44 protein-coding genes are annotated in these 41,250 nt (G+C 65.9%); 30 read left to right on the top strand and 14 right to left on the bottom strand.

Translation table 11 applies throughout. From position 1 onward, the window contains the following. The 3 genes from VB716_RS15425 to VB716_RS15415 form a co-directional block, all read right to left on the bottom strand. On the bottom strand, positions 1 to 370 hold a 370-nt coding region (locus VB716_RS15425), incomplete at its 3' end, for a laccase domain-containing protein (protein WP_323270937.1). A gap of 14 nt (positions 371 to 384) precedes the next feature. Continuing rightward, positions 385 to 1,302, bottom strand: coding sequence for a Tab2/Atab2 family RNA-binding protein (locus VB716_RS15420; RefSeq protein ID WP_322758488.1), 918 nt, complete (start codon positions 1,300 to 1,302; stop codon positions 385 to 387). After that, entirely contained in the window at positions 1,299 to 2,618 is a 1,320-nt protein-coding gene (locus tag VB716_RS15415) for a S1 RNA-binding domain-containing protein (RefSeq protein WP_322758489.1), read from the bottom strand. Before VB716_RS15415 ends, VB716_RS15420 begins: the two co-directional genes overlap by 4 nt. 51 nt (positions 2,619 to 2,669) lie before the next feature. Here VB716_RS15415 and VB716_RS15410 point away from each other — a divergent pair, with 51 nt between their 5' ends. The 6 genes from VB716_RS15410 to folE all read left to right on the top strand — a co-directional run bounded on the left by VB716_RS15410 (position 2,670) and on the right by folE (position 7,938). Beyond that, positions 2,670 to 3,503, top strand: coding sequence for a creatininase family protein (locus VB716_RS15410; protein WP_197170520.1), 834 nt, complete (start codon positions 2,670 to 2,672; stop codon positions 3,501 to 3,503). Positions 3,504 to 3,521: 18 nt separating this feature from the next. Continuing rightward, on the top strand, positions 3,522 to 4,262 hold the full coding sequence (locus VB716_RS15405; RefSeq protein WP_231597987.1) for an aldehyde oxygenase (deformylating): 741 nt from the start codon (positions 3,522 to 3,524) through the stop codon (positions 4,260 to 4,262). A gap of 95 nt (positions 4,263 to 4,357) precedes the next feature. Further along, entirely contained in the window at positions 4,358 to 5,428 is a 1,071-nt protein-coding gene (locus tag VB716_RS15400) for a long-chain acyl-[acyl-carrier-protein] reductase (RefSeq protein ID WP_322758490.1), read from the top strand. 26 nt (positions 5,429 to 5,454) lie between these two features. Further along, the gene (locus VB716_RS15395) at positions 5,455 to 6,447 is read left to right on the top strand and encodes an acetyl-CoA carboxylase carboxyltransferase subunit alpha (protein WP_197156627.1); all 993 of its coding nucleotides are present in this window, start codon (positions 5,455 to 5,457) and stop codon (positions 6,445 to 6,447) included. A gap of 24 nt (positions 6,448 to 6,471) precedes the next feature. Then, positions 6,472 to 7,182 (top strand): SDR family oxidoreductase, encoded by a 711-nt coding sequence (locus tag VB716_RS15390; RefSeq protein WP_322758491.1) that lies wholly within the window; start codon positions 6,472 to 6,474, stop codon positions 7,180 to 7,182. A 9-nt stretch (positions 7,183 to 7,191) separates the two neighbouring features. Further along, entirely contained in the window at positions 7,192 to 7,938 is a 747-nt protein-coding gene (gene folE / locus VB716_RS15385; RefSeq protein WP_197170517.1) for a GTP cyclohydrolase I, read from the top strand. A gap of 135 nt (positions 7,939 to 8,073) precedes the next feature. Here folE and VB716_RS15380 read toward each other — a convergent pair whose 3' ends face one another. Both VB716_RS15380 and VB716_RS15375 read right to left on the bottom strand, forming a co-directional pair. Then, the gene (locus VB716_RS15380; protein ID WP_323249476.1) at positions 8,074 to 8,592 is read right to left on the bottom strand and encodes a hypothetical protein; all 519 of its coding nucleotides are present in this window, start codon (positions 8,590 to 8,592) and stop codon (positions 8,074 to 8,076) included. A gap of 124 nt (positions 8,593 to 8,716) precedes the next feature. Then, the gene (locus tag VB716_RS15375) at positions 8,717 to 9,406 is read right to left on the bottom strand and encodes a phosphoribosylanthranilate isomerase (protein WP_323270936.1); all 690 of its coding nucleotides are present in this window, start codon (positions 9,404 to 9,406) and stop codon (positions 8,717 to 8,719) included. A 95-nt stretch (positions 9,407 to 9,501) separates the two neighbouring features. On the opposite strand from VB716_RS15375, the gene VB716_RS15370 reads away from it, so the two are divergent. Beyond that, complete coding sequence (locus tag VB716_RS15370) at positions 9,502 to 10,746, top strand: site-2 protease family protein (protein ID WP_197158865.1); 1,245 nt, start codon at positions 9,502 to 9,504, stop codon at positions 10,744 to 10,746. On the opposite strand, the gene VB716_RS15365 is transcribed toward VB716_RS15370, so the two are convergent. Continuing rightward, positions 10,689 to 11,522 (bottom strand): lipoate--protein ligase family protein, encoded by an 834-nt coding sequence (locus VB716_RS15365; RefSeq protein WP_322758494.1) that lies wholly within the window; start codon positions 11,520 to 11,522, stop codon positions 10,689 to 10,691. The genes VB716_RS15370 and VB716_RS15365 overlap by 58 nt on opposite strands. 20 nt (positions 11,523 to 11,542) lie before the next feature. Between VB716_RS15365 and VB716_RS15360 the strand changes: the two genes are divergently transcribed. Continuing rightward, on the top strand, positions 11,543 to 12,304 hold the full coding sequence (locus tag VB716_RS15360; protein WP_197170513.1) for a sulfite exporter TauE/SafE family protein: 762 nt from the start codon (positions 11,543 to 11,545) through the stop codon (positions 12,302 to 12,304). Between the two features lie 16 nt (positions 12,305 to 12,320). On the opposite strand, the gene VB716_RS15355 is transcribed toward VB716_RS15360, so the two are convergent. Continuing rightward, a complete protein-coding gene (locus VB716_RS15355; protein ID WP_322758496.1) occupies positions 12,321 to 12,833 on the bottom strand; it encodes a CRR6 family NdhI maturation factor in 513 nt (170 codons plus the stop codon). A gap of 89 nt (positions 12,834 to 12,922) precedes the next feature. Here VB716_RS15355 and psaM point away from each other — a divergent pair, with 89 nt between their 5' ends. The 3 genes from psaM to VB716_RS15340 all read left to right on the top strand — a co-directional run bounded on the left by psaM (position 12,923) and on the right by VB716_RS15340 (position 14,682). After that, the gene (gene psaM, locus VB716_RS15350) at positions 12,923 to 13,027 is read left to right on the top strand and encodes a photosystem I reaction center subunit XII (protein WP_197156612.1); all 105 of its coding nucleotides are present in this window, start codon (positions 12,923 to 12,925) and stop codon (positions 13,025 to 13,027) included. 347 nt (positions 13,028 to 13,374) lie between these two features. Further along, on the top strand, positions 13,375 to 13,677 hold the full coding sequence (locus VB716_RS15345) for a hypothetical protein (protein ID WP_231605368.1): 303 nt from the start codon (positions 13,375 to 13,377) through the stop codon (positions 13,675 to 13,677). Positions 13,678 to 13,701: 24 nt separating this feature from the next. Beyond that, positions 13,702 to 14,682: a protochlorophyllide reductase gene (locus VB716_RS15340; RefSeq protein ID WP_323270935.1), complete on the top strand. Its 981-nt coding sequence runs from the start codon at positions 13,702 to 13,704 to the stop codon at positions 14,680 to 14,682. 258 nt (positions 14,683 to 14,940) lie between these two features. Here the strand turns inward: VB716_RS15340 and bchL are convergent, their stop codons facing one another. The 3 genes from bchL to VB716_RS15325 form a co-directional block, all read right to left on the bottom strand. After that, positions 14,941 to 15,864, bottom strand: a complete 924-nt coding sequence (gene bchL, locus VB716_RS15335; protein WP_231598341.1) for a ferredoxin:protochlorophyllide reductase (ATP-dependent) iron-sulfur ATP-binding protein — start codon at positions 15,862 to 15,864, stop codon at positions 14,941 to 14,943. A 477-nt stretch (positions 15,865 to 16,341) separates the two neighbouring features. Then, positions 16,342 to 18,033 carry a ferredoxin:protochlorophyllide reductase (ATP-dependent) subunit B gene (locus VB716_RS15330; RefSeq protein WP_323270934.1) on the bottom strand — a complete coding sequence of 564 codons (1,692 nt, stop codon included), beginning with the start codon at positions 18,031 to 18,033 and terminating at the stop codon, positions 16,342 to 16,344. 95 nt (positions 18,034 to 18,128) lie between these two features. After that, positions 18,129 to 19,427 (bottom strand): ferredoxin:protochlorophyllide reductase (ATP-dependent) subunit N, encoded by a 1,299-nt coding sequence (locus VB716_RS15325; protein ID WP_197156606.1) that lies wholly within the window; start codon positions 19,425 to 19,427, stop codon positions 18,129 to 18,131. Positions 19,428 to 19,777: 350 nt separating this feature from the next. Here VB716_RS15325 and VB716_RS15320 point away from each other — a divergent pair, with 350 nt between their 5' ends. Beyond that, positions 19,778 to 20,593 (top strand): BMC domain-containing protein, encoded by an 816-nt coding sequence (locus VB716_RS15320; RefSeq protein WP_231605367.1) that lies wholly within the window; start codon positions 19,778 to 19,780, stop codon positions 20,591 to 20,593. Positions 20,594 to 20,601: 8 nt separating this feature from the next. On the opposite strand, the gene rdgB is transcribed toward VB716_RS15320, so the two are convergent. Beyond that, a complete protein-coding gene (gene rdgB / locus VB716_RS15315; protein WP_322758499.1) occupies positions 20,602 to 21,201 on the bottom strand; it encodes an RdgB/HAM1 family non-canonical purine NTP pyrophosphatase in 600 nt (199 codons plus the stop codon). A gap of 364 nt (positions 21,202 to 21,565) precedes the next feature. Here rdgB and VB716_RS15310 point away from each other — a divergent pair, with 364 nt between their 5' ends. From VB716_RS15310 to VB716_RS15270, 9 genes are all read left to right on the top strand, one after another. After that, entirely contained in the window at positions 21,566 to 22,558 is a 993-nt protein-coding gene (locus VB716_RS15310; RefSeq protein WP_197158861.1) for a sodium-dependent bicarbonate transport family permease, read from the top strand. A 108-nt stretch (positions 22,559 to 22,666) separates the two neighbouring features. Then, on the top strand, positions 22,667 to 22,948 hold the full coding sequence (locus VB716_RS15305) for a P-II family nitrogen regulator (RefSeq protein ID WP_323270933.1): 282 nt from the start codon (positions 22,667 to 22,669) through the stop codon (positions 22,946 to 22,948). 273 nt (positions 22,949 to 23,221) lie between these two features. Next, positions 23,222 to 23,533, top strand: a complete 312-nt coding sequence (locus VB716_RS15300; RefSeq protein ID WP_197156600.1) for a BMC domain-containing protein — start codon at positions 23,222 to 23,224, stop codon at positions 23,531 to 23,533. Positions 23,534 to 23,599: 66 nt separating this feature from the next. Beyond that, positions 23,600 to 25,012: a form I ribulose bisphosphate carboxylase large subunit gene (locus tag VB716_RS15295; RefSeq protein WP_197156598.1), complete on the top strand. Its 1,413-nt coding sequence runs from the start codon at positions 23,600 to 23,602 to the stop codon at positions 25,010 to 25,012. Positions 25,013 to 25,157: 145 nt separating this feature from the next. Continuing rightward, positions 25,158 to 25,499 carry a ribulose bisphosphate carboxylase small subunit gene (locus tag VB716_RS15290; protein WP_197156596.1) on the top strand — a complete coding sequence of 114 codons (342 nt, stop codon included), beginning with the start codon at positions 25,158 to 25,160 and terminating at the stop codon, positions 25,497 to 25,499. Between the two features lie 82 nt (positions 25,500 to 25,581). After that, on the top strand, positions 25,582 to 28,053 hold the full coding sequence (locus VB716_RS15285) for a CsoS2 family carboxysome shell protein (RefSeq protein WP_323270932.1): 2,472 nt from the start codon (positions 25,582 to 25,584) through the stop codon (positions 28,051 to 28,053). Between the two features lie 4 nt (positions 28,054 to 28,057). Beyond that, positions 28,058 to 29,791 carry a carboxysome shell carbonic anhydrase gene (locus tag VB716_RS15280; protein WP_323248476.1) on the top strand — a complete coding sequence of 578 codons (1,734 nt, stop codon included), beginning with the start codon at positions 28,058 to 28,060 and terminating at the stop codon, positions 29,789 to 29,791. A 1-nt stretch (position 29,792) separates the two neighbouring features. Then, the gene (locus VB716_RS15275) at positions 29,793 to 30,071 is read left to right on the top strand and encodes a carboxysome peptide A (RefSeq protein WP_197156592.1); all 279 of its coding nucleotides are present in this window, start codon (positions 29,793 to 29,795) and stop codon (positions 30,069 to 30,071) included. Next, positions 30,071 to 30,322: a carboxysome peptide B gene (locus VB716_RS15270; protein ID WP_197156590.1), complete on the top strand. Its 252-nt coding sequence runs from the start codon at positions 30,071 to 30,073 to the stop codon at positions 30,320 to 30,322. Before VB716_RS15275 ends, VB716_RS15270 begins: the two co-directional genes overlap by 1 nt. A 31-nt stretch (positions 30,323 to 30,353) precedes the next feature. On the opposite strand, the gene VB716_RS17540 is transcribed toward VB716_RS15270, so the two are convergent. Next, positions 30,354 to 30,902, bottom strand: coding sequence for a hypothetical protein (locus VB716_RS17540; protein WP_416238128.1), 549 nt, complete (start codon positions 30,900 to 30,902; stop codon positions 30,354 to 30,356). Here VB716_RS17540 and VB716_RS17535 point away from each other — a divergent pair. From VB716_RS17535 to cbbX, 7 genes are all read left to right on the top strand, one after another. Next, on the top strand, positions 30,880 to 31,188 hold the full coding sequence (locus tag VB716_RS17535; RefSeq protein WP_231597980.1) for a BMC domain-containing protein: 309 nt from the start codon (positions 30,880 to 30,882) through the stop codon (positions 31,186 to 31,188). The genes VB716_RS17540 and VB716_RS17535 overlap by 23 nt on opposite strands. A gap of 5 nt (positions 31,189 to 31,193) precedes the next feature. Beyond that, entirely contained in the window at positions 31,194 to 31,697 is a 504-nt protein-coding gene (locus VB716_RS15260) for a ferritin-like domain-containing protein (protein ID WP_197156588.1), read from the top strand. Positions 31,698 to 31,780: 83 nt separating this feature from the next. After that, positions 31,781 to 33,601 carry an NAD(P)H-quinone oxidoreductase subunit F gene (locus VB716_RS15255; protein ID WP_323270940.1) on the top strand — a complete coding sequence of 607 codons (1,821 nt, stop codon included), beginning with the start codon at positions 31,781 to 31,783 and terminating at the stop codon, positions 33,599 to 33,601. A 10-nt stretch (positions 33,602 to 33,611) separates the two neighbouring features. Further along, the gene (locus VB716_RS15250) at positions 33,612 to 35,126 is read left to right on the top strand and encodes an NADH-quinone oxidoreductase subunit M (protein ID WP_323270931.1); all 1,515 of its coding nucleotides are present in this window, start codon (positions 33,612 to 33,614) and stop codon (positions 35,124 to 35,126) included. Between the two features lie 14 nt (positions 35,127 to 35,140). Further along, positions 35,141 to 36,319 (top strand): CO2 hydration protein, encoded by a 1,179-nt coding sequence (locus VB716_RS15245; protein ID WP_323270939.1) that lies wholly within the window; start codon positions 35,141 to 35,143, stop codon positions 36,317 to 36,319. 14 nt (positions 36,320 to 36,333) lie between these two features. Next, positions 36,334 to 36,582 (top strand): 4a-hydroxytetrahydrobiopterin dehydratase, encoded by a 249-nt coding sequence (locus tag VB716_RS15240; RefSeq protein ID WP_197156583.1) that lies wholly within the window; start codon positions 36,334 to 36,336, stop codon positions 36,580 to 36,582. Then, a complete protein-coding gene (cbbX, locus tag VB716_RS15235) occupies positions 36,566 to 37,567 on the top strand; it encodes a CbbX protein (RefSeq protein ID WP_197156581.1) in 1,002 nt (333 codons plus the stop codon). Before VB716_RS15240 ends, cbbX begins: the two co-directional genes overlap by 17 nt. A gap of 24 nt (positions 37,568 to 37,591) precedes the next feature. Here the strand turns inward: cbbX and dnaA are convergent, their stop codons facing one another. Continuing rightward, entirely contained in the window at positions 37,592 to 39,007 is a 1,416-nt protein-coding gene (gene dnaA / locus VB716_RS15230) for a chromosomal replication initiator protein DnaA (protein ID WP_323270930.1), read from the bottom strand. Positions 39,008 to 39,089: 82 nt separating this feature from the next. Between dnaA and VB716_RS15225 the strand changes: the two genes are divergently transcribed. Continuing rightward, positions 39,090 to 40,247 carry a trypsin-like peptidase domain-containing protein gene (locus tag VB716_RS15225; RefSeq protein WP_197156577.1) on the top strand — a complete coding sequence of 386 codons (1,158 nt, stop codon included), beginning with the start codon at positions 39,090 to 39,092 and terminating at the stop codon, positions 40,245 to 40,247. Between the two features lie 35 nt (positions 40,248 to 40,282). Here VB716_RS15225 and VB716_RS15220 read toward each other — a convergent pair whose 3' ends face one another. Next, a complete protein-coding gene (locus tag VB716_RS15220; RefSeq protein WP_197156575.1) occupies positions 40,283 to 40,759 on the bottom strand; it encodes a GNAT family N-acetyltransferase in 477 nt (158 codons plus the stop codon). A 133-nt stretch (positions 40,760 to 40,892) separates the two neighbouring features. Between VB716_RS15220 and VB716_RS15215 the strand changes: the two genes are divergently transcribed. After that, a complete protein-coding gene (locus VB716_RS15215) occupies positions 40,893 to 41,204 on the top strand; it encodes an alpha/beta fold hydrolase (RefSeq protein WP_323270938.1) in 312 nt (103 codons plus the stop codon). Positions 41,205 to 41,250: the final 46 nt, after the last annotated feature.

Genomic DNA, 41,250 nt, shown 5'->3' with positions numbered 1-41,250 from the left:
GGCCGCTGCCTGGATCGGCCAGCAACACCGGTGTGCAATCGGCGCCGCAGACCCAGAGGCTCTGGCCACCCGCATCGCTGCAGAGGCCATCGGCATCCGGCCAGGGATCCGTCCTCGCCGCGGAGGCGGCGACCACCTCCGCCCCATGCACCTGGCGGGTCCGATGGATGCTGACACCGGCGCTCAGATAGCCGGCCAGAACCTCGGGGCCGCGGCCCTGCCACTGCCGGGTGAAGAAGCCGTGCTCAAAGCCGTCGAGCAGATCGGCCTGCAGGTAGTAGCCGCCGTAACAGCCCACCCAGGTCCAGCCGGCCAGGTCGTTGAAGCCCGCATCGGGGCGCTGAAACGGGGGCGGAACGTGTTCGGCCATGGCGAAGCGACGCCTCAGGCGTCCGGCAGATCCCGCAGCAGCCAGAAGCCCTGAAAGCGCGGTTCGGTCTCGCTGCTCTGAACGGCCAGGAACTGCAGCCCCCCCGCTTGTGCACGGGCGGCGGCGAAAGCGGCGGCAGACGCCCTGGCTTCCTCGGCTGGCAGCCGGGCCAGCAACCAGCGATCCTCGAGGCCCGCCTCCAGCACCAGCTGATCGCCGCTGATCTCCAGTCTGACCGGCTCCAGCCCGGCGAACCAGGCGGCCAGGGCCAGGGAGCGGTGGCGGCTGAACAGACGCACACCGGGAATCGGGGTGTCGTCAGCCAGGTTGTCGGGGCGGCGGATCAGCCCGGCGAAGTCGATGTCCCAGCCCGCAGCATCAGCGATGGCTGCTGCCGGCAGGCTGGCCCAGCTCCAGCTGTCGCCACGGGCCGCTTCCGGCAGGGGAATGGCCACCGGCTGGATCGGTGCCGGCGGGGGTGCCAGGGGGCCAGCCATGTAGCCCTCCTCGGCGGGATACACGATGGCCTGACGCTCCTGCAGCCACTCCACCAGGGCGTAACAGCGGCGGCTCGGCACCAGTTCCACCCCCAGGCCCTCAGCAGCCCGCTGCACCATCGTGCGCATCGAGGCTCGCCAGCAGCGCAGCCGACGTGGTGGATCCAGACCTTGGTCGGTGGCCTCGGCCAGAGCCTCTTCGATGGCCTGTTTCAGCCAGATCGAGTTCACGCTGTTGGACGGACAGGTGCGATGCCAGCGGAAGGGCAGACCGGTGTCGGTCGCTTCAGGCGTGGCACAGATCAGCAGCTCCCAGCGTTTCTTGCCGTCGGCTTCGAGGATCGGGCGGGAATAAAAGTCGAGCTCCCAGTCCGGGGCGGATCGGGCGGTCTCGATCGGTGCCGCGGGCTGGGCAGAGGCGGTCGATCCGCTCATCCGGCGTTCTGCTCCTGCTGGCGCAGCACGGATCGCGCCCGATTGGCGCGGTCGGTGGCCTCGGCCATCACTTTCTCCTTTTCAATCAGCAGCTCACCGGGCTGGCCCTCCAGCAGGGCGGTGTTCAGGGCGATCCGTCCGCGGCCCGGATCCAGGTCTGTGATCAGGGCCTTCACCCGGTCGCCCTGATCGAACACCTCGCGCAGGTCGCGCATCTGGCCACCGGTGATGGAGGAGTGGTGCAGCAGGCCGCTGACGCCACCGAGGTCGACGAACAGGCCATAGGGCTTCACCGCCACGACCTGACCCTCCACCAGCTGGCCGATCTCCAGGGCGGCGAACCTCGCGGCGGAAGCGGCCTTCTTCTCGGAAAGCACCAGCTTGCGGGTCTCGGGGTTGACCTCCAGGAACGCGGCGCCGATGGTCTTGCCCACCAGGGCCTCGTGGTTCTCGCCTTCGTTGAGCTGGGAGCGGGGAATGAAGCCCCGCAGGCCCTCCAGGTCGCAGGTGACGCCACCACGGTTGAAGCCGTTCACCTTCACCTGCACCACCTGGCCATCCTTCTCCAGCTGGCGCACCTTGTCCCAGCTCTGGCGCAGGGCGAGGGCGCGGGCACTCACGGTCACCATGCCGTCGGCATTCTGCTCGCGGGTGACCAGCACTTCGACCTCAGCCCCCTTGGGGAAGCGTTCCTTGAGGTTGGTGATCACCCCGAGGCCGCATTCGTTCTTCGGCATGAAGCCCGGGGCCTTGCCGCCAATGTCCACATACACCCCATCGCTCTCCAGAGCGATGACCACGCCACGCACCACTTCACCGGTCGTCCCGACCGGCTCGTTCTCGTCGAGGGCCGCGAGGAAGGCCTCCTCGTCGAAATCGAAATCGTCAACCGTGCGGCTGGGCTGAGTGGGCCGATCACCACTGGCATCGGAACCGGGTCGTCCCTGGCCGATGGAGCGGGCAGACCCGGACCCGCCGCTCGGGCGGCGGCGCTGGCTGGAGTCGGGCCCCAGCAGATCGGCCATGGTGAGCCCCTCGAGCTCTCCCATGCCGAACAGGTCATCGTCGCTGCGGGCGGGCCGCTGCTGCGTTGGGGCCGCCTGAGGCTGGGCCGTGGTGGCGTCGTTCCGGACCGGCGGCGCCAGTGGAGCAGCAGCGTCCTGCGCAACAGCGTCAGGGGCGGCTTGCTCCTCCTTCTTGAGCATCAACACCTGGGGCAGCTTGCGCACTGGTGCGCCTGCCTGGGGCCTGGACGCTCCCGGCGGAACGGGGCGCTGGGAGGGCGTGCGCGGCGAGGGGCTGCCGGTTCCGGCCATGTCCACAGTGCTTGCGGGAGCCACACACTGTAGGCACCCTGCCTCTATCCCATGGAGCGACGCCTGGAGCGACTGAGCTGGCCGGCCCTGCAGGCAGCGGCATCCCGACCCGGCAGCACCGTGGTCTGGCCCTTCGGTGCGATCGAGCAGCACGGCCCCCATTTGCCTCTGGGCACCGATGCCCTCTTTGCCGAGAAGGTGCTGGAGGCGGTGCTGGAGGGTTGGGCCCGTCAAGGCCCTGACGAGCCCGCCTGGCCCCTGTGGCGGTTACCGGTGCAGGCGATCGGCTTCTCGCCGGAGCATCAGGGCTTTGCCGGCACCCTCAGCCTCGATGCGGAAACCCTGATCGCCATGGTCCAGGCCGTGGGCCGCGATCTGGCGGCGGCGGGCTTCCGCCGGCTGGTGCTGTTCAACGGCCATGGCGGTCAGATCGCCCTGCTGCAGGTGGCGGCCCGGCAGCTGCGGGCCGCCCATCCGGCCCTGGCGGTGTTGCCCTGCTTCCTCTGGAGCGGGCCGGAAGGCATCGCTGACCTGATCCCGGAGCCGGAACGGTCCCAGGGGCTGCATGCCGCCCTGGCCGAAACCAGCCTGATGCTGCATCTGGCCCCCTCCCTGGTGGGGCCGCTGCCGCCTGCTGATGGTCTGCCGTCCCAGGCGCCTCCCACGGGCTGGAGCCTGGAAGGGGCCGCCCCTTCCGCCTGGCTCAGCCGTGATCTGAGCCGGTCCGGCGTGATCGGCGATCCGGGTGAGGCCAGCGGCGAGCTGGGCCAGGAGCTGTTCGAGCGACTGGTGGCCGGCTGGCGGAGCCGCTTCGAGGCGCTGCTGGCCAGTGACTGGCCCCCCGGAAGCCCAGGGGGTGACTACAGTCCAGGCCAGCATCCCTAAGTTGAAAGCGAGGTCGCCATGTCCCCACTCCCCAGTGCCGTTGAGTCTGCTGCGCCCGACCTGGCGCCCACAACGGTGGCCGAGGGGGGGCTGCCCGATTTCCAGAGTTCCAGTTACAAAGATGCCTACAGCCGCATCAATGCGATTGTGATTGAGGGTGAGCAGGAAGCCCACGACAACTACATTTCGCTCGGCAGCCTGTTGCCCGATCAGGCCGAGGAGTTGTCCCGCCTGGCCCGGATGGAGCTGAAGCACATGAAGGGCTTCACGGCCTGTGCCAACAATCTCGGTGTGACGGCTGACATGCCCTTCGCCAAGGAGTTCTTTGCGCCGCTGCATGGCAACTTCCAGGCGGCACTGGCCGAAGGCAAGGTGGTCACCTGTCTGCTGATTCAGGCCATCCTGATCGAAGCCTTTGCGATCTCGGCCTATCACATCTATATCCCGGTGGCCGATCCGTTCGCGCGCAAAATCACCGAAGGTGTGGTCAAAGACGAGTACACCCACCTCAACTACGGTCAGGAGTGGCTCAAGGCCAATCTTGAAGCCTCCCGTCAGGAGCTGGAGCAGGCCAACCGCGAAAATCTGCCCCTGGTGCGCAAGATGCTCGAACAGGTGGCTGGGGATGCTGCCGTTCTGCAGATGGAAAAGGAAGATCTGATGGCCGATTTCCTCAGCTCGTACCAGGAGGCCCTGATGGATATCGGCTTCACCGGCCGTGAGATCGCCAAGCTTGCTGCCGCTGCCCTGGTGGGCTGAGGCCTGGCCAAGGCGCAGGGCCTGAGAATGCCCATGGCAAGATGTGGCGCGCGTCCAGGGGGCGCGCCTTTGTCCTAGTAGCGACGGAAGACCTGATGTTCGGCCTGATCGGTCACTCCACCAGTTTTGAGGAGGCCAGAATCAAGGCCAGGTCCCTGGGCTACGACGAGTACGCCGATGGCGACCTCGACATGTGGTGCGCCGCTCCTCCTCAGCTGGTGGAGGAGGTGACGGTCACCAGTGCCACCGGCAAGACCATCCGAGGCGCCTACATCGATTCGGTGTTCGTTCCGGAAATGCTGCGGCGCTTCAAAACGGCGAAGCGGAAGGTGCTCAAGGCCATGGAACTGGCCCAGAAAAGTGGGATTGACATCACGGCCCTGGGAGGCTTCACATCAATCATTTTCGAAGATCTCAATCTTCTGCGCGAAGAGCGGGTCAGTGCGGTGCAGCTGGATTGGCAGCGCTTCACCACCGGCAACACCCATACGGCCTGGGTGATCTGCCGGCAGGTGGAGATCAACGCTCCCCGGCTGGGCATGGATCTGGCCACGGCCAAGGTGGCGGTGGTGGGTGCCAGTGGCGACATCGGCAGTGCGGTCTGCCGCTGGTTGCAGCGACGCGGCGTGGGTGACTTGCTGCTGGTGGCACGACGGCCCCAGCCATTGGTGGACCTCCAGGAGAGCCTCGGCAGCGGCCGGATTCTGCCGTTGGATCAGGCCCTGAGCGAAGCCGACGTGGTGGTGTGGGTGGCGAGCCTGCCCCAGAGCCTGCAGATCGATACGGCAACGCTGCGCAAGCCCTGCCTGATGATCGATGGCGGCTACCCCAAGAACCTCGACAGTCGCGCGGCGGCTGAGGGGGTGCATGTGCTCAAGGGGGGCATCGTCGAGTTCTGGCAGGACATCGGTTGGCAGATGATGGAAGTGGCGGAGATGGCCAGACCTCAGCGTCAGATGTTCGCCTGTTTCGCTGAGGCGATGCTGCTCGATTTCGAAGACATCCATACGAACTTCAGCTGGGGTCGCAACAACATCACCCTCGAGGCCATGGACCTGATTGGCGCTGCTTCCCTCCGCCATGGCTTTTCAGCCCTCGCCTTGGACTCGGATCAGGCCCCCGAATCCGCTGACCCCGCCGCCGCCCCCGCCCTGGCTTCGGCCTGAATTCCTTCTCCTCCTTTCCGATCGCCATGGCCCGCCGCGCCCTGCTGGACTTCGAAAAACCCCTGGTGGAGCTCGAGGAACAGATCGACCAGATTCGCCAGTTGGCGCGGGATTCCGAGGTGGATGTGAGCCAGCAGCTCCTGCAGCTGGAAACCCTGGCCACCCGTCGCCGCGAGGAGATCTTTCTGGCGCTCACTCCGGCCCAGAAGATTCAGGTGGCGCGCCATCCCCAGCGGCCCAGCAGCCTCGATTACATCCAGCTGATCACCGACGAGTGGATTGAGCTCCATGGCGATCGGCGGGGCTCCGACGACAAGGCCCTGGTGGGCGGGGTGGGCCGTATCGGCGATCGGGCCGTGCTGTTGATCGGCCATCAGAAGGGGCGTGACACCAAGGAGAACGTGGCTCGCAACTTCGGCATGGCCTCGCCGGGTGGCTATCGCAAGGCGATGCGGCTGATGGAGCACGCCGATCGCTTCCGGCTGCCGATCCTCTGTTTCATCGACACGCCCGGGGCCTATGCCGGCGTGCTGGCCGAGGAGCAGGGGCAGGGCGAGGCGATTGCGGTCAACCTGCGCGAGATGTTCCGCCTGCGGGTGCCGATCGTGGCCACCGTGATTGGTGAGGGCGGCTCCGGTGGAGCCCTGGGCATCGGGGTGGCGGATCGGCTGCTGATGTTCGAGCACAGCGTCTACACGGTGGCCAGTCCCGAGGCCTGTGCCTCGATTCTCTGGCGCGATGCCGCCAAGGCACCGGCAGCGGCCGAGGCCCTCAAGATCACGGGGCCCGATCTGCTGCGGCTTGACATCATCGATCGGGTGCTGCAGGAGCCCTCGGGTGGGAATCACTGGGCACCGCTGCAGGCTGCCGCCACGCTCAAGGGCGCCCTGCTGGAGTCGCTCGAGGAGCTGTCCAGCCTGTCTGAGCACGACCTGCTGGAGCAGCGCTACGCCAAGTACCGGGCCATGGGCCGGTATGAGGCGGCTTCCCCTACCCCAGAGGCCGTCGCTCCTGTTTAGGGTCTGAAGGAACGCGCGAGCACCTTGGTTGCTGCTCTGATCACGGGTGCCTCCAGAGGGATCGGCGCAGCGGCCGCCCGCAAGCTGGCGGCCAACGGCTATGACCTGCTCCTGCTGGCGCGCTCCCTGCCGGACCTTGAGACCCTGGCCGATGAACTCCGTCCCCTGGGTCGAACCGTTGAGGTGGCCGCCATCGACCTGGCGGATGCCGCAGCCATCCCCGTCGGGCTGGATCAGCTCTGCAGCCGGGGCCTTCTGCCACAGCTGGTGATCAACAATGCCGGCGTCGCCTACACCGGCGCCCTGGCCTCGATGCCTCTGTCGCAGTGGCAGTGGCTGTTTCAGCTCAACGTCACCAGCGTTTTTCAGGTGTGTCAGGCCGTTCTGCCGCACCTGCGTGCCGCCGGCCGTGGTCACATCATCAATGTGAGCAGCCATGCCGCCCATCAGGCCTTCCCGGACTGGGGCGCCTACTGCGCCAGCAAGGCGGCACTGGTTTCGTTCAGCCGTTGTCTGGCTGTCGAGGAACGCACCCACGGGATTCGAGTGAGCACGCTCACTCTGGGTGCAGTCAATTCAAGCCTTTGGGATAGCGAAACCGTCCACAGTGACTTTGACCGGCGTGCCATGCTTGATCCCGAGCAAGCGGCCGATGCACTGCTGTTTCTGGCTCAACAACCCGCCACCCAGGTGGTTGAAGACCTCACGCTCATGCCGGCCGCCGGCGCTCTCTAACCCTCTTTCATGACCTCCACCCTCCCCTCCCGCTTTTCAACCGGTGCCATGGCGACGCCTGAGGCTGCTCCCCTGCCGGCGAGCCACCGTATCCGTGAGCGGCTGCGGGAAGCTGGTGTCTCCTTCCTCGCCAACGACAACATCTCCGCCTATCTCGGCGAGGGTGAACTTGACCAGCTCGAGATTGAGGTGGCAGGCAAGGTGCGCGATCTGCTGCGCAGTCTGGTGATTGACATCGAAAATGATCACAACACCGAAGAGACAGCCGAGCGGGTCGCCCGTATGTATCTTCACGAAGTCTTTAAAGGGCGCTATCACGAGCAGCCCAAGATTGCCAGTTTCCCCAATGTGAAGAAGCTGGATGAAATTTATACGGTTGGGCCAATTTCCGTGCGTTCGGCCTGTTCGCACCACCTCGTGCCGATTCTCGGCAACTGCTGGATTGGAATCAAGCCGGGTGACCGCGTGATCGGGCTTTCCAAATTCTCTCGTGTCGCCGACTGGGTCTTCTCCCGTCCCCATATCCAGGAAGAGGCCGTGATGATTCTGGCCGATGAGATTGAGCGGCTCTGTGAGCCCCAGGGATTGGCGATTCTGGTGAAGGCTCAGCACTATTGCATGAAATGGCGCGGCGTCAAGGAACCCCAGACCAGCATGGTCAATTCCGTGGTGCGTGGCGATTTCCGCCTCGATCCCAGTCTCAAGCAGGAGTTCTTCGAACTCGTGAAACAGCAGGAAGCCGTTCTGTCCACCTGAAATGGGCTTGGGTTGTCAACGGGACGGATGTGGAACAGGGTCTCGGCTGAGCAGGATCCACGTCCCCCAGCAGACCAAGACCACCGTCTCAACGGAACGGATCACTGAGCCTTAATCATGGATCTGCTGGCTAGTTCAGGGGGTGATTGAGGGTCTGGCCACGCCGATCGGTCCCACGGGTGCTGAGGCCAGGCGCCTGGTTCCGTTCGGTGTCTCGCTCACCACCACCACCATCACCTCATAGGCCAGATCGTTGGTGGTGGGCTGGTAGCTGGGGCCTGAAGCTTCAGCAATCAGCTCCCAGTGGTTGCGGCCTGGCGCCAGTCGGTACCAGTGGTACTGGCTGGCGGCGAGGGCCGCTTGGCCATCGGCCACGATCGTGGCCTGCAGCAGCGAGCCCACCCGAGCCTCTCCCTGGAGCTCCAGCCGTCGCAGCCCATCGATCTGCTGCTCCACCGCCCCCTCCAGCTGCTGGTCAGCCCCGATCTCGCCCCGCAGGATCCGGATCTGCTGTTGCGGTGTTCCCGTTACTCCCGGCACGCACTGCAGGGCGCCCTCAATCAGCTGGCAGCCGACCAGATCCTGGGCTTTCAGCGCCGCCGGGCCGCCCAGGGGCAGGGCGGTGGCCAGGATCAGGCCAGCAAGCTGACGCATGCGGGCAGGCTGCCACAGGCCCATGGCCCTGGCAGGGCGGGCCTGAGACGCGGAAGAGAGGGGGATCGGCACGGGCGGCGGCAACCGGCGGGAGTCCTGATCCTGCCGCCGCGGCGGCGATTCGTCAGCCGATCGGTGCGGCAGTCCTGGCGCTGGCTGGCCTGGTCCCCTCGCCCTTCACCAGCCGCACCAGGGCCGCCACCCGGGCGATGTCCTTGTCTCCGGGGCTGAGTTCCACGCGGCTGGAGGCGTCGAGGCCATCGGGGCTGAGCGTCTCCAGCACCGCGCCGACGGTCTCCGGCCCGATGCCCCCGGCCAACCACCAGGGCAGGGAGGGGCGGAACTCCTGAAGCCACTGCAGCGGGATGGCGCGGCCCGTGCCGCCCAGCTGTCCTTCCACCCAGGCATCGAGCAGCAGCGCGTCCACCACCTCGGTGTAGGCCTGCGCTTTCGCCAGGTCGTCCGCCGAAGCGATTCGCAGGGCTTTCCAGAGCTGAACGCCCGCGCCCAGCCGCTGCCGCAGGTCGCGGCAGCGAGCCACCGACTCACTGCCGTGCAGTTGCACCACGCTGTGACCGCCCTCGCCCAGTTCCGCCAGACGGTCGTCGCCCGGATCGGCCACCACCAGCACGCCGCGGCAGAGCGGGTTGGCGGTCTGCATGGCAGCGAACAGCGCCGGACGTCGCTCGGCCGCCAGAAACCGGGGTGAACGCTCCACGGCGATCACGCCGATCGCATCGACGCCCAGGGCCGCCACGGCCGAGGCCTGGTCCGGCTGCCGCAGGCCGCAGATCTTGAGCTGGGGGCGGGCCATCCGGGGCGGGCGGTGCAGGAGCCTTTCTAGGATTGGAACCAATCTTCCTTGGGTCCGGCCTGAGGCTCTTGAACGCGGCGGCTGTGGGTGAAGGCTTGAGCAACGGCTGGCAAATCCTGCGGATCCGCGGCATTCCGCTGCGGATCCACCCCAGCTGGTTTGTGATTCTGATGGTGGCCACGGTGGCGTTCCAGCAGCACTACGCCATGGCCTCCGGCGAGACGGGGGGAAGCTTTGCCACCTGGTCCGTGGGCCTGCTCACGGCCGTGCTGCTGTTCGTCTCGGTGCTGCTGCACGAGCTGGGACATGCCCTGGTGGCCCTCAATCAGGGGGTGCGGGTGAACGCGATCACCCTGTTCCTGCTTGGCGGAGTGGCCAGCGTGGAGCGGGAGTGTTCCACAGCCCGCGGTGCCCTGCTGGTGGCGGCGGCGGGCCCGGCCGTCAGCCTGGTCCTGGGCGTCACCTTGCTCTCCCTTCAGCACGGAGCAGCCCATCTCGCCCCCCTGCTCGGCGAGATGGTCCAGGAGCTCGGGATCCTCAACCTGGTGCTGGCTTTGTTCAACCTGCTGCCCGGTCTGCCCCTGGATGGTGGCCTGATCCTCAAGGCCCTGGTCTGGCAGGTCACGGGCAGCCAGCGCCGCGGTGTGGAGGTGGCGATGGCCTCCGGCCGTTTCCTCTCTTTCCTCGCCGTGGGTCTGGGCACCGTGCTGTTGCTGCGTGGCGGTGGCATCTCCGGTGCCTGGCTGATTCTGCTCGGCTGGTTTGGTCTGGGAGCTGCCCGCAACCAGCGCCAGATGCTGGCTCTGCAGCAGGCGCTCAAGGATCTGCGGGTGAGGGATGCGGCCCAGCGCCGCTTCCGGGTGCTGGAGTCGTCCGACAGCCTGCGCCAGCTCAGCCAGCTACGCCTCAGCCAGGACAAGGGTCCGAGCGACTGGGTGCTGGTGTGCGATCGGGGCCGTTGGTGCGGTGTGATCGATGACGACCCCCTGCAGGCCCTGCCGGTTCAGCGCTGGGACACCGAGCGCATCGCCGATCACCTCAAACCGCTGGCTTCGTTGCCCTCGATCGGTGAGGGTGATGCGTTGTGGCAGGCGGCCCTGCGCCTGGAGGATGGTCCAGAGTCCCGTCTGCTGGTGCTGAGTCCCGCCGGGCTGCCCAGCGGCACCCTGGAGCGCCCCGAACTGAGTGAGGCTGTGCTGGGGCGGTTGGGTGTGAAGCTGCCGGCACCCATGCTCGAGCTGGCGCGGCGCCAGGGCACCTATCCCCTCGGTCTGGCCCTCGGTCAGGTGGCGCGCTCAATGGTGGCTTCCGGGGAAGTGAGCGTCAGCCCTTCCCTGTAGCGCTGCAGCCGCCCCTCCACAGCGTTCCATTCGGTGTCGCTGAGCGGCTGGGGTTGCAGCACGACCGGAGCGCCCGGCAGGGCCGACCGGGCCGCGGTCAGCAGTTGTTGCCGGAGCGGATGGTGGGGATCCTCCACTCCCAGGGTGCTGCTGAGTCGTCCTGCCGGCGGCGGCGGCGGAGGTTCCCCGAAGATCTGCCGCCACAGCTCCGGCTCCGGCGTCACCAGGATGGCGCCGTGTTGCAGCAGCTGGCCGCGGCGCCAGAGCTGGGCGCTGCCGATCCGCTTGAATCCAGCGGCGTCCACCAGATCCGCCGCGGTGGCGCTGGCAAAGCAGTTCGGTGCATGGGCCCCCTGGGAGCCGCTTGGCTCGTTGCCGAACTGGAGCGGCAGCCCCAGGGCGGCGAAGGCGTGCTGCAGCCAGCGGCAGGCCAGGCGGTAGGCCTCCAGGCGCTGGCCAGGGGGATCGGGCCAGATCAGGGCGTAGGTGAGATCGCCGCAGCCGTGCAGCACCGCCCGGCCGCCAGTGGGTCTGCGGACCAGGTCGATCAGGCCGTCCGCCGCCAGGGCCAGCCAGTGGGGCGGCAGACGCCGCTGGTGGTAGCCCAGCGACAGGGTGGGGCGGCTCCACCGGTAGAGACGCAGGGCCGGTTGGCCCTGATCGAGCATCCACTCATCGATCGCCATCTGCCAGGTTCCGGTGAGCGCCGAATCCGGCAGCAGGCGCCAGACCTGTGCTGTGCTGCCGTCCCGTACAGGATGCTGGGACCCGTCCATCGCCTCAGGTTGCCGCGCCGATGTCCTGGACCCTGCTGGCGCTGGTGCCCCTGGGCCTGCTGGCCGGGCTGCTCTCCGGCCTTCTGGGCATCGGTGGTGGGCTGATCTTTTCTCCGATTCTGCTGCTGATCGGCCTTGAGCCCCATCAGGCTCTGGCCACCAGCAGCCTGGCGATCGTTCCCACCACCCTGGCTGGCACATGGACCCATCTGCGCAGCGGTCAGCTGCCCCGCAGCGGTGGCGTCGCCATTGCCGCCGGCGCTGCCATCAGCGCGGCCCTGTTCAGCCGTCTGGGTCAGGGCCTGGAGGGCTGGATGCTGCTCGGCCTTCAGGCGCTGATGTATCTGCTGCTGGCGATCACGATCGAGCCGAAGGAGGCATCAGCAACCCATGACTCTCGACCTCTGCCTCTGGCCGGCCTGACCTCGGTGGGTGGCGTCGCCGGTCTGGCCGGTGGCCTGCTGGGTGTGGGGGGCGGCCTGATCATGGTGCCGCTGATGGTGAAAGCTCTGCAGGTGCCGATCCGTCTGGCGATCCGGTTCAGCACCCTGGGAGTGCTGGTGTCGTCCAGTGCGGCCTCGGTGGCGTTCCTGCAGGACGGCCGCGGCCAGCTTGTTCTTGCCGTGCTGCTGGGGGGAACGGCAGCCCTGGCGGCCCAGTGGTCGGCGGGCCAGTTGAACCGTTTCAGCGAGAGCTCTCTGGCCTGGATGCTGCGTGGCCTGGCCCTGCTGCTGGCGATCGACAGCAGCCGCCGCGCCGTGATGCTGCTGCTGGCCGGCTGAATCGGGCCCAACGGCCTCAGTTCTCACCCATCGGGGGAGAGGGGAGAGACTGCCAGAAGCCTGGATCCAGCTCGAAGCCGAGCACGGCGGCCATCTGGCTCAGGCTCTGACGGCAGTGCAGGCCGGCGGCACCGGCCCAGTCGTCCAGCAGAAAGAGGCGATGGGTGATCCACAGATCGAGGCTTTCCGGCGCGAAGCGGAGCCCCTCGTTGCGGCTGAAGCCATGGGGCAGCAGCATCGCCACGTGGCGGATCAGGTCGCCGTCCCTGCGGTCCAGCAGCAGCGTCAGCCAGGGGCAGAGGGCATCGGCGCGAAGGCTCCAGAGACGTAACTCAGGGATTTCCGAGAGTTCCCGGGGGTCATCGTCGGCGCGGGGCCATTCGTAGGAGAGGCGGAGCTTGCCTGTGCCGGCCAGCAGCTCGGCCGGGCTGAGCCGGCGCCACGGTTCCAGGGGGCTGAGGTCGAGGCGGCGGAGGCTTTCGGCCGGAATCCGCACGAGCCAGTCTTCGGAGGCGGGTGGGGTGGCCATCAAGAGCTGTGACAGCGCGGCGAAGAAGGCTGGACCGTAGCGAGCCGGCGGCAAAGAATGGTGCCGATTCCGTTCATGCTCCCCCAACCATGGTTTCAACCCTGAACCAGGCCGAAATCCTGATCGCTTTGGTGGTGGCCGCCCACGCCGGCGTCCTGGCCGTCCGTCTTTGCTTCAGCCTGTACAAGGCCTGATTCGGCGCTGAATCTGGGTGGGGGATTGGCATCCTTTCCTCCGCCTGCTACAAGCAAGTCAGTTCGACAGCGGCCCTGAGGGCCCGATGCCCGTGCCTGCCCCCCGTCGTTCCCGTTCTTCCCCGCCGCAGCGGCGTGCTGAGTCCCGTGGCACAGTCCGGGCTGGCTCAGGCGATCGCCGGTCCAGCCCCGTTGGACGAGCGCTCACGCAAGCCCGTCCGTTGCGGGCCGTCGATCCTGATCCAAGTGGGCTTGCCAGCCCGGTCATTGCAAGCGTCACCGCATTACCGGCCCCCAGCCTGAGTGAGGAGCAGAAGGAGTCGCTCTGCAGTGTCATCGGTCTGGTGGTGAAAATCGGTCTGGTGTCGGTGGTCGGAGTCAGCTTGGTGCGTCTGGCCGCGGCCTATCAGGACCGCATGGAACGCCAGGGTGAACTGGCCGCTGTTCTTGATATCGAGAAAGCCAAACTTCACCGGGCTCGCGAACGTTTCGATCAACTCTTCAGCGTCGACGGAGAGCAGCGCCTCATCCGGGAGCAGGATCAGTGGATTGCTCCCAATCGCCTGCGGATCGTCTGGCAGTCCCCCGCCGCGTTTCCTTCTGTTGAGCAGCCTTCCGGCACCAAGCCTGCCGTCAGCCCGGTTCCTTAGGTTGTCAGGCGCCTGCTCGCCCGCATGATGGCCCTACCCGCCGCCGCCCCCGGAACGGTCCTGATCACCGGTACGACCTCGGGGGTCGGTCTCAACGCCGTCAAGGCCCTCGTTGATCGAGGCTGGACCGTGGTGACAGCCAATCGCGACCCCGTTCGGGCCGCTGCCGCCAGCGACTCCCTCGGCATTCCCGCCGACCGGCTCCACCATCTGCGCATTGATCTGGGCGATCTCGAGAGTGTGCGGGTCGGCGTTGAGGCGCTGGTGGCATCTCTGGAGCAACCGCTGGATGCCCTGGTGATCAATGCGGCTGTTTACAAGCCGCGTCTGAAAGAGCCCGAACGCTCACCTCAGGGTTATGAGCTCTCGATGGCCACCAACCATCTTGGTCATTTTCTGTTGATTCAGTTGCTGCTTGAGGATCTGCAGCGCTCCACCCATCCCTCCCGCCGGGTGGTGGTGCTGGGCACCGTCACCGCCAACTCCAAGGAGTTGGGTGGCAAGATCCCGATCCCCGCCCCTGCCGATCTGGGCGACCTCTCCGGCTTCGAACTCGGCTTCAAGGCTCCGATCAGTATGGCCAGCGGCAAGCCCTTCAAGCCGGGCAAGGCCTATAAAGACAGCAAGCTCTGCAACATGATCACCACCCAGGAGCTGCACCGCCGCCTCAATGCCTCCACGGGAATCGTGTTCAGCTCTCTCTACCCGGGCTGCGTCGCTGACACACCCCTGTTCCGCAATACACCGAAGCTGTTTCAGAAGATCTTCCCCTGGTTCCAGAAGAACATCACCGGTGGCTACGTGAGTCAGCAGTTGGCCGGTGACCGGGTGGCACAGGTGGTGGCGGAACCCGAATTCGCCGTTTCGGGAGTGCACTGGAGCTGGGGCAATCGCCAGAAGCGTGGTGGCAAGCAGTTCAGCCAGGAACTCTCCTACAAGGCCAGCAATCCAGTCACTGCCCAGAAGATGTGGGATTATTCGATGGACCTGGTGGGTCTGGGCTGAGGCCTGATTAGCGGCCTGCTCAATCCTGCGCAGGCCTAGCACGATTCCTCCTTTCAACGGAAGGAATCAAGATCAGTCCGGATTGAAGATCCAATCAGCACAAATCAATGGCCAGAAACAATGCCTTGCTAGAGTAAAGTCTCGGCCGGAATCAGTGTCTGTTCAATATTGATGGCCATCCACTGTTGACATCCGGATGACATCAACCACCGCCATCTGCTGAAGATGGCGGTGGTTGACCGCAATGGACGACGAACGTCAGTCGAAGCCGAGCAGATCGAAGATCTCGCGATCCTTGAGCGACTCAGCCTCCAAAGGCTCGACATTGTCGAGCATCCGTTGGGCGAGGTTGAGATATTCCTGCTGAACGGCTTCCACCTCGGGGGTGGCTTCCATCTCAAAAATGGTGCACTTTTTCAAGCGGGAGCGACGGATCGCGTCGAGATCAGGAAAGTGAGCCATGGTGCGCATGCCGACGCGATCATTGAAGCGATCGATCTGGTCGGTGTCCTTGCTGCGGTTGGCTACCACGCCGCCCAGTCGAACCTTGTAGTTCTTCGCCTTGGCCTGAATGGCGGCAATGATCCGATTCATCGCAAAGATGGAATCAAAATCGTTGGCGGTCACGATCAGGCAGTAGTGGGCGTGCTGCAGCGGGGCCGCAAAGCCACCGCAGACCACGTCGCCCAGCACATCGAAGATCACTACATCGGTGTCTTCAAGCAGGTGATGCTCCTTGAGCAGTTTCACGGTCTGCCCGGTCACATATCCACCACAGCCGGTGCCGGCGGGTGGACCACCCGACTCGACGCACATGACGCCGTTATAACCTTCAAAAACAAAGTCGTTCGGCTGGAGCTCCTCAGTATGGAAATCCACCGTTTCGAGAATATCGATCACCGTGGGCACCATCTGCTTGGTGAGCGTGAAGGTGCTGTCGTGCTTGGGATCGCAGCCGATCTGCAGCACGCGTTTGCCCAGCTTCGAAAAGGCGGCCGACAGATTGGAGGACGTGGTGGATTTGCCGATGCCTCCCTTGCCGTAGACGGCAATCACCAGGGCTCCTTCCTCAATGCGCATGCCTGGGTCCTGATGGACCTGCACGCTGCCTTCGCCATCGGCATGCTGGCGGCTGTGGCTGCCGGCGTTCTGGGTTGCGGGTTTCGCAAGGGTGCTGGTCATGCGGATGTCGATCCTGAAATCTCCGGCGGTGATGGGCCCACTCCTGCCGCCGACGGAAGGAAGGACTGCAACGGCCACCACAGCCATCCAAGGGCAGCGCGATCACCTTGTCAGCGGGATCGCGTAAACCGCAACATGCTTGGTTGTCGTATCCTCATTCGGCCGCAGATCCGTGAGAGATCGGGTAGGAAAATCTCGCGGATCTGCTGAGTACTTCTACTCATCTCGGGCTGTGCTCTGGGTAGGCGTGCGTGGCTTCTTTAAAGGGCACCTCGAAACATTCGAGACCGGCGGGACCCTGCAAGGAGCGCTCATTGCATCGTCTGGGCCCGGCTTGGACTCTCATCCTTGGAAGGGGCGACTTTCAAGGTGCCTTGTTGTCGTCGGCTGCACGGAGACCTATGGACCACTCCGGGGCTGGAGGCAGCCTGTGCGCGTCGCTGCGGAGGCCGTGACTCCGGCGGGGAGTGGCTGGAGTCATCGGCTGAAATGAGCCTTGGCTTCGTAGAGGGTTTCGGCATCGATCCGATGCAGTCCCTGGGCCCGGGCAAAGGATTCAGCGTTGCGTCTGGCCTTGCCCCGCACGAAGAAGGGGATCTTGGCCAGTTCCGCCTCCCCATCCGGGCTCCAGTGCAGGCCGTTCTCCGCCAAAGCAGCTGCTGGAGCGGCTGTTGCCCCGGCTGCTGCTGATGCCACGGCTGTAGCTGTTGTGGTCTCTGTCGAGGCTGCGGCCCCTGTTGTTGGCTGTTTGGCCCCGTTGGTCCCGTTGGCTTCGATTCCGGCTCCAGCCGGTGCTCCACCGAGGTGGCTGCGGTGTCCTTCGGTGAACTCGAAATCGTGGCGGAACATCGTGATCAGGTGTTCCTCCAGCCCCATCATCAGCGGGTGCACCCAGGTGTCGAAGATCACGTTGGCTCCTTCCCAGCCCATCTGCGGTGAGGTGCGGGCCGGCACGTCCTGAACGTGCAGCGGCGTGCTGATCACGGCGCAGGGAATGCCCAGGCGCTTGGCACTGTGCCGCTCCATCTGGGTGCCCAGCACCAGCTCCGGTGCCGCCTCGGCCATGGCCTTCTCCACCACCAGGTAGTCGTCGGTGATCAGCGCGTCCAGGTCGAGCTCCTTGGCTGCGGCCCGCACGTCGCGGGCCTGCTCGCGGCTGTAGCTGCCCAGCCCCACCACCTGAAATCCCAGTTCCCGGCTGGCGATGCGGGCGGCGGCGATGGCGTGGGTGGCATCCCCGAAAATGAACACCCGCTTGCCTGTGAGGTAGGTGGAATCCACCGAGCGCGAATACCAGGGCAGTCGGGATCGCTGCTCCGCTTCGGCGTTGGTGGCGGCAGCGATCACCTCGGAGTCCATCTCCAGCAGGTTGGTGACCTCCCGCAGGAAGTCGCCGGTGGCGCCAATGCCGATCGGCACGCTGCGCACCACCGGCATGCCGAAGCTCCGCTCCAGCCAGTTGCAGACCGGGCCGGCCACCTCGGGATAGAGGCAGACGTTGGCATCGGCGCTGGGGATGCGCAGCAGATCCGCCGGTCTTGCACCCAGAGGGGCGACCACGGTCACGTCGATGCCGTGCTCGCCCAGCAGGCGCGTGATCTCAACGATGTCGTCGCGACAGCGGAAGCCCAGCAATGTGGGGCCCAGCAGGTTCACCCGCGGCCGGCGACCCTCCTGGCGCCAGCGGGTCGGTGAGGGCTTGGCGGCCCCGGGCGGCGGCAGCTGTGGTTTGAGCAGGGCTCGCACCAGTTGGTAGAAGGTCTCCGCTGCTCCCCAGTTCTCTTTCTTGGAGTAAGCCGGCAGCTCCAGGCTCACCACCGGAATGCCGCCCAGATCCATGCCGCCGGCCAGGGCCCCAGGCTGATCCTGGATCAGTTCGGCGGTGCAGCTTTCTCCCACCAGCAGGGCCTCCGGCCGGAACCGCTCCACGGCGTCGTTGATCGAGCGCTTCACCAGTTCGGCTGTGTCACCGCCCAGATCGCGGGCCTGGAAGGTGGTGTAGGTCACGGGAGGGCGCCGGTCGCGCCGTTCGATCATGGTGAACAGCAGATCGGCGTAGGTGTCTCCCTGGGGGGCATGCAGCACGTAGTGCACCCCTTCCATCGAGGTGGCGATGCGCATCGCGCCCACATGGGGAGGGCCTTCGTAGGTCCAGAGAGTGAGTTCCACAGGAAGGGGTTGGAGAGGGAAGAAGCGATCGGAAGACGGGTCGGGGCTGGGGTGGACCAGCGCTCAGAGCCCACAGCTCAGGTGAACCGGAGAGTTCAGCTGAACTGGAGCAGGTTGCGGCGCCGCAGCGGCCGTGAGAACAGCTCGGCCAGATCCCCGGCCTGGTCGCAGCCGTGGATCGGGCTGAACACCAGTTCGATCGACCACTTGGTGGCGATCCCTTCGGCTTCCAGCGGGTTCGCCAGCCCCAGGCCGCAGACCACCAGATCAGGCCGGGCGGCCCGGACCCGCTCCAGCTGGCGTTCCACGTCCTGGCCCTCGGTGATGGCCGTGCCGGCGGGAAGCAGGGCCAGCTCTTCGGCCAGCAGCTGGCGATCCAGGTAGGGGGTACCCACTTCCACCAGCTCCATGCCGCACTCCTGATGCAGGAAACGGGCCAGGGAGAGTTCCAGCTGGGAGTCGGGCATCAGCACCAGCCGTTTGCCGGCCAGCACCTCCCGGTGGGGGGCCACCGCCCGCCGGCCCCGCTCCACCAGCGGTGCAAGGACCGCCTCGATCGCCGCCGGGGCCAGGCCACAGGCGGTGGCAGCGGCCCGCATCCAGAGCCGGCTTCCCTCCACGCCGAAGGGATAGGGGGCCGGGATCAGTTCGGCGCCGCGGGCCTGCAGGGCCCGGGCGGTGGCACTGAGGAACGGCTGCGCCAGCAGCACCTTCGTGCCGCGGCCCACCGGCGGCAGTTCGGTGGATCGCCGCGGCGGCAGGCTGCGCACCCGCTCGATCCCCATGCGTCCGAACAGGTCGATCAACCGATCTTCCACCGGATCGGCGAGGGTGCCCACGATCAGCAGCTGCGGCTCGTCGCTGGCCGGCATCAGCGGCTGCATCGCCAGCAGGGCCTGATCCTCCCCCTGGGTGAAGGTGGTTTCGATCCCACTGCCGCTGTAGTTCAGCACCCGCACCCGTCCGGCCAGCTGGCCGTTGAGCCGCTCGGCAGCCTTGCCCAGGTCGAGCTTGATCACCTCGCTGGGGCACGACCCCACCAGGAAGAGGGTGCGGATCTCGGGCCGTCTCTCCAGCAGGTCGCGCACCAGCCGGTCGAGCTCCTCATTGGCATCGGCGAGGCCGGCCAGGTCCCGTTCCCCGAGGATGGCCGTGCCGAACCGGGGTTCGGCGAAGATCATCACCCCGGCGGCGCTCTGGACCAGGTGGGCGCAGGTGCGGGACCCCACCACCAGGAAGAAGGCATCGGGCATGCGGCGGTGCAGCCACACGATCGAGGTGAGACCGCAGAACACCTCCCGTTGTCCGCTCTCCCGCAAGACGGGGGGAAGGTGGGAGGAGCTCTCCCGGCCACCGGCGGTGACGGCTGGAGCCCATGGTGCGACAGCGCCCATCGAAACGGGCCTCCTGGCGATGCGATCCCTTAGGCCTAGCTACTCACGGGGACTCTGCAGGCAGGGAGTCAGAACTCTTCGGGAACACGTCACTCTTCGGCAACACGTCGCTCTGGCGTGGCCCCTCCGGCTGGCAGTTCAGCGCGAGCCGAGGGCCCCCGGACAGGTAGTGATCAGCGTTTGTGATCGTTGCGACAAGATCTGTGCATCGCTGCGGGCCCTCCCCGAGCCGGCAGCAGCCGGAACCCAGCAGGGGCGAGGGATAGAGTCGCGTCGCAAACCAACCGTCTCCCTGTCGCCAGGATTTGCCCTGCTGCGCGGCAACCCAACCCTGAGGTGTCCGCCCCTTGATGGAGCGCGCTCGTTCCCGATCCACGCTTCGAGCTCCTCTGCGCTCCGAGCTCCGCAGCGACCAACTGCGTGGGGACAGCCGGCGCGAGGCTCCGCGGATCACCGGCACCGAGGTCCACGGCGACAGCTCCGGCGCCAGTTGTGTGATCACCACCGACAGCGAAGGCCGCCGGCTGGCCAACCAGACGAGCCACGTGCAGTCGATCGAGCTGCGCACCTACGTCTTCCTCGATTCGCTGCAGCCCCAGCTGGCCGCCTACATGGGCACGGTCTCCCAGGGATTCCTGCCGATTCCCGGTGATGCCTGTCTCTGGCTGGAGGTGTCTCCGGGGATGGCGGTGCATCGTGTCACCGACATCGCCCTCAAGGCCAGCACCGTGCGCCTCGGCCAGATGGTGGTGGAGCGGGCCTTCGGTTCGCTGGGGCTCTACCACCGGGATCAGAGCAACGTGCTCCATTCCGGTGATGTGGTGCTGGAGGCGATCGGCAGCCGGGTCGAGCAACGCAGCCCCTGCGAGGTGACCTGGACGGAGATCATTCGCGCGATCACGCCGGATCATGCCGTGCTGATCAACCGCCAGAACCGGCGGGGTTCGATGATCCAGGCCGGCATGAGCATCTTCATCCTGGAGACCGAGCCGGCCGGCTACGTGTTGATTGCCGCCAATGAGGCCGAAAAGGCTTCCAACATCACGGTGGTCGATGTGAAGGCCGTGGGGGCCTTTGGTCGTCTCACCCTCGCCGGCCGTGAAGGCGATGTGGAGGAGGCGGCTTCGGCCGCCATGCGGGCGGTGGCCCACATCAACGATCGATAGAGCTCAGCTCAGGCCGCGGCCAGGCCGAGCAGCTGGAGCAGCCGTGGGGCCATCTGCCGGGCGGCCTTGCCGCGGCTGCCCAGCTTCTCCTTGAGATGGTGGGGCAGCTGGGCATAGCTCAGGCCGGCCTCCCGCACCCAGAAAATCGGGTCATAGCCGCCGCCATGGCCCTGCGGCGTGATCAGAATTTCGCCACGGCAGATCCCCTCGGCCTCGACGGCGACCTGGCCGGTGGGATCAGCCAGCACCATGGCGCTGTTGAAGCTGGCGCTGCGATAGGGGGTGCCCCCCAGTTCCTGGAGCAGGCGGTGGATCCGTTCGTGATCCGTGGGGGCATAGCGAGCCGAGTAGAGGCCCGGTGCCCCGCCGAGGGCATCCACCTCCAGTCCGGAATCGTCCGCCAGGGCCCAGCAGCCGGTCAGCGTCGCCACCGTCTGGGCCTTCAGCCGGGCGTTCTCAAGGTAGGTGTGACCTGTCTCCTCGATCTCCAGCCCTTCTGGTTGCTGACGGACCTCCAGACCAACGGCATGGAGCATGGCCGTGATCTCGGCCACCTTGTGGGCATTGCCGCTGGCAATCACCAGCACCGACGGGCTTGCAGCCAGCACGGATCGATCAGGGGTCTGAGCTCCGGCCAACGGATCGCAACAACGGGTCTGCCCGATCGATCGGGCGGCCGCCATTGTGAGCCACTGACGGAACCAGAGGCTCCCGTACCTGGGAATTTGGGTGTTGGGCTCTGTCGGATGGACCTCCTGCAGGGTGGCTAGGCCCGAAGGCCATGGCGTGCCGGGTTGAACATTCCACCCCCTGAAAATCTCCAGGGGTGCACGCTTGCCGCAGACGTTAAGGAGCTCCCAGGCGTTCGGCCAGGGGTGGGGGGCTGGCTTGAGGAGTTGCTGACCGAAACCGGGAAAAAGCCAGGTGGGTGGCGCTGCCTACGCTGCAGGCCCCCCGATGCCCGCGGCGGCCATGGAATCAGGACTGGTTCTCCAGAACCTTGTGTCACCGCCGGTTCTGTTTTTCTTCCTCGGCATGCTGGCGGTGCTGGTGGGCTCGGATCTGGAGATCCCGGCGCCGCTGCCGAAGCTGTTTTCGTTGTATCTGTTGCTGGCGATCGGCTTCAAGGGCGGTTTGGAGCTGCAGCACAGTGGTCTTGGCGGCCAGGTGACGCTCACGATCACGGCGGCGGTGCTGATGTCGATGCTGGTGCCGTTGACCAGCTTTCTGATCCTGCGCAGTCGTCTGGATTCTTATAACGCCGCTGCGGTGGCCGCGGCCTACGGATCGATCAGTGCCGTCACCTTCATTACAGCAGAAAGTTTTCTCACAGTGCTGCAAGTGCAGTTTGATGGCTTCATGGTGGCGGCCCTTGCTCTGATGGAGTCGCCCGCCATCATTGTGGGGCTGTTGCTGGTGAAACTGGCGGTGCCGGCTGAGCCCAACAGCGGCCGCTCGATTGGCTGGCCTTCCCTGCTGCGAGAGGCATTTCTGAACGGTTCGGTCTTTCTGCTGATGGGAAGTCTGGTGATCGGATTTCTGGTGGCAGCCTTCAGCCCGGCTGGGCTGGAGAAGATGGATCCCTTCATCAATAAACTCTTTTATGGCGCCCTCAGTTTCTTCCTGCTGGACATGGGAATTGTCTCGGCCCAGCGCCTCCACGATCTGCGCCGGGCCGGTCCCTTCCTGATCGGTTTTGCCGTTGGCGCTCCCCTGGTGCACGCCGCCGTTGGACTGGTGGTGGCCAGGGCGCTGTCGCTGCCGCAGGGGGATGCACTGCTGTTCATGGTGCTCTGTGCCAGCGCCTCCTACATCGCCGTTCCGGCGGCGATGCGGATGACGGTGCCGCAGGCCAATCCCAGCCTCTACATCTCCACCGCGCTGGGGGTCACCTTCCCCTTCAACATCGTGGTTGGACTGCCTCTCTATATGGCGATGGTGCAGCGCTGGATCCCGGCCGGCTAGGGATTGGTAGGGCGGTGTCCCCGGTTTTCCCAGGCTGTCGCTGCCTGGCGTCGCCGTTCTGCGTCACTGTCTCGCGCCACCGTTCGTTTTGCCTCTCAGGCCTGTCCGATGAAACGTCTCGATCTGTTGTTGGGAGAGCGGGAGCTGGGCCCGATCTGCGCGGCTCTGCGCACCGCCGGAGCTCCCGGCTACTCGGTGATGCGCCATGTCACCGGGGTGGGAAAGGGGGGTGAGGTGCAGGAATCGATGGAGATGAGCGGCTACGGCGCCAATGCCCATGTGATCGTGTTCTGCGAGGCGGAGGTGCTGGAGCAGATCCGTGCAGCACTGCTGCCCCTGCTCAACTACTACGGCGGCGTTGGCTTCGTCTCCGACGCCCAGCCCCTCTGAGACCACAGCCCCTCGGAACCCGGGTCCGTTGGGTTTCAGATCCACGCCAGGACGGCCTGGACTGGGATCTCAGCGAACCTGCATAGGGAGGTTTGCGCCAGCCTGGGTGCTGGATCAAGCAATGCCTAACGATTTGTGAGGCACTGATCAGCCTGCCTTATCTTTCAATGCGGAAACGGTGATGGCGCAAGCCCTGTCAACGGCTTGACGGAGGGAATGGCTGCAGACCATGGTTACGGACGAACATTCCACCCCCTCCTTCAGGAGCAGGTAATGGCAAACGAAACCATGGGCATCGCCCTCGGCATGATCGAGACCCGTGGCCTGGTGCCGGCGATCGAAGCAGCCGATGCCATGACCAAGGCCGCTGAAGTGCGTCTGATCGGTCGTGAGTTCGTGGGCGGCGGTTACGTGACCGTGTTGGTCCGTGGTGAAACCGGCGCTGTGAACGCGGCCGTTCGTGCTGGCGCCGATGCCTGCGAGCGCGTGGGTGATGGCCTGGTGGCCGCCCACATCATTGCCCGCCCCCACCGCGAGGTTGAGCCCGCCCTGGGCAACGGCAATTTCGTCGGTTCCAAGGACTGATCGGCTTGGCGCCTAAGGCGCTGACCCGCTGATTCTTCCCTTTCCCGACTTACCCGGACATCCCCCATGAGCAAGAAGTACGACGCAGGGGTCAAGGAGTACCGCGACACGTATTGGACTCCTGATTACGTTCCCCTCGACACCGACCTGCTGGCCTGCTTCAAATGCACCGGCCAGGAAGGTGTGCCCAAGGAAGAGGTGGCTGCCGCTGTGGCCGCTGAATCCTCCACCGGCACCTGGTCCACCGTCTGGTCCGAGCTCCTCACCGATCTCGACTTCTACAAAGGCCGTTGCTACCGCATCGAAGACGTTCCTGGCGACAAGGAAGCCTTCTATGCCTTCATCGCCTATCCCCTCGATCTGTTCGAGGAAGGTTCCATCACCAACGTGCTGACCTCCCTGGTCGGCAACGTCTTCGGTTTCAAGGCCCTGCGCCACCTGCGTCTGGAAGACATCCGCTTCCCGATGGCCTTCATCAAGACCTGCCAGGGTCCGCCGAACGGCATCGTGGTCGAGCGCGATCGCATGAACAAGTACGGTCGTCCCCTGCTGGGTTGCACGATCAAGCCGAAGCTTGGCCTGAGCGGCAAGAACTACGGCCGGGTGGTGTATGAGTGCCTCCGCGGTGGGCTCGACTTCACCAAGGACGACGAGAACATCAACTCCCAGCCTTTCCAGCGCTGGCAGAACCGCTTCGAGTTCGTTGCCGAAGCCGTCAAGCTGTCTGAGCAGGAGACCGGCGAGAAGAAGGGGCACTACCTCAACTGCACCGCCGCCACTCCCGAGGAGATGTATGAGCGGGCCGAGTTCGCCAAGGAACTGGGTCAGCCCATCATCATGCACGACTACATCACCGGTGGCTTCACGGCCAATACCGGTCTGGCGAAGTGGTGCCGCAAGAACGGCATGCTGCTGCACATCCACCGCGCCATGCACGCGGTGATTGACCGCCATCCCAAGCACGGTATCCACTTCCGGGTGCTGGCCAAGTGCCTGCGTCTCTCCGGTGGTGACCAGCTGCACACCGGCACCGTGGTGGGCAAGCTGGAGGGTGATCGTCAGTCGACGCTGGGCTACATCGACCAGCTGCGTGAATCCTTCGTTCCCGAAGATCGCAGCCGCGGCAACTTCTTCGATCAGGATTGGGGTTCGATGGGCGGCGTCTTCGCCGTGGCCTCCGGCGGCATCCACGTGTGGCACATGCCTGCACTGGTGGCCATTTTCGGCGACGATTCGGTGCTGCAGTTCGGTGGTGGTACCCACGGTCACCCCTGGGGTTCTGCAGCTGGTGCTGCCGCCAACCGTGTGGCCCTTGAGGCCTGCGTCAAGGCGCGCAATGCCGGCCGCGAGATTGAGCGGGAAGGTCGCGACATCCTTACGGAAGCAGCGAAGCACAGCCCTGAGCTGGCGATTGCCCTCGAGACCTGGAAGGAAATCAAGTTCGAGTTCGACACCGTCGACAAGCTCGACGTCAACTGATCGCCGGCGATTCGCCGTTGCATCACGACGCGGCGCTATGCCGTCCCGACATCCAGCCCCGATCGATTCGGACGATCCTGATGGAATCTGCCTGATGGAAGCCGTCTGATTCGTCGGGGACACCCTCTGCACCCCAAGGATCCCCATGCCTTTCAAGAGCACCGTGGGTGACTATCAAACAGTCGCCACCCTGGAGACATTCGGCTTCCTGCCGCCGATGACCCAGGACGAGATCTACGACCAGATCGCCTACATCATTGCCCAGGGATGGAGCCCCCTGGTTGAGCACGTTCACCCCAGCCGCTCCATGGCGACCTACTGGTCGTTCTGGAAACTGCCGTTCTTCGGTGAAAAGGATCTCGGCGTGATCGTCAGCGAGCTTGAGGCTTGTCATCGGGCCTATCCCGATCATCACGTCCGCCTGGTGGGCTACGACGCTTACACCCAGAGCCAGGGCGCCTGCTTCGTGGTCTTCGAAGGCCGCTGAGCTTCAGCCCTTCCCTTCAGTGATCCCGGCCTCAGGGCCGGGATCCTTCTTTCGATCCAGTCATTCCATTCATCGGGCGGAGATGGCCAGCACTTCCAGTCGTGACGCAGCTCTGGAGCGCCGCAAGGCCCTCACCAGCGCAGGCAAGAAAGCCGCTGGCCGTTACGGCTCCAGCGCCAGCCGCGTGCGCACGGCTGCGGATGCCCGTCCCACCCGCACCTCGGTGCAGGAGCCTGTCATGGCGCCTGCCGCCCCGGTTCAGGCGACCAGGCCCGGTCGTCCGGCGCGATCGGCAGCCATGTCGCTGTCGGCCCCGGCTCCCTCCAGAACTGTGGCGGCGCCGACGAGCAGCACCCCCCGGCCGATCAGCAACCCCAGCCGCGAGTTGGTTCTCTCCCGTCGGGAGGCTCTCAGCAAGCGGGGTAAGCGGGCCGATACCAGCCGCGACCGCACCCGTACCGATCTGCAGAAGGTCGCTCCAGCGGGCGCCGGATCCTCAGCAGCCCCGGCCGGTGAGCACAAGTGCAAGTGTCAGGAGCGCCAGGCTGAAGCCTCGGCCCCGACCAGCAGTGCGCCGGCTCGCCGATCGGCTTCTCTGGGGAGTTCCAGCCTCGGCAGCAGTCTGTCCTCGCGCAGCAGCAGTGCGGCTGATCGCCGCCCTGCCGTGAAGCGCGCCTCGCAGCACAACCCCAGCCGGTCTCTGGTGCTGGCCCGTCGTGAGGCCCTGAGCAAGCGCGGCAAGGCCGCCAACACGCCCAGCAATTCCACGGCTGCTGCTGTGGCGCGCCAGGGCAACCCCGACCTCACCACCCGAGAACTGGCTCAGAAGGTGCGTGAGCTCAAGAGCAAGGTGGGCTCCAGTGGCGCCACGCGGGGAAGCGGCAGCACCCGTCCCACGGGCCCCAACCTCCATGGCGCCAAGCAGGCGGCTGCCGCCGATGCCCACTGGAAGGTGGGCGTCAGTGAAACCCTCCGCGGACAGACGGTGACCGGCACCCAGGCCAACCGCTCGCCCAAGACCACCGGCAATGAGGCCAGCACCTGCCGCACGATCACCGGTACTGAATACATGGGTGCCGAGGTGTTTCAGTCCTTCTGTCAGGACCGGCCTTCCCCCGTTCAGCCCGCCAAGGTCCGGGTCACTGCCACCAGCCATGGCAACCGCGTCACCGGCAATGAGGTGGGCCGTTCGGAGAAGGTCACCGGCGATGAGCCCGGCACCTGCAAGACGATCACCGGCACGGAGTACATCTCCGCCAATCAGGCCCTGGCCTACTGCGGCGATCTCGAGCCCAGCCCGCGCAAGGTGGGTCACAGCCAGACCCTCGGTGGCCGTCCGGTCTCCGGTGTGATGGTGGGGCGCAGCGAGCGGGTCACCGGCGATGAGCCCGGCTCCGGACGCCAGCTCACCGGTACCCAGTACCTCGGATCTGAGCCCCTGGTGCCCGGCCGTGCCCCCGATAAGGTCAATGTCCTTCAGACGCTGCGTGGCACGGGGATCACCGGAACCCACGTCGGTCGTAGCGAGCGGGTCACCGGCGATGAGCCCGGCAGTTGCCGCCGCGTCACCGGTGATGAATACATCGGCCGTCAGCAATACGAAGGGTTTTGCGGATCCCAGCCCGAGCCGGAAGCGGCCAAGGTTGGATTCTCAATCACCAACAAGGCCCAGGTGGTGAGCGGGACGCGCACCGGCCGCTCCAGCCGGGTCACCGGTGATGAACCCGGCACCTGCAAGGCCGTCACGGGAACCCCCTATGCCGGACTGGAACAGGCGGGTGACTGGTGCTCCAGCAAGCAGGTCAAGGAGATCCGCCAGCGCACGCCTGCCCGCCTCGGTACTCCGGGCCCCAGCATGACCGGCCTGCAGCCCGGCATCGGTGGTGTCATGACCGGCGCTGAACGGGGTGCCTGCGAGCCCGTCACCGGCACCCCTTACCTCGGGGCCGATCAGATGGCTGCCGCCTGCAGCGCCGCCGAAACCCACGACGCTGATTTCCCTCAGCCGCTCGATTCCCAGCCCTGGGAGCAGTTCAGCATCCAGTCTCCGGCCCGCGCGGCCCAGAGTGAGCGTCAGAAATCCGGGGCTGTGACCGGCACCAGTTACGAACAGGGCAACCGCATCACCGGTCCGTTTGACATGGCCTCCGGCAAGGTGACCGGCACTGAGCAGTTCCGCTTTGACCGCCATGGCAGCGGTTCCTCTGCCTTCGATCGGATCTCGGCCCGAGGTCGGGCACCGATCAGCGTCGATGAGGATGTGCGCCCTGCGTCCGCTCCTGAGCGACCCGTGTCGCGTGTCACCGGCGAAGGCATCTCCGCTGGCCTGAAGATCACCGGCGACGACTGGGATCGTGGCGAGAGGGTCACGGGTACGGAGGGAGCGTCTGCCCGTCAACGCAACCCCAGCCGTCCTGGCCCGATGACGGCCATGCCCACCTACGAGGCCAAGCGCAACGAAGCCGTTCCGGCTCCGGTGAGCCGGGTGACCGGATCGAGTGGAAACACCGATCGTGGCTCTCTGGTGACCGTGTCCGGCGGGGCCCGCGGCTGATCTGATGCCACGCCGTCCGGTTTCTCCAGTGGCGCGTACTCCCCAGGGCGCCCCGGCCCAGCGCCGCCGCCCTGCGGCCCCCAGCCCCGATGAGCTGCGCCGCTCCGTCCAGAGGTTGCGTGGGCGCCTGCTAGAGCCTGAGATCACCACCGCCACCAGCGTCTCCGAGGACGGTGTTGATCCAGCCGCCAACCCCTGGGACACGGGCCGTCGTGCCCGGGTCCGTCGGACTCCTGAGCTGACTCAGAGGAATGAATCCCCTGGTCTCGGTGCTGCCGCTGCCGGCCTTGACGCCTGGCGGTCGCGCCGATCCTCGGCTTCCGCCTCCGTGAGGCTCCATCCCCTGACCGACAGCCGGGCCAACGCGGCCTTGCAGACCTACGACGCCCAGGTCAAGGGCGCCTTTGATCGGCTCGTGCCTGTGCTCAAGCGGCTTTCCGCCTTGCAGCATGAGGACGACTTCATCCCACGGGCACAGGAGCTGGCCCGGGCCGAGCTTGGTTTCGAGCTGCCCCAGCCGATCCTGGAGACAGCCTGGGTGACGCAGCTGGACATGCGCACCCTGTTCGCCTGGTGCGTGTTCGAGACCTACGAGCAGACCAGCGCCAGTTTCTTCGAGCGGGATCCGCTCCAGGGCAGACCAGGCTCAGCCACGGTGGAATCCTTCGATGCTTTTCTGCTCGACTGCGGCTTTCACCTGCTCGACATCACGCCCTGCGCCGATGGTCGTCTGGCCCATGCCATCGCCTATGCCCTGCGGTTGCCCTTCGGCTCGGTGCGGCGTCGTCCCCACGCGGGTGCTCTCTTTGATGTCGAGAACACGGTGAGTCGCTGGGTGAAGACCGAGCACCGCCGCTATCGGGAGGGCCTGCCCAATCCGGCCCATGCCGATACCCGCTATCTCAAAGTGGTGCTCTACCACTTCAGCTCCCTCGATCCCAGCCATGAGGGTTGTGCGGCCCACGGCAGCGACGATGCTTTGGCGGCCGGTTGTGGTCTCAGTCGCCTCAAGGATTTCCAGCAGGCCGTGGAGAACAGCTTCTGTTGCGGCGCCTCGGTGGACCTGCTGCTGCTGGGGATCGATACCGACACCGATGCCCTGAGGGTTCACGTTCCGGGCCTGGATGGCAGCACCAATCTCGAGCGTTGGCTCGATGCCCGCGAGGTGTATGAGGCCACCGCGGGGCTCAGTGCCGAGCTGGCTCGCGACCGGATCCTGGCGCTGGTTCAGCAGGCTGCTGCCAGCACGCCGGATCCCGGCATGGTGCGTCTGATCAGCAGACTGCTGGAGCACAACCTCTCCCAGATTGATTACGTCCGCCAGTTCCATGGTGGTCACTACAGCGATGCTGGCCATGCCGAGCGGTTCATTGGAGTCGGCATCGGGTTCAAGGAGGTGCACCTGCGCAACCTCACCTACTTCGCCTATATGGATACCGTTGAAGAGGGCGCCCCGGACCTCGACGTGGGGGTGAAGATCTTCAAAGGTCTCAATGTGTCCCGTGGTCTGCCGGTGCCGGTGGTGGTGCGATTCGACTACAACGGCCAGGTCCCCGGTGCCCGTGACCGGGCTGAGCGCCATTGCCGGCGGGTCCAGCAGGCGATTGAGTCGCGCTACGGCGAACTCTGTCGTGAAGGGCTCCTGCACGTGTTGCTGACGATTCGCGATCAGGATCGCCACGCACCAGCGGAGACGATCGGATCCACGATCAGCTTTGCCAGCGGAGGAGGACACTGACATGTTGATCTGCAAGGTGTTGAAGCCGCTGGTTTCGACCAACCGCATTCCCGACTTCGAGCACAAGCATCTTCAGGTGGTGCTGGATGGCAGTACCCAGAAGGTTGCTGTGGATGCCGTTGGCTGCATTCCCGGCGATTGGGTGATCTGTGTGGGCAGCTCGGCGGCCCGCGAGGCGGCAGGCAGCAAGTCGTACCCGAGTGATCTCACGATCGTGGGCATCATCGATCACTGGGATCCCGATGCCGCCAAGGCGATGGCGTCAGGGGGGAGTAAGTAATGGAGATCATGCAGGTGATGGGTTCACTGGTCTGCACCCAACGGGTCGAAGGCTTCGCCCACCAGAACCTTCGTGTGCTTCGGACTCCGAAGGGCAAGCTCAGTGTCGCTGTGGATCCCGTCGGGGCCGCCACTGGCAACTGGGTCTTCACCGCCAGTGGCTCCGCTGCCCGCCATGCCACAGGTGACGCCAGCCTGTTCACCGATCTCACCATCGGTGGAATCATCGACTTCTGGGAGCCGGACGGCTGACGCTCAACCGGGCCTACGCGCCAGCCCGCCCTTAACGCCCGTTCCGTTCGCCACCTCCCGCCACCCCCTCCCTGACCATGGCCACCCCGACGCCCAGCCCCGCCGCCGGATCCACCCCGGCCCCGTCTGCGGAGACAGCCCCTGCCGTCACTCCCGCTGCAGAGGCCCCTGCCCCCGCTCCTGCGGAGGCCGTGGTCAGCGCGACGGCGCCCATGGCCTCCACTGAGTCCAAGGGCTCCACCTCACCCAAGGCCCTGCCCACCCCTTCGACCACTGATCCCCCTGCCGCCAGTTCACTGACGGCTGCCCCCACCACTCCGGCGAAGCGCAGCAGCGCTCGCTCCACTGCCGCTGCCCGCGTCCCTTCTTCCCGTACCGCCATGGCTCGCACCTCCACCACCCGGGCCGTCAGCCGCTCGGCTGCGACCCGCCCCGCCGCCAGCCGTGCCTCCACTGGCCGGGCTTCTGGTTCCGGTCGTGCCGCTGCCTCCGCTGCCACGGGCGGCGGCTCCTCCAGCCTCACCCCTCCCAACCGTTCCGCTTCTCCTTCCTTTCCGATGGCTTCCTCCGTACAGGGCATCGCCCTTGGCATGATCGAGACGCGTGGCCTGGTCCCCGCGATCGAAGCCGCCGACGCCATGACCAAGGCCGCGGAAGTCACCCTGATCTCACGGGAATTCGTCGGTGGTGGCTACGTCACCGTGATGGTGCGTGGCGAAACCGGGGCTGTGAACGCCGCGGTCCGGGCCGGTGCCGATGCCTGTGAGCGTGTCGGTGACGGCCTGGTGGCAGCCCACATCATTGCCCGTCCCCATGGCGAGGTCGAGCCCGCCCTGGTTTGCACCGGCGTCACCCGTCGCCTCTGATTCTTATGGACGAAGCCGCCCATCCCCGCGTCCTCGGTTATCTCGGGCGCGCCCTGAGCCTTGAGCTCTCCGCCGTGCAGCAGTACATGACCCAGGCCTCCCTTGTGGAGCTCTGGGGAGATGCAGAGGCTGCGGAGCGTTTTCGCCGCGAGACCGTGGAGGAAATGCAGCATGCCGAGCGCATCGTGCAGCAGATGCTGCGTCTGCGGGTGGCCCCTGCGGCCTCCCAGCTGCGCGCTGTCACCCATGCGCCGGATCTGGTCGGTCTGCTGCGGCTGAACAGCGTGCTGGAGCACGATCTGATCAACCACTACGCCGAGGCCGTTCGCTTTTGCGTGCTGATCGGTGATGAAGAAAATGCCGAATTCTTCCGGGCGCTCTGGAAGGAGGAACAGCATCACGGCGAAGAGCTGAATGGCTGGCTGCGGCAGCTGGCGGTGGTTTCACAGCCCCCTGCCATCCCCGCCGCGATCCGTTACGACTATTCCCGTCATCGCGCCAGCTTCTAAATCCGGCGCTGGACGTCCAGCCTCGATGCCGTCCATCTGCTGCCTTGGTCGCCGAACTTCCCCTGTACAACCTGCCCCTGTCCATGCAGCTGGCCTGGTTGATCCCGCTGTATGGCTTCAGCGGGGTGCTGCTCTCCCTGCCCTGGTCCATCGGCTGGATCAAGCGCAATGGACCGCGACCTGCGGCCTATCTCAATCTTCTGGTCACCTTGTTGGCCTTTCTGCACGGCAGCCTGGTGCTGCGTCAGGTCTGGCTGATTGGCCCCCATCACCTTGAGATCCCCTGGTTCCACGCCGCCGACCTGAATCTCTCGATCGGTTTTGATCTCTCGCTCACCAATCTGGCCGCTCTTGAGCTGGTCACTGGCCTCAGCCTGCTGGGCCAGGTTTTTGCCCTGGGCTATCTCGACAAGGAGTGGTCCCTGGCCCGCTTCTATGCGCTGGTGGGATTCTTCGAAGGCGCGATGTCCGGGGTGGTGCTGAGCAGCAGCCTGTTCATGAGCTATTTCCTGCTGGAGATGCTCACCCTGTCCACCTATCTGCTGGTGGGGTTCTGGTACGCCCAGCCCCTGGTGGTCACGGCGGCCCGGGATGCGTTTCTGACCAAGCGGGTCGGCGACGTTCTGTTGCTGATGGGTGTGGTTGCCCTGTCGGCCTGGTCGGGTCAGACCGAGTTCACTGAGCTCTATGCCTGGGCCGCCAGTGCTCCGCTCACACCCCTGGCCGGAACCCTGCTGGGCCTGGGCCTGATTGCCGGGCCCATGGGCAAGTGTGCCCAGTTCCCGATGCATCTCTGGCTGGATGAGGCGATGGAGGGGCCCAACCCGGCCTCGATTCTGCGTAATTCCGTGGTGGTGACCTGCGGTGCCATCGTGCTGCTGAAGCTGATGCCGCTGTTGCTGATCTCTCCGGTGGCCACCGATGTGCTCCTGGCTGTGGGCGCCATCAGTGCGGTGGGCGGTGCCCTGGTGGCGATCGCCCAGGTGGATCTGAAGCGGGCCTTTTCCTATTCCACCACCTCCTACCTCGGCCTGGTGTTCGTGGCCATCGCCCTGCAGCAGCCGGGTATCGCCCTGCTGTTGCTGTTCGCCCACGGTCTGGCCAAGGCCCTGCTGTTCATGAGCGTGGGCAGCATCATCGCCACCACCAACTGTCAGGACCTGACTGAACTCGGTGGCCTGGGCCGACGCATGCCCGCCACCACCGGCGCCTTCCTGATGGCGGCGGCCGGGGTCACCGGCCTGTTACCCCTGGGCTGCTTCTGGTGCTTCGGCTTGCTGGTGCAGGCCTTCAGTGCCGAGCACCGATTCTTCGCTCTGGTGGTGCTGCTCACCAACCTGCTCACCCTGTTCAACCTCACCCGTGTGTACCGCCAGGTCTTCCTCGGGGATGCTCAGCCCAAGACACGGCGGGCACCGGAGGTGATCTGGCTGATGGCTCTGCCGATGGTGAGCCTCACGGTGCTGGTGGGGTTGATGCCCTGGATCATGGCCCGCATCGATCCGGTCCCCGGCATCGCCTCCTTCTCCCCTGGGGTGGCGCTCCTGGTGATGGGCTCCGGTCTGATCGGGGTTGTCTCCGCGGCCGTGGTGCCCCTGAACAAGGCCTGGTCGCGCTCCCTGTTCAAGCCGCTGCGCACCCTGCAGGATCTCCTGGCCTTCGACTTCTATACCGACCGCATCTATCGCGCCACGATTGTGACCTTCGTGGCGGGCCTCTCGCGGCTCACGAACGGTTTCGATGCCGCCGTGGTGAATGTGCTGGTCGATCGTGTCGGCAGCCTCACGATGGCTGCGGCCGGCAGTCTGCGGCTGGCCGTGAGCGGCCGCATGCAGACCTACGTGCTCACGGCCATGGTGTCGATCGTGCTCCTGCTGGCCTCCCTGAACTGGTTCATCGCCTGAGAATCGATCGATGCTGAGTGCCCTTCTCGCCATTCCCTTTCTCGGTGCCCTGGGCCTGATGCTCTGGCCGGGCGAGCTCTCTCTCGAGAAGGTTCGCCGCGCCGCCCTGGCCCTGCTCGTGTTGCAGCTGGCCTGGAGCCTGCGTCTGCTGCTGCAGTTCGATCCCTCCTTCGGTGGGATGCAGCTGCAGGAATCGATCCCCTGGATCGAAAGTCTGGGGCTGGAGTACCGCCTTGGCGTGGATGGTCTCTCTCTGCCGCTGGTGCTGGTCAATGCCGGCCTCACCCTGGTTTCGGCCTATGCCTCCACCACGGTGACCCAGCGGCCGCGTTTGTATTTCGCCCTGCTGCTGGTGATCAGCGGCGCCGTGAACGGAGCCTTCCTCTCGCTGAATCTGCTGCTCTTTTTCCTGTTCTACGAACTGGAGCTGATTCCGCTGTGGTTGCTGATCTCGGTCTGGGGTGGAGCCCGTCGCGCCTATGCGGCCACCAAGTTCCTGATCTTCACGGCGGTGTCCGGCGGATTGATCCTCGCCGCTTTTCTGGGCCTGGCGCTGGTCACCGGCGAGGTGGACTTCAGCCTCACTCCCGTGCTCGGCGGCCAGCTGGCTATGGGAACCCAGCTCCTGCTGCTGGGTGCTCTGTTGGTGGGTTTCGGCATCAAGATCCCGCTGGTTCCCTTTCACACCTGGCTGCCGGATGCCCACACCGAGGCGTCGACGCCGGTGTCGGTGCTGCTGGCCGGGGTGCTGCTCAAGCTCGGCACCTATGGGCTGCTGCGCTTCTGCCTGGGACTGTTCCCGGAGGCGTGGGCTGTGGCGGCCCCCTGGCTGGCCATCTGGGCGGCGATCTCGGTGTTGTATGGCTCCCTGGCGGCGATCGCCCAGCGGGACATGAAACGGATGGTGGCCTACAGCTCCGTGGGGCACATGGGCTATGTGCTGCTCGCGGCCGCGGCGGCCACGCCCGTGAGTCTGCTGGGGGCTGAATTCCAGATGGTGAGCCACGGTCTCATCTCCGCCCTGTTGTTTCTGCTGGTGGGCGAGGTGTACACCACGACCGGCATCCGCGACCTGGATGTGTTGCGGGGCCTGCTCAACCCAGAGCGGGGTCTGCCTTTGACCGGTTCGCTGATGATTGTGGGGGTGATGGCCAGCGCGGGTCTGCCCGGCATGGCCGGCTTCATCTCTGAGTTTCTGGTGTTTCGCGGCAGCCTGGCGACCTTCCCCGTGGCCACAGTGGCCTCGATGGTGGGATCAGGTCTGACGGCCGTCTATTTCCTGTTGCTGGTCAACCGTGCCTTCTTTGGCCGGCTGGCCGTCACCCCTCCTGAACCCGGAGGGCCGCTCGACATCCGCTTGCCGGCCGTGCCCCTGCTGCGTCACCTGCCCGCCATGGTGCTCACGGTTCTTGTGGTGGCGATCGGACTGGCACCATCGGGGTTGGGCTTTCTCTCGGAGCAGGCCACCACGGCCATGAGTCAGTTACCAGCCTTGGTGACGGCCATCAGTGGGAGGCCCGCCTGATGAACAGCTCTGCCATGGCGTCCCTGAATCCCGGACGCTCGCGGACGCGCCAGGCTCCGATCCCTATCGCGGCAGAACTGGAACGGCGCCTGCTGGCCGGCGAGACCCTGCTGGCCGAGAGCCCCACCCATCTGCTGGAAGTGGTGGGGGTTCTGGAGAGCTATGGAGAAGTGCTTGATGCCTACAGCATCAACCTGGTGTACCAGGCGGAGAAGCAGTTTCTCAATCCCCTGCCGATCTTCAAGTTCCTTGATGGTGATCCCAGCCTCGCCAGGATCTGGCGGCATCTCAACCACGACCGCATCAACTTCGAGTATGCCGAGTACTGCCAGAAGGCGATGTTCTGGCATGGCACCGGTGGCCTCGATGCCTATCTCGACACCGACGCCTTCCGCCAGGGCTGCGCCGCCATCATCCGCTGCAAGACCCGGCGGGACCCGCTGCTGGGTCTGCTCCATCCTCTGTTTCCGGACTTTCTGATCGAGCTGATCCGCTCGGCGGCCACCACCCATGCCCTGGGTCAGTTCTGGCGGGTGATGAGTGACCTGTTCCTTGATCTGGCCAGGGCCGAGCGCGATGGACGGGTGGGTTCCATTGCCCAGCTGGTGGACTTCTTGATGGATGGGCTGGTGGCAGCGGCAGCTCAGCCGATCACCTACGCGGTGGAGGTGGCGGGCCAGCGGTTCTGGGTGCTGCCGCCCGAGGCCGCGCTCACCTTCCTGGTCGATGTGGCGGTGCCCTACGTCGAGGCGGTGTTCCTGCGGGGCATGCCCTTTCTGGGCACGGTGTCGTTCAACGCCCAGGCCCAGCAGATCTCGCCGGATCAGAGCCGCTTTGCCTACGGCGCCCTCTACGCCGATCCCCTTCCCACCATGGGGGCGGGCATCCCGCCCAGCCTGCTGATGCAGGACATGTATCGCCACCTGCCCGAACCGCTGCATCATTGGTACCGGCAGCAGGGCCGCGGCGAGGGAGATGTGCGGGTGAAGATCTGCGCCAGTTTTCAGAAGGCGATGTTCTGCGTCACCAATGCCGCGATCAAGGGCACCTTTCCCCATCCGCTGCACAGCACCGATGAGCAGCAGCTGCAGGCCAATCGTGCCTACGCCGCGGCCTGGGTGGAGCGACTCAGCCATGCCCGCACCGACTGCCTGAGCGACGAGTCGGCAGCGGAGGATGGCAGCCGCAGTTGATCTAGGGTCAGACCATGGAACAGGCCTGGACGAAACGGAATCGCCCTGAACGGCTCGAACGTCGTATCGAGTTCGACGACTACGAGGCGACCCGGGTGTTTCTGGAGCGGTTGAACGAGCTCTCCGAAAGCAGCAATCGCTTCCCGGATATCAGCTTCGGACGCACCTATGTGAACCTCACGTTGCGCAGTGAGGAGGACGACGCCCCGATCGGCGCTGCCGACGAATCCTTTGCCGCGGCTGTCGATGCCCTCCTCGATTGATCCCTCTTCCGCGCCTGATCCATCCTCTGCGCCCGTTGAACCCTCCGCTGAGGCTGATCAGCCAGATCTGAGCCACGATCTCACCCGCGTCGATCTGAAGGCGGCCTACGAGGGGGTGGGTGTGCAGGAGGTGCTGGAGCAACTTGATCACGACCTGGTGGGGCTGAGGCCGGTGAAGGCCCGGATCCGTGAGATCGCGGCGCTGCTGGTGGTGGAGCGGGCCCGCACCCAGGTGGGCCTGGCGACGGCGGCTCCCAGCCTGCACATGTCGTTCACCGGCCAACCGGGAACCGGCAAGACCACGGTGGCGGAGCGGATGTCCCAGATCCTGCATCGGCTCGGCTATGTGCGCAAGGGACACGTGGTCACCGCCACCCGTGACGATCTGGTGGGGCAGTACATCGGCCATACGGCGCCGAAGACGCGCGAGATGCTGAAGAAGGCGATGGGTGGGGTGCTGTTCATCGATGAGGCGTACTACCTGTACCGTCCCGAGAACGAGCGCGACTACGGCGCCGAAGCGATCGAGATCCTGCTGCAGGTGATGGAAGCCAATCGCGACGATCTGGTGGTGATCTTCGCTGGCTACAAGGATCGCATGGACGTGTTCTACCAGTCCAATCCCGGGCTCTCCTCGCGGGTCGCCAATCATATTGATTTCCCCGACTACAGCGGCCCTGAACTGCTGGCGATCGCCAAGCTCATACTCGCGGCGGAGAACTACCGCTTCAGCGACGAGGCCACGGCGGCCTTCGCCGAGTACATCCAGCGACGCATGCAGCTGCCGTTCTTCGCCAACGCCCGCTCGATCCGCAATGCCATCGATCGGGCCCGCATGCGCCAGGCCAATCGCCTGTTCACCCGCATGGGCAGCTGCGTGACCAAGCGCGATCTGATGACGATCGAAGCCGACGACATCACCGCCAGCCGGGTGTTCTGCGGTGAACTGGAAGGTCTCGATCCCTCCAGGCCGCTGACCAGCTGAGCTCAGCCTGCGCTTGCGCGAAATCTACTTGCGTTTGCGCGAATCAATCTGCAGCAGGTCTCGCACCTGTTGCACCTGGCGGGCCAGGGCAGGATCGGTGTGAAGCTTCTTTTCCACCTGCTCCACCGCATACATCACTGTGGAGTGGTCCTTGCCGCCGAAGGCTTCGCCGATGCGCGGCAGGCTCAGATTGGTGCCCTGCCGCATCAGGTACATCCCCACCTGGCGGGCCTGGCTCACGGCCCGTTTGCGGCTGGGGCTGAGCATTTCTTCGGTGCGAACGCCGAAGACCTCGGCCACCTTGTCGAGCACTTGCTGTGGGGTCACCTCCACATCGTTGCCGCCGGGGTCGAGCATCGGCGCCACCGATTCCACCGTCATCGGCAGACCGGTGATCGAGGCAAAGGCCACAGCCCGGGTGAGGGCCCCCTCGAGTTCGCGGATGTTGGAGGTGAAGCGGCCGGCGATGTACTGGATCAGATCGCGCGGCAGCGCCATCTGTTCCTGCTCGGCTTTCTTGTGCAGGATCGCCATGCGCGTTTCCAGGTCGGGGGCCTGGATGTCGGCGATCAGCCCCATCGAGAAGCGGGAGATCAGGCGCTCCTGCAGCTTGGGAATCTGACTGGGGGGACGGTCGGAGGCGATCACGATCTGCCGCCCCGCCTCGTGCAGGGCGTTGAAAGTGTGGAAGAACTCCTCCTGGGTGTATTCCTTGCCTTCGATGAACTGGATGTCGTCCACCAGGATCAGGTCGGCGGCGCGGTAGCGGTCGCGAAAGGCCTGCATGCCGTCCTTGCGGATCGCCTGGATCAGGTCATTGGTGAAGGTCTCGGTCGAGACGTAGAACACCCGCGCGTCCGGGTCGATCTCGAGGCGGTAGTGGCCGATCGCCTGCATCAGGTGGGTCTTGCCCAGGCCCACGCCGCCGCAGAGGAAGAGGGGGTTGAATTCCCGGCCCGGTGCCTCCGCCACCGCCAGGGCGGCCGCGTGGGCCATGCGGCTGTTGGGGCCCACCACGAAGCGGTTGAACACATAGCGTGGATTGAGGCCAGGGGCGAGTTTGCGGGGGGTCTCGCCGGTGGCGGGGGAGCGCACCGGGGCCGCAGGCCGGCCATTGCCGGTCTCCCGCGTGCCGCTGGCCGGCCCCCCGGTCAGGCCGTTGCCGCCGATGGCCTCCGCCGGGGCGTCGCCCTCGCTTGCCGTGGCCACCTCCACCCGCAGCTCGCGACCGGCGATCTCGGAAGCCACGGCCTCGATGGTGCCGAGGTAGTTCTTGCGTAACCAGCCGCTGGCAAAGCTGTTGGGGGCCTCCAGCAGCAGCTGGTCGCCGCGCATGCCGCTGCAGCGGGCCGGCCGGATCCAGGTCTCGAAGGTGGGCTTGCTGAGGTTGGCCTGGAGCGCCTCCTGAACCTGGTGCCACAGCTCCTGACCCTGCTGCACCGTTGCGTCACCTCGCGGGTGCTGAATATACGCAGCTCCTGGGGGGCGGTCGGTCTTAAATGAATCCTTCAGGCCGCGCGTGATGCTCCCTCGCCGTACCCCCTTCGCCTTGCGGCACCTGCCGCTCCTGGCCCTGCCCGCCAGCCTTTTGGTGGTCCTGGGGGGCTGCCAGGGCAATTTCCTGCCCAACATCCGGATGCCCGGCGCCAAACCCGCGCCTCCGGAGCCAAGGATCAGTGATGCCGCACCGGCGACCTCGCTGCAGCCCGGCCGCAACGTCATTGTCGACGCGGTGGACAAGGTGGGTCCATCGGTGGTGCGGATCGACACCACCAAGCAGGTGATCAATCCCCTGGGCGGGCTGTTCGGACGGGGTCCCTCGATCCAGCAGCAGCAGGGGCAGGGCTCGGGGTTCATCACCCGCTCCGATGGGGTGCTGCTCACCAATGCCCATGTGGTCGAGGGGGCCGCCGAGGTGAGCGTCACCCTGCCGGATGGTCGCAGCTTCAATGGCAAGGTGCTGGGCAGTGATCCGCTCACCGACGTGGCGGTGGTGAAGGTGGTGGCCTCCAAGCTGCCGGTGGCCCCCCTGGGGGATTCCGCCAAGGTGCGGCCAGGGGAGTGGGCCATCGCCATCGGTAACCCCCTCGGCCTCGACAACACCGTGACCGCAGGGATCATCAGCGCCATCCAGCGCACCAACGCCGTGGGGGAGGGTCAGCGGGTGCCCTACATCCAGACCGATGCGGCGGTGAATCCGGGCAACAGCGGTGGACCGCTGATCAACGACCGCGGTCAGGTGATCGGGATCAACACCGCCATCCGGCAGGCGCCGGGGGCGGGCCTGAGTTTCGCGATCCCGATCAATGTGGCGCGCCAGATCGCCGCCCAGATCCTGGAACGGGGCTACGCCAGCCATCCCTACATCGGGGTACGTCTGCAGGCGCTCACGCCCCAGCTGGCGCGGGAGATCAATGCCACCACGAATCAGTGCCGCCTGCCTGAAGTGAACGCCGTGGTGGTGGTGGACGTGATTGACGGCAGTCCCGCCGCAGCCGCAGGCCTCAAGCCCTGCGATCTGATCGAACGGGTGGGTGAGAAGGCCATGAAGAACCCCTCGGATGTGCAGCTGGCGGTGGATCAGGGCCGTGTCGGCCAGCCCCTGGCTCTGCGGGTGCGGCGAGGGGATCGCTCCCTCGATCTCACCATCCGGCCGGCCGAACTGCCCCGCAAGAGCTGATCCGGGGCAACGTCTGGAGTCGCCTCAGCCCCGGATCAGGGTGAGTACCAGAAGGCACAGCGGCGGCTCAGGGGCTCCAGCTCCCAGCCCTGGCTCTGATAAAAGCCCACCACGCCGGGGTCAGCGAACAGGCTGACCCGCTCCACCCCCATGGCCTGGAGCTGATCGATCACGTAGACCATCAGCTGTTTGCCCAGGCCTGCTCCCTGGTAGAGCGGATGCACGGCCACGTCCCAGACCGTGGCCTCGATCACGCCGTCGCCGGTGCAGCGTGCGAAACCGACCAGGCGCGGAACGCGGGGATCATGGCGCCAGAGACTGACCCGCAGCAGGCTGTGCTGCAGGGCCTTGCGCACCCGCCGCAGGGGCCGACGGTTCCAGCCCACCGCATCACAGAGCTGCTCCAGTTCGATCAGATCGATCGGCCGCTCCTGGCTCAGCACGAGGTGCACCTGTGGATTGGGGGTGGGGCAGAGACGATGGGTCGCGCCGTAGAGCTCTTCCAGCAGCACCCTGAGCTAAGCAATCGAACGATCCTGCCCCATCCCCGCGCCTGATGGGGGCTCCTGCGCGAGGGTGGGGCGAGTTGCGGCCGTTGGCACCCTGAGCCTCCCTCCTGTCGCCCGTACGGCCCCACCGTTGCTGGTGGCGGTTCATGGCTGGCTGCTCTCGGGCCGGCTCTGGCAGCCCCTGGTTGAGGAACTGGGACGGTCCTGGGAACTCTGGTGCCCCGATCTGCCGGGTTTCGGGCACGCCGTGCGGCCCCGCGGTCTGCAGCCCAGCCTGGCCAGCTATGGCCGCTGGCTCGCGGATGCCGCCACGGAACGGGCCGCCGGCCGGCAGGTGGTGCTGATCGGCCACTCCCTGGGGGGCAGCGTCGCCCTCCATGCCGCCCCGTGGCTCGGGGCCAGGCTGGCTGGTCTGGTGCAGAGTGCCGCTGGGGGTGGGGTCTATTAGCCGCGCCCCTTTGCCCTCGTGCGCCGCGCCGGCTGCGCGTTTGTGA

This window comes from Synechococcus sp. CCY9201 (assembly GCF_034931105.1).
Taxonomy (GTDB): Bacteria; Cyanobacteriota; Cyanobacteriia; order PCC-6307; family Cyanobiaceae; genus CBW1002.
The sequence above is the reverse complement of the archived record's forward strand: the minus strand, read 5'-3'. Positions and strand labels throughout refer to the sequence as shown.

What these genes read in the sequence shown, in the direction of transcription:
- VB716_RS15420 (WP_322758488.1), bottom strand. Translation starts at nt 1,302, where the DNA reads ATGAGCGGATCGACCGCCTCTGCCCAGCCCGCGGCACCGATCGAGACC.
- VB716_RS15415 (WP_322758489.1), bottom strand. Translation starts at nt 2,618, where the DNA reads ATGGCCGGAACCGGCAGCCCCTCGCCGCGCACGCCCTCCCAGCGCCCC.
- VB716_RS15410 (WP_197170520.1), top strand. Translation starts at nt 2,670, where the DNA reads ATGGAGCGACGCCTGGAGCGACTGAGCTGGCCGGCCCTGCAGGCAGCG.
- VB716_RS15405 (WP_231597987.1), top strand. Translation starts at nt 3,522, where the DNA reads ATGTCCCCACTCCCCAGTGCCGTTGAGTCTGCTGCGCCCGACCTGGCG.
- VB716_RS15400 (WP_322758490.1), top strand. Translation starts at nt 4,358, where the DNA reads ATGTTCGGCCTGATCGGTCACTCCACCAGTTTTGAGGAGGCCAGAATC.
- VB716_RS15395 (WP_197156627.1), top strand. Translation starts at nt 5,455, where the DNA reads ATGGCCCGCCGCGCCCTGCTGGACTTCGAAAAACCCCTGGTGGAGCTC.
- folE (WP_197170517.1), top strand. Translation starts at nt 7,192, where the DNA reads ATGACCTCCACCCTCCCCTCCCGCTTTTCAACCGGTGCCATGGCGACG.
- VB716_RS15380 (WP_323249476.1), bottom strand. Translation starts at nt 8,592, where the DNA reads ATGCGTCAGCTTGCTGGCCTGATCCTGGCCACCGCCCTGCCCCTGGGC.
- VB716_RS15375 (WP_323270936.1), bottom strand. Translation starts at nt 9,406, where the DNA reads ATGGCCCGCCCCCAGCTCAAGATCTGCGGCCTGCGGCAGCCGGACCAG.
- VB716_RS15365 (WP_322758494.1), bottom strand. Translation starts at nt 11,522, where the DNA reads ATGGACGGGTCCCAGCATCCTGTACGGGACGGCAGCACAGCACAGGTC.
- VB716_RS15360 (WP_197170513.1), top strand. Translation starts at nt 11,543, where the DNA reads ATGTCCTGGACCCTGCTGGCGCTGGTGCCCCTGGGCCTGCTGGCCGGG.
- VB716_RS15355 (WP_322758496.1), bottom strand. Translation starts at nt 12,833, where the DNA reads ATGGCCACCCCACCCGCCTCCGAAGACTGGCTCGTGCGGATTCCGGCC.
- psaM (WP_197156612.1), top strand. Translation starts at nt 12,923, where the DNA reads ATGGTTTCAACCCTGAACCAGGCCGAAATCCTGATCGCTTTGGTGGTG.
- VB716_RS15340 (WP_323270935.1), top strand. Translation starts at nt 13,702, where the DNA reads ATGATGGCCCTACCCGCCGCCGCCCCCGGAACGGTCCTGATCACCGGT.
- bchL (WP_231598341.1), bottom strand. Translation starts at nt 15,864, where the DNA reads ATGACCAGCACCCTTGCGAAACCCGCAACCCAGAACGCCGGCAGCCAC.
- VB716_RS15325 (WP_197156606.1), bottom strand. Translation starts at nt 19,427, where the DNA reads ATGGGCGCTGTCGCACCATGGGCTCCAGCCGTCACCGCCGGTGGCCGG.
- VB716_RS15320 (WP_231605367.1), top strand. Translation starts at nt 19,778, where the DNA reads ATGGAGCGCGCTCGTTCCCGATCCACGCTTCGAGCTCCTCTGCGCTCC.
- VB716_RS15310 (WP_197158861.1), top strand. Translation starts at nt 21,566, where the DNA reads ATGGAATCAGGACTGGTTCTCCAGAACCTTGTGTCACCGCCGGTTCTG.
- VB716_RS15305 (WP_323270933.1), top strand. Translation starts at nt 22,667, where the DNA reads ATGAAACGTCTCGATCTGTTGTTGGGAGAGCGGGAGCTGGGCCCGATC.
- VB716_RS15300 (WP_197156600.1), top strand. Translation starts at nt 23,222, where the DNA reads ATGGCAAACGAAACCATGGGCATCGCCCTCGGCATGATCGAGACCCGT.
- VB716_RS15295 (WP_197156598.1), top strand. Translation starts at nt 23,600, where the DNA reads ATGAGCAAGAAGTACGACGCAGGGGTCAAGGAGTACCGCGACACGTAT.
- VB716_RS15290 (WP_197156596.1), top strand. Translation starts at nt 25,158, where the DNA reads ATGCCTTTCAAGAGCACCGTGGGTGACTATCAAACAGTCGCCACCCTG.
- VB716_RS15285 (WP_323270932.1), top strand. Translation starts at nt 25,582, where the DNA reads ATGGCCAGCACTTCCAGTCGTGACGCAGCTCTGGAGCGCCGCAAGGCC.
- VB716_RS15280 (WP_323248476.1), top strand. Translation starts at nt 28,058, where the DNA reads ATGCCACGCCGTCCGGTTTCTCCAGTGGCGCGTACTCCCCAGGGCGCC.
- VB716_RS15275 (WP_197156592.1), top strand. Translation starts at nt 29,793, where the DNA reads ATGTTGATCTGCAAGGTGTTGAAGCCGCTGGTTTCGACCAACCGCATT.
- VB716_RS15270 (WP_197156590.1), top strand. Translation starts at nt 30,071, where the DNA reads ATGGAGATCATGCAGGTGATGGGTTCACTGGTCTGCACCCAACGGGTC.
- VB716_RS17535 (WP_231597980.1), top strand. Translation starts at nt 30,880, where the DNA reads ATGGCTTCCTCCGTACAGGGCATCGCCCTTGGCATGATCGAGACGCGT.
- VB716_RS17540 (WP_416238128.1), bottom strand. Translation starts at nt 30,902, where the DNA reads ATGCCCTGTACGGAGGAAGCCATCGGAAAGGAAGGAGAAGCGGAACGG.
- VB716_RS15260 (WP_197156588.1), top strand. Translation starts at nt 31,194, where the DNA reads ATGGACGAAGCCGCCCATCCCCGCGTCCTCGGTTATCTCGGGCGCGCC.
- VB716_RS15255 (WP_323270940.1), top strand. Translation starts at nt 31,781, where the DNA reads ATGCAGCTGGCCTGGTTGATCCCGCTGTATGGCTTCAGCGGGGTGCTG.
- VB716_RS15250 (WP_323270931.1), top strand. Translation starts at nt 33,612, where the DNA reads ATGCTGAGTGCCCTTCTCGCCATTCCCTTTCTCGGTGCCCTGGGCCTG.
- VB716_RS15245 (WP_323270939.1), top strand. Translation starts at nt 35,141, where the DNA reads ATGGCGTCCCTGAATCCCGGACGCTCGCGGACGCGCCAGGCTCCGATC.
- VB716_RS15240 (WP_197156583.1), top strand. Translation starts at nt 36,334, where the DNA reads ATGGAACAGGCCTGGACGAAACGGAATCGCCCTGAACGGCTCGAACGT.
- cbbX (WP_197156581.1), top strand. Translation starts at nt 36,566, where the DNA reads ATGCCCTCCTCGATTGATCCCTCTTCCGCGCCTGATCCATCCTCTGCG.
- VB716_RS15225 (WP_197156577.1), top strand. Translation starts at nt 39,090, where the DNA reads ATGCTCCCTCGCCGTACCCCCTTCGCCTTGCGGCACCTGCCGCTCCTG.